General features: G+C 68.0%; 46 protein-coding genes and 1 pseudogene. 11 read left to right on the forward strand and 36 right to left on the reverse strand.

From position 1 onward, the window contains the following. Both A5686_RS06555 and A5686_RS06560 read left to right on the forward strand, forming a co-directional pair. Nucleotides 1–559: alpha/beta hydrolase (locus tag A5686_RS06555; RefSeq protein ID WP_156749974.1), on the forward strand; the 559-nt coding region annotated here is incomplete at its 5' end. Nucleotides 560–569: 10 nt separating this feature from the next. Further along, complete coding sequence (locus A5686_RS06560) at nt 570–2,084, forward strand: NAD(P)/FAD-dependent oxidoreductase (RefSeq protein ID WP_067932299.1); 1,515 nt, start codon at nt 570–572, stop codon at nt 2,082–2,084. Here the strand turns inward: A5686_RS06560 and metK are convergent. From metK to mihF, 5 genes are all read right to left on the reverse strand, one after another. Continuing rightward, a complete protein-coding gene (gene metK, locus A5686_RS06565; RefSeq protein ID WP_067932301.1) occupies nt 2,081–3,292 on the reverse strand; it encodes a methionine adenosyltransferase in 1,212 nt (403 codons plus the stop codon). The two genes, A5686_RS06560 and metK, sit on opposite strands and share 4 nt — an antisense overlap. Before the next feature lie 93 nt (nt 3,293–3,385). After that, the gene (gene coaBC, locus A5686_RS06570) at nt 3,386–4,651 is read right to left on the reverse strand and encodes a bifunctional phosphopantothenoylcysteine decarboxylase/phosphopantothenate--cysteine ligase CoaBC (protein WP_067932303.1); all 1,266 of its coding nucleotides are present in this window, start codon (nt 4,649–4,651) and stop codon (nt 3,386–3,388) included. A 23-nt stretch (nt 4,652–4,674) separates the two neighbouring features. Next, nucleotides 4,675–5,001, reverse strand: a complete 327-nt coding sequence (rpoZ, locus tag A5686_RS06575; RefSeq protein WP_067932305.1) for a DNA-directed RNA polymerase subunit omega — start codon at nt 4,999–5,001, stop codon at nt 4,675–4,677. A 66-nt stretch (nt 5,002–5,067) separates the two neighbouring features. After that, a complete protein-coding gene (gene gmk / locus A5686_RS06580; RefSeq protein WP_156749975.1) occupies nt 5,068–5,739 on the reverse strand; it encodes a guanylate kinase in 672 nt (223 codons plus the stop codon). An 88-nt stretch (nt 5,740–5,827) separates the two neighbouring features. Further along, nucleotides 5,828–6,142, reverse strand: coding sequence for an integration host factor, actinobacterial type (gene mihF / locus A5686_RS06585; protein ID WP_007171927.1), 315 nt, complete (start codon nt 6,140–6,142; stop codon nt 5,828–5,830). Between the two features lie 597 nt (nt 6,143–6,739). Here mihF and A5686_RS06590 point away from each other — a divergent pair. Continuing rightward, a complete protein-coding gene (locus A5686_RS06590) occupies nt 6,740–7,162 on the forward strand; it encodes a molybdopterin-binding protein (protein ID WP_067932309.1) in 423 nt (140 codons plus the stop codon). Nucleotides 7,163–7,175: 13 nt separating this feature from the next. Here A5686_RS06590 and pyrF read toward each other — a convergent pair whose 3' ends face one another. The 8 genes from pyrF to A5686_RS06630 form a co-directional block, all read right to left on the reverse strand. Beyond that, nucleotides 7,176–8,000 carry an orotidine-5'-phosphate decarboxylase gene (gene pyrF / locus A5686_RS06595; RefSeq protein ID WP_067932311.1) on the reverse strand — a complete coding sequence of 275 codons (825 nt, stop codon included), beginning with the start codon at nt 7,998–8,000 and terminating at the stop codon, nt 7,176–7,178. Beyond that, a complete protein-coding gene (carB, locus tag A5686_RS06600) occupies nt 7,997–11,371 on the reverse strand; it encodes a carbamoyl-phosphate synthase large subunit (RefSeq protein WP_067932313.1) in 3,375 nt (1,124 codons plus the stop codon). The genes pyrF and carB overlap by 4 nt, the downstream gene beginning before the upstream one ends. Then, nucleotides 11,371–12,492, reverse strand: a complete 1,122-nt coding sequence (gene carA / locus A5686_RS06605; RefSeq protein ID WP_067932315.1) for a glutamine-hydrolyzing carbamoyl-phosphate synthase small subunit — start codon at nt 12,490–12,492, stop codon at nt 11,371–11,373. Before carA ends, carB begins: the two co-directional genes overlap by 1 nt. After that, the gene (locus A5686_RS06610; protein WP_067932317.1) at nt 12,489–12,992 is read right to left on the reverse strand and encodes a transporter; all 504 of its coding nucleotides are present in this window, start codon (nt 12,990–12,992) and stop codon (nt 12,489–12,491) included. Before A5686_RS06610 ends, carA begins: the two co-directional genes overlap by 4 nt. Continuing rightward, nucleotides 12,989–14,293, reverse strand: a complete 1,305-nt coding sequence (locus A5686_RS06615; RefSeq protein ID WP_067932318.1) for a dihydroorotase — start codon at nt 14,291–14,293, stop codon at nt 12,989–12,991. The genes A5686_RS06610 and A5686_RS06615 overlap by 4 nt, the downstream gene beginning before the upstream one ends. Then, nucleotides 14,290–15,249 (reverse strand): aspartate carbamoyltransferase catalytic subunit, encoded by a 960-nt coding sequence (locus A5686_RS06620; protein ID WP_067932321.1) that lies wholly within the window; start codon nt 15,247–15,249, stop codon nt 14,290–14,292. The genes A5686_RS06615 and A5686_RS06620 overlap by 4 nt, the downstream gene beginning before the upstream one ends. Next, nucleotides 15,246–15,830 (reverse strand): bifunctional pyr operon transcriptional regulator/uracil phosphoribosyltransferase PyrR, encoded by a 585-nt coding sequence (pyrR, locus tag A5686_RS06625; protein WP_067932323.1) that lies wholly within the window; start codon nt 15,828–15,830, stop codon nt 15,246–15,248. The genes A5686_RS06620 and pyrR overlap by 4 nt, the downstream gene beginning before the upstream one ends. Before the next feature lie 706 nt (nt 15,831–16,536). Continuing rightward, complete coding sequence (locus tag A5686_RS06630) at nt 16,537–16,965, reverse strand: cellulose-binding domain-containing protein (RefSeq protein ID WP_067932325.1); 429 nt, start codon at nt 16,963–16,965, stop codon at nt 16,537–16,539. Between the two features lie 182 nt (nt 16,966–17,147). On the opposite strand from A5686_RS06630, the gene A5686_RS06635 reads away from it, so the two are divergent. After that, on the forward strand, nt 17,148–18,362 hold the full coding sequence (locus tag A5686_RS06635; protein ID WP_067932328.1) for a serine hydrolase: 1,215 nt from the start codon (nt 17,148–17,150) through the stop codon (nt 18,360–18,362). A 12-nt stretch (nt 18,363–18,374) separates the two neighbouring features. Further along, nucleotides 18,375–18,914, forward strand: a complete 540-nt coding sequence (locus A5686_RS06640) for a GNAT family N-acetyltransferase (protein ID WP_067932330.1) — start codon at nt 18,375–18,377, stop codon at nt 18,912–18,914. Here the strand turns inward: A5686_RS06640 and A5686_RS06645 are convergent, their stop codons facing one another. Genes A5686_RS06645 through A5686_RS06670 form a run of 6 tightly spaced genes read right to left on the reverse strand, consistent with a single transcriptional unit; the run spans nt 18,915 to nt 25,660 of the window. Further along, nucleotides 18,915–21,641, reverse strand: coding sequence for a fumarate reductase/succinate dehydrogenase flavoprotein subunit (locus A5686_RS06645; RefSeq protein ID WP_197520497.1), 2,727 nt, complete (start codon nt 21,639–21,641; stop codon nt 18,915–18,917). Beyond that, entirely contained in the window at nt 21,638–22,390 is a 753-nt protein-coding gene (locus tag A5686_RS06650) for an ABC transporter ATP-binding protein (RefSeq protein WP_067932332.1), read from the reverse strand. Before A5686_RS06650 ends, A5686_RS06645 begins: the two co-directional genes overlap by 4 nt. After that, the gene (locus tag A5686_RS06655; RefSeq protein ID WP_067932334.1) at nt 22,387–23,262 is read right to left on the reverse strand and encodes an ABC transporter permease; all 876 of its coding nucleotides are present in this window, start codon (nt 23,260–23,262) and stop codon (nt 22,387–22,389) included. Before A5686_RS06655 ends, A5686_RS06650 begins: the two co-directional genes overlap by 4 nt. Further along, entirely contained in the window at nt 23,259–24,647 is a 1,389-nt protein-coding gene (locus A5686_RS06660; protein WP_067932337.1) for an ABC transporter substrate-binding protein, read from the reverse strand. The genes A5686_RS06655 and A5686_RS06660 overlap by 4 nt, the downstream gene beginning before the upstream one ends. Nucleotides 24,648–24,671: 24 nt before the next feature. Next, nucleotides 24,672–24,902, reverse strand: a complete 231-nt coding sequence (locus tag A5686_RS06665) for a ferredoxin family protein (protein ID WP_067932339.1) — start codon at nt 24,900–24,902, stop codon at nt 24,672–24,674. Beyond that, nucleotides 24,899–25,660, reverse strand: a complete 762-nt coding sequence (locus tag A5686_RS06670) for a GntR family transcriptional regulator (RefSeq protein ID WP_067932342.1) — start codon at nt 25,658–25,660, stop codon at nt 24,899–24,901. The genes A5686_RS06665 and A5686_RS06670 overlap by 4 nt, the downstream gene beginning before the upstream one ends. 229 nt (nt 25,661–25,889) lie before the next feature. Here A5686_RS06670 and A5686_RS06675 point away from each other — a divergent pair, with 229 nt between their 5' ends. The 3 genes and pseudogenes from A5686_RS06675 (at nt 25,890) to A5686_RS06685 (ending at nt 27,894) form a co-directional block, all read left to right on the forward strand. After that, nucleotides 25,890–26,717 (forward strand): hypothetical protein, encoded by an 828-nt coding sequence (locus tag A5686_RS06675; RefSeq protein ID WP_067932344.1) that lies wholly within the window; start codon nt 25,890–25,892, stop codon nt 26,715–26,717. A 157-nt stretch (nt 26,718–26,874) separates the two neighbouring features. Further along, nucleotides 26,875–27,192 (forward strand): annotated as a pseudogene (locus A5686_RS06680) (hypothetical protein). 33 nt (nt 27,193–27,225) lie between these two features. Continuing rightward, a complete protein-coding gene (locus tag A5686_RS06685; protein WP_067932346.1) occupies nt 27,226–27,894 on the forward strand; it encodes a response regulator transcription factor in 669 nt (222 codons plus the stop codon). Here A5686_RS06685 and A5686_RS06690 read toward each other — a convergent pair. After that, nucleotides 27,876–29,288 (reverse strand): ATP-binding protein, encoded by a 1,413-nt coding sequence (locus tag A5686_RS06690; protein ID WP_369829682.1) that lies wholly within the window; start codon nt 29,286–29,288, stop codon nt 27,876–27,878. The two genes, A5686_RS06685 and A5686_RS06690, sit on opposite strands and share 19 nt — an antisense overlap. Nucleotides 29,289–29,392: 104 nt before the next feature. On the opposite strand from A5686_RS06690, the gene A5686_RS06695 reads away from it, so the two are divergent. Further along, nucleotides 29,393–29,677 (forward strand): hypothetical protein, encoded by a 285-nt coding sequence (locus A5686_RS06695; protein ID WP_067932350.1) that lies wholly within the window; start codon nt 29,393–29,395, stop codon nt 29,675–29,677. Nucleotides 29,678–29,681: 4 nt separating this feature from the next. Here the strand turns inward: A5686_RS06695 and A5686_RS06700 are convergent, their stop codons facing one another. The 5 genes from A5686_RS06700 to A5686_RS06720 all read right to left on the reverse strand — a co-directional run bounded on the left by A5686_RS06700 (nt 29,682) and on the right by A5686_RS06720 (nt 35,474). Continuing rightward, nucleotides 29,682–32,543 (reverse strand): aminotransferase class I/II-fold pyridoxal phosphate-dependent enzyme, encoded by a 2,862-nt coding sequence (locus A5686_RS06700; protein ID WP_067932352.1) that lies wholly within the window; start codon nt 32,541–32,543, stop codon nt 29,682–29,684. A gap of 95 nt (nt 32,544–32,638) precedes the next feature. Continuing rightward, entirely contained in the window at nt 32,639–33,040 is a 402-nt protein-coding gene (locus A5686_RS06705; RefSeq protein ID WP_067932354.1) for an antitermination protein NusB, read from the reverse strand. Further along, a complete protein-coding gene (gene nusB, locus A5686_RS06710) occupies nt 33,037–33,546 on the reverse strand; it encodes a transcription antitermination factor NusB (RefSeq protein WP_067932356.1) in 510 nt (169 codons plus the stop codon). Before nusB ends, A5686_RS06705 begins: the two co-directional genes overlap by 4 nt. Continuing rightward, the gene (gene efp / locus A5686_RS06715; protein ID WP_067932358.1) at nt 33,543–34,106 is read right to left on the reverse strand and encodes an elongation factor P; all 564 of its coding nucleotides are present in this window, start codon (nt 34,104–34,106) and stop codon (nt 33,543–33,545) included. Before efp ends, nusB begins: the two co-directional genes overlap by 4 nt. 258 nt (nt 34,107–34,364) lie before the next feature. Further along, entirely contained in the window at nt 34,365–35,474 is a 1,110-nt protein-coding gene (locus A5686_RS06720) for a Xaa-Pro peptidase family protein (RefSeq protein ID WP_067932360.1), read from the reverse strand. A gap of 33 nt (nt 35,475–35,507) precedes the next feature. Here A5686_RS06720 and A5686_RS06725 point away from each other — a divergent pair, with 33 nt between their 5' ends. Further along, entirely contained in the window at nt 35,508–36,218 is a 711-nt protein-coding gene (locus tag A5686_RS06725; protein ID WP_197520498.1) for a B-4DMT family transporter, read from the forward strand. Here the strand turns inward: A5686_RS06725 and aroQ are convergent. From aroQ to A5686_RS06775, 10 genes are all read right to left on the reverse strand, one after another. Continuing rightward, nucleotides 36,215–36,661 (reverse strand): type II 3-dehydroquinate dehydratase, encoded by a 447-nt coding sequence (gene aroQ, locus A5686_RS06730; RefSeq protein WP_067932362.1) that lies wholly within the window; start codon nt 36,659–36,661, stop codon nt 36,215–36,217. The genes A5686_RS06725 and aroQ overlap by 4 nt on opposite strands. Before the next feature lie 49 nt (nt 36,662–36,710). Next, nucleotides 36,711–37,796 (reverse strand): 3-dehydroquinate synthase, encoded by a 1,086-nt coding sequence (gene aroB / locus A5686_RS06735; protein WP_067932364.1) that lies wholly within the window; start codon nt 37,794–37,796, stop codon nt 36,711–36,713. Next, entirely contained in the window at nt 37,793–38,320 is a 528-nt protein-coding gene (locus tag A5686_RS06740; protein ID WP_067932366.1) for a shikimate kinase, read from the reverse strand. The genes aroB and A5686_RS06740 overlap by 4 nt, the downstream gene beginning before the upstream one ends. After that, nucleotides 38,320–39,525, reverse strand: a complete 1,206-nt coding sequence (aroC, locus tag A5686_RS06745; RefSeq protein WP_067932386.1) for a chorismate synthase — start codon at nt 39,523–39,525, stop codon at nt 38,320–38,322. The genes A5686_RS06740 and aroC overlap by 1 nt, the downstream gene beginning before the upstream one ends. A 132-nt stretch (nt 39,526–39,657) precedes the next feature. Continuing rightward, entirely contained in the window at nt 39,658–40,095 is a 438-nt protein-coding gene (locus tag A5686_RS06750) for an A24 family peptidase (protein WP_067932368.1), read from the reverse strand. A 10-nt stretch (nt 40,096–40,105) separates the two neighbouring features. Next, the gene (locus tag A5686_RS06755) at nt 40,106–40,945 is read right to left on the reverse strand and encodes a shikimate dehydrogenase (RefSeq protein ID WP_067932369.1); all 840 of its coding nucleotides are present in this window, start codon (nt 40,943–40,945) and stop codon (nt 40,106–40,108) included. Beyond that, nucleotides 40,920–42,167, reverse strand: coding sequence for an endolytic transglycosylase MltG (gene mltG / locus A5686_RS06760; protein ID WP_067932371.1), 1,248 nt, complete (start codon nt 42,165–42,167; stop codon nt 40,920–40,922). Before mltG ends, A5686_RS06755 begins: the two co-directional genes overlap by 26 nt. Beyond that, nucleotides 42,160–42,666, reverse strand: coding sequence for a Holliday junction resolvase RuvX (ruvX, locus tag A5686_RS06765; protein ID WP_067932373.1), 507 nt, complete (start codon nt 42,664–42,666; stop codon nt 42,160–42,162). Before ruvX ends, mltG begins: the two co-directional genes overlap by 8 nt. Further along, nucleotides 42,667–45,369: an alanine--tRNA ligase gene (alaS, locus tag A5686_RS06770; RefSeq protein ID WP_067932375.1), complete on the reverse strand. Its 2,703-nt coding sequence runs from the start codon at nt 45,367–45,369 to the stop codon at nt 42,667–42,669. 131 nt (nt 45,370–45,500) lie between these two features. Further along, complete coding sequence (locus A5686_RS06775) at nt 45,501–45,890, reverse strand: secondary thiamine-phosphate synthase enzyme YjbQ (protein WP_197520499.1); 390 nt, start codon at nt 45,888–45,890, stop codon at nt 45,501–45,503. A 192-nt stretch (nt 45,891–46,082) separates the two neighbouring features. Here A5686_RS06775 and A5686_RS06780 point away from each other — a divergent pair, with 192 nt between their 5' ends. Further along, on the forward strand, nt 46,083–46,706 hold the full coding sequence (locus tag A5686_RS06780) for a hypothetical protein (RefSeq protein WP_067932379.1): 624 nt from the start codon (nt 46,083–46,085) through the stop codon (nt 46,704–46,706). Here A5686_RS06780 and A5686_RS06785 read toward each other — a convergent pair. Continuing rightward, nucleotides 46,703–47,845, reverse strand: a 1,143-nt coding sequence (locus tag A5686_RS06785) for a replication-associated recombination protein A (protein ID WP_067932381.1), incomplete at its 5' end; no start/stop codon positions are given. The genes A5686_RS06780 and A5686_RS06785 overlap by 4 nt on opposite strands.

The raw sequence follows: 47,845 nt of genomic DNA on the forward strand, positions 1-47,845 counted from the left end.
CTGGGCGGCGCTGCAATGGGTAGCCGACAACGCGGCCGGGCTCGGCGGCGACCCGAACAACATCGCCGTGGCCGGCGACTCGGCGGGCGGCAACCTCGCCGCGGTGACGGCACTGCTGGCCCGCGAGCACGGCGGGCCCGAACTGCGGTTCCAGTTGCTGTGGTACCCGACCGTCACCGCGGATCTGTCCCTGCCGTCGTTCGCCGACAACGCCGAGGCGCCGATCCTGAACCGGGAAGTCATCGATGCGTTTCTGTCCTGGTACGTGCAGGGCCTCGATATCAGCGACCCGAAGTCGCTGCCCACCACCATCGCTCCGGCGAACGCCGCGGACCTGTCCGGGCTGGCGCCCGCGTACATCGCCACCGCCGGACACGATCCGCTGCGCGATGACGGCGCCCGCTACGCCGAGCTGCTGGACGCCGCGGGCGTGCCGGTCGAGTTGAGTAACGAGCCCACCCTGGTGCACGGTTTCGTCAGTTTCGCGCTGGCGATACCCGCCGCCGCCGAGGCCGCCGAGCGTGGGCTGGCTGCGCTCTGCAAGGCTCTGCACCCCTAGGCAGGCAACGATGGTCGACCACGAAGCAGAAACGCCCGACTTTCATACGCTGATCATCGGCGCCGGATTCTCCGGCATCGGTGCGGCCATCACCCTCGATAGGGTCGGGCTGTCCGATTACCTGGTGATCGAAGCCGGCGACGGGGTCGGCGGTACCTGGCACTGGAACACGTATCCGGGTATCGCCGTGGACATTCCGTCGTTCTCCTACCAGTTCTCGTTCGAGCAGAGCCGGCATTGGTCGCGCACCTACGCGCCGGGCCGAGAGCTCAAGGCCTACGCCGAACACTGCACCGACAAGTACAGTCTGAGATCGCGGATTCGGTTCAACACCAAGGTGCAAACCGCCGAGTTCGACGACGAACAAAACCTGTGGCGCGTGCAGACCGACCCGGCGGGCGAAATCACGGCTCGGTTCGTGATCAGCGCCTGCGGCGTTCTGACGGTGCCCAACCTGCCTGACATCGACGGCGTGGACTCGTTCGGCGGCATCACCATGCACACCGCGCGGTGGGATCACGGCCAGGACTTGCGTGGCAAGCGCGTCGCGGTGATCGGGACCGGCGCCTCGGCCGTGCAGGTGATTCCCGAAATCGCGCCAATCGTGTCGTCGCTCACCGTATTTCAGCGCACGCCGATCTGGTGTTTCCCGAAGTTCGACGTCCCCCTGCCCGCACCCGCGCGCTGGGCGATGCGAATCCCCGGCGGCAGACTCCTGCAGCGGCTGCTCAGCCAGGCCTACGTGGAGCTCACCTTCCCAATCTCGGCGCACTACTTCACGGTCATCCCGCTGGCCAAGCGGATGGCTTCGCTGGGAAAGTCCTATCTGCGGCAACAGGTTCGGGATCCGAGCGTGCGCGAACAGCTCACCCCGAAGTACGCCGTCGGCTGCAAACGCCCCGGTTTCCACAACGGTTACCTGGCCACGTTCAATCGCGACAACGTGCGGCTGGTGACCAAGCCGATCGACAAGATCACGCCCGACGCGGTGGCCACCACCGACGGCGAGAATCACGAGATCGACGTGCTGATCCTGGCGACCGGCTTCAAGGTGATGGACCCCGACAACGTGCCCACGTTCGCGGTGACCGGAAGCGGCGGAAAGTCGTTGAGCCGGTTCTGGGACGAGCACCGACTGCAGGCCTACGAGGGCGTCACCGTGCCCGGCTTCCCCAACCTCTTCACCGTGTTCGGCCCGTACGGTTACGTCGGCTCTTCGTATTTCGCGCTCATCGAGGCGCAGACGCATCACATCGTGCGCTGCCTCAAGCGGGCCAAGCGCATCGGGGCGACCCGCGTCGAGGTCAGCGAGGAGGCCAACGACCGCTACTTCGCCGAGATGATGCGTCGGCGGCATCGGCAGATCTTCTGGCAAGACAGCTGCAAGCTGGCGAACAGCTACTACTTCGACAAGAACGGCGACGTGCCACTGCGCCCGGGCACCACTCCCGAGGTGTACTGGCGCAGCCGACGGTTCAACTTGGACGACTACCGGTTCACCGGCCAGCGGTCCACCGGCGCCTAGATCGCGCGCTTGAGTTCGTCGACCTTGTTCAGCTGCTCCCAGGGCAGTTCGACATCGGTGCGGCCGAAGTGCCCGTACGCGGCGGTCTGTGCGTAGATCGGGCGCAGCAGGTCCAGGTCGCGGATGATCGCGCCGGGCCGCAGATCGAACACCTCTGGAACGATCTTCTCGATCTTCACCGGGTCGACCGTCGCGGTGCCGAACGTCTCGATGAACAGACCCACCGGGGCCGCCTTGCCGATGGCGTAGGCCACCTGCACCTCGACACGCTCCGCCAGCCCCGCGGCGACGATGTTCTTGGCCACCCAGCGCATCGCGTAGGCCGCCGACCGGTCCACCTTGGAGGGATCCTTGCCGGAGAAGGCGCCGCCGCCGTGGCGGGCCCATCCGCCGTAGGTATCGACGATGATCTTGCGGCCGGTCAGGCCCGCGTCGCCCATCGGGCCGCCGAGGACGAACTTGCCGGTCGGGTTGACCAGCACCCGCGTCGCCGACGAGTCCAGGGTGTCGTGGGCCAGTTCGTTGAGCACGGCCTTGAGCACGTGCTGCCGGATGTCGGGATCCAGCGTCTGCTCCAGGTCGATGCCGTCGGCGTGCTGGGTGGATACGACCACGGTGTCCAGCCGGACCGGAACGTCGTCCTCGTACTCGATGGTGACCTGCGTCTTGCCGTCGGGCCGCAGGTAGGGCAGCGTGCCGTTCTTGCGGACCTCGGTGAGCTTGCGTGACAGCCGGTGGGCCAGCGCGATCGGCAGTGGCATCCGCTCGGGGGTGTCGTTGATCGCATAGCCGAACATCAGGCCCTGGTCACCGGCGCCCTGGGCGTCCAGCGGGTCCGCGGCGCCCTCGACGCGCGCCTCGTGGGCGGTGTCGACGCCCTGGGCAATGTCGGGCGACTGCGCGCCGATACCGATGTTCACGCCGCAGGACGCGCCGTCAAAGCCCTTGTCCGACGAGTCGTAGCCGATGGCGAGGATGCGCTCTCGAACCGTGTTGGTGATGTCTGCGAACGCCTCCTTGGCGGTGGTCGTCACCTCGCCCACCACGTGCACCTGTCCGGTGGTGACCAGCGTCTCGACCGCGACACGTGAGTTGGGATCCTGCGCCAGCAGGGCGTCGAGGACCGAGTCGCTGATCGCGTCACAGATCTTGTCGGGATGTCCCTCAGTCACCGACTCACTGGTAAACAGGCGACCCTTTTCGCTCACAATGCCGATCCTTCCAATTAGTTAGTTAGCCGAATTATATCGACTGGCGTCGGCCCGCCAGCACCTGGTCCGGTGCCGAGAAACTCGACCGTTCTACCCGCTGCCCCCGTGCAGGAACGCGGCGATCGCATCCACGATACGACTGGCCATCAATGTCTTGGAGCCGTGTTGCAGCGCCGACTCGGTACCGTCGGCCGCCAGCAGCCAGCCGTCGTTGTTGTCCACCTCGAAGGCCCTGCCGTCGCCCACCGCGTTGACGACCAACAAATCACAACCCTTGTTGCGCAGCTTCGTTCGGGCGTGAAACAGCACGTCCCCGTTGGCGTCGCCGGTTTCGGCGGCGAATCCCACGATGGCGCGCATGTTGGGCAGCTCGCCATTGGCTCGTGCCCGCACGGCGCCGGCCAGCACGTCGTCATTGCGGACCAACTCGATCGTGGGCGGCTGGTCTTGGTCCTTCGGACCCTTTTTGATCTTGGCGGCCGCAACCCGGGCCGGCCGGAAGTCGGCTACCGCGGCGGCCATCACCAACACGTCCGCCTCAAACGCGTGCTTGGCCACGGCGTCGCCCAGCTGCTCGGCCGAGCTGACGTGGACCACCTCGACGCCGGCGGGATCGATCAGCCCGGCGGTGTGCCCGGCGATCAGCGTGACGTCCGCGCCGCGCTGGGCAGCCACCCGCGCCACGGCATAACCCTGCTTGCCTGAGCTGCGGTTGCCGATGAAGCGCACCGGGTCGACGGCCTCGCGGGTCCCCCCGGCCGTCACCAGCATCTTGCAGCCGGAGAGGTCGTAGGGCAGCGCGTCCTGGCGTTCGAGCAGCAGGTGAGACAGGGTGGTGATCTCCTCGGCTTCGGGTAGCCGACCCGACCCGCTGTCCGTCCCGGTGAGCCGGCCGGCGGCGGGTTCGAGCACTACCGCTCCCCTGCGACGCAACGTGGCCACGTTGTCCACGGTGGCCGGGTGCAACCACATCTCGGTGTGCATCGCCGGCGCGAACAGCACCGGACATCGCGCGGTCAGCAGGGTGGCGGTCAGCAGATCGTCGGCCCGGCCGTGGACCGCCCGGGCCAGCAGGTCCGCCGTGGCCGGCGCCACCACCACCAGGTCGGCCTGCTTGCCGAGCTGCACGTGCGGGACCTCGGGCACGTCGTCGAAGACGCCGGTGTGCACCGGCTGGCCGGAGAGCGCCTCGAATGTGGCGGCCCCGACGAAACGCAACGCGGACTCGGTCGGGATGACGCGAACCGAATGACCGGCCTCGGCGAGCTGACGAACGACGGTGCACGCCTTGTAGGCGGCGATACCGCCGGAGACGCCGACGATTACTTTTTTCGCGACCCGATCGCGGTTGTCCACGGCGCGCGCCCGGCCCGGCCCGGTTACTCGCCCTCGGTGTGCTCGAGCAGGTCGCCGTGAATCTCGCGCATCGCGATCGACAACGGCTTCTCCTGTAGCCCCGGCTCGACCAGCGGGCCGACGTATTCGAGAATGCCCTCACCGAGCTGGTTGTAGTAATCGTTGATCTGACGGGCTCGCTTGGCGGCGTAGATCACCAGGGCGTACTTGCTCGAAACGCGGTCCAGCAGCTCATCGATGGGCGGGTTGGTGATGCCCAGCGGGGTGTCGTATGCGCCCGGCCCCCCGGCGGACGGATCGAACCGGTCGGGGACGGCGGTCAGTGCCGCGTCGGACTGCGGAATACTCACTTAGGTTGATCTCCTGGCGGATCGGAGCGGCTCGTCGCCGCTGAAAGATACTGAAAAATTCGGTAGTCAATCGTGCTGGGATGTGGTCCGGCTGTTGGACTGACCCGACGGGTCGGGTAGGCCCGGCGCAGTTCCCACCAGCAAGGATACCAATTCCGAGCAGGCCGATTCCAATTCGCTGTTCACGACCACCCGATCGAAGTCGTTTTGGGCCGCCATTTCGACCCGGGCGGTCTCCAGCCGCCGCTGCATGGCCTCGGGTGTCTCGGTGCCGCGGCCTACGAGCCTGGCCTCGAGGTCTTCCCAGCTGGGCGGCGCCAAGAAGACCGCCAGCGCCTCGGGCATCGCCTTCTTCACGGCCCTGGCCCCGGCCAGGTCAACCTCGATCAGAACCGGAAATCCGCGGGCGGTCGCAGCCCGAACCGGCTCGGCCAGGGTGCCGGATCGGTGCAGTCCCCCGTGGATCTCCGCCCACTCCAGCAGGGCGCCCTCGTCGATGAGCTGCTGGAAGCGGGCCGGGGTGACGAAGTGGTAGTCCACACCGTCGACCTCGCCGGGCCGCGGCGCGCGCGTCGTGGCCGAGACGCTGAAGTGCAGGTCCGGGACCCGCTCACGCAGGCACCGGACCACGCTCGACTTGCCGACCGCTGAGGGACCGGACAGCACGACCACACGTCCGTTACCTGATGGTTCGGGACGTGTCCCGTGCTGGACGTCCGGTCCCCCGCCGGTTCTCACAGGCGCTCCTGGGTCGATGCGTCCACGGCCCGGATCGGATTGCCCGCCTTCTCCTCAGGCCATTCGGCCTGCATCGTCGGCGGCCGGGTTAGGAGCCGAACTTTTCCAGCAGGGCCTTGCGCTGACGATCGCCGAGACCGCGCAGACGGCGGGTGGGGGCGATCTCCAACTCGGTCATGATTTCCTGCGCCTTGACCTTGCCCACCTTGGGCAACGCCTCGAGAAGCGCGGAAACCTTCATCTTGCCCAGGACTTCGTCGGTCTCGGCGTCCTTGAGCACCTGGGTGAGGTTGGTGCCACCACGCTTCAGGCGGTCCTTAAGCTCTGCTCGCGCTCGACGTGCGGCAGCCGCCTTCTCCAACGCGGCCGCGCGCTGCTCGTCGGTCAACTGGGGAAGGGCCACGATTCCTCCGTATCTGATCAATCACATTCAATCGATCTCATTTTGTCCCGCCGGCACTTCTGCCAGCGGAGACGACCGTACTCAGGCCTCCTGACGAAATCTAACCCGACCCCCTGCTTAAGGGGGCAAAGTCCCAGCATGGGCCGGCGTGCGGCGAGCCAAAGCGGCGCTTTACCGGGCGCGAACGACGGTCGCCTGTGGCGCCGTCGTGGCGTCGGCGCCCAACCCGTTTTGGCACTCTTCTAGGCCTCCTAGCTGCGGTTTTGTCTGCAGAGCGGGATAGCGGGCGGGCCGGCCGTGCCGTCCGGATAAGGGCCCGGCGGGCAGTGCTCCGGCCCGGTGCGGGGGATCACGGATTTGTTGCGGCGTGTCGCGCGTGTCGCGACGCGGTCAAACGGCAGGCCAACGCGGCGTTTGACGCGGCGCATCGGTTTCAGCGGGACGCAAAGGGGCCTCGAGGGCGCTGCGGCCGCGAATCCGTGCGTCGGGCACCGCAGGCACCCTCGGCGCTCTGCCGCACTCCTGGCCGCCGGCCGTACGCTGCTTTGCCCGCTCATTTCAGCTAATCGGCAATACGGAATCCGATACGATCGACGAGTGTCCAACCTGCGAATTCGCCAGGCGGCTGAGCTACTCGGAGTCAGCGACGACACCGTGCGGCGCTGGATCAACCAGGGCACATTGACGGTCGGTCACGACGCCGCCGGCCGCAAGGTGATCGCCAGCGAGGACTTGGCGCACTTCTCCCGCACCAACGCGCCCGCCCCGCCGGCGGACCCGCTCAGCATCGGCAGCTCGGCCCGGAACCGCTTCGTCGGGCTGGTCACGTCGGTGGTCAGCGACAAGGTGATGACCCAGGTGGAGATGCAGTGCGGTCCGTTCACCGTCGTGTCACTGATGAGCACCGAAGCCGCCGAGGAATTGCAGCTGCGTCCCGGCAGCGTCGCGGTGGCCGTCGTCAAGGCCACCACCGTCATCGTCGAAACCGCCAGTCCCAGCACCGCACTCACGTCGGACTAGACGTCAACCGGGATCACACCGCCAGGTAGGCGACCGCGTCCAGCATGCGGTCGGCCGCCTCCTGCAATTCCGCCACGCCCGGCCCGGCCCGCAACACCTCGCGGGCGACAGCTGGCAGCAGCTGCCCGGGTTCCGCGCCGCCCAACCCGGCGAGCGCCTCGGGCCGCCCGCCCTGCACGCCAAGGCCGGGCACCAGGACCGGACCACCCAGCTTGCTGAGATCGGGCGCCTGCAACACCGTCGCACCGACGACCACGCCGACGTATCCCGGCCCATACGGGGTCGCGGACCGGTTCACCACCGCCGCCTGGTCAACGACCAGCTGGGCCACCGTGCGCCCGTCGAAGGCGGCACGCTGCACCGTGGCGCCCTCGGGGTTGGACGTGGCCGCCAGCACGAACACCCCGCGGTCATGCGCCGCGGCGGTCTCCAGCAGCGGCCGCAGCGAGCCGAACCCCAAGTACGGAGTGGCCGTCACGGCGTCGGCGGCCAGCGGCGAATCACCCGCCCACGCGGCGGCATAGGACGCCATCGTCGTGCCGATGTCGCCGCGTTTGGCATCGGCGAGCACCAGCACCCCGGCCGATCGCAAGGCCACGATGGTGCGTTCCAGCACCGCGAATCCCGCGGCGCCGTAGGCCTCGAAGAACGCGACCTGGGGTTTGACCACCGCGTATCCGGAAAACGCCTCGACGCAGATGTCGCAGAAGGCGGCCAGCCCGTCGGCGGTCGTGGGCAGGTCCCAGGCGCGGAGCAGCTCGGGATGGGGGTCGATGCCCACGCACAGCGGCCCGCGTTGGGCTTTCGCCTCCGCGAGCCGGACGCCGAACCCGGTCACCGGTCCCCGTTACCGGGCCGGCCGCCCTGACCGATCTGGCTGTGCAGTTCTTGCAGGCTGCGCACGCCGATGTCGCCGCGGATGCCCGCCTCGATGCCCTGGACGGCGGCCGAGGCGCCCTGCACCGTGGTGACGCAGGGGATGTTGACCGACACCGCGGCCGAACGAATTTCATATCCGTCGATGCGTGGCCCGGAGTTCCCGTAGGGCGTGTTGATCACCATGTCGACCTCACCCGCCCTGATGGCGTCGACCGCCGACATCTCCGGACGCCCCGGTTGCGGGTCCTCGAAGTGCTTGCGCACCTCGTCGCAAGGAATCCCGTTGCGGCGCAACATCTCCGCCGTTCCGTCGGTAGCAAGAACGCGGAATCCCAAGTCGGCCAACCGTTTCACGGGGAAAACCAGGGAGCGCTTGTCCCGGTTGGCCACCGACACGAAGATGGTGCCCCGCGCGGGCAGCGACCCGTAGGCGGCGGTCTGACTCTTGGCGAAGGCGCTGCCGAAGTCGCGGTCGATTCCCATCACCTCACCGGTGGATTTCATCTCCGGGCCCAGCAGCGAGTCGATGGCGGCCCCGTCGGCGCGACGGAATCGATGGAAGGGCAGCACGGCCTCCTTGACCGCGATCGGGGCGTTCTGCGCCGCATGTGCGCCGTCGCCGGACGCCGCTAACATTCCCTCCTCACGTAGCTGGGAGATACTGGCACCCAACATGATTCGGGAACACGCCTTGGCGAGCGGGATCGCGGTGGCCTTCGACACGAACGGTACCGTGCGGCTGGCCCGTGGGTTGGCCTCCAAGACATACAGCACGTCGTCCTTGAGCGCGTACTGCACGTTGAGCAGGCCCACCACACCGATGCCGTGCGCGATGGCCTCGGTCGCACGGCGCACCTTCTCGATGTCGCTGCGGCCCAGCGTCACCGGCGGCAACGCGCACGCGGAGTCACCGGAGTGGATTCCGGCCTCCTCGATGTGCTCCATGATGCCGCCGATGTACACCTCGGTGCCGTCACACAGCGCGTCGACGTCGATCTCCACCGCGTCCTCGAGGAAGCGGTCGACGAGCACCGGATGCTCGGGTGAGAGTTCGGTGGCGCGGGTGATGTAGTCCCGCAACGTCTCCTCGTCGTAAACGATCTCCATGCCTCGACCGCCCAGCACGTACGAGGGGCGCACCAGCACCGGGTAGCCGATGTCTTCGGCGATTCGCCGGGCCTGCGCGAAAGTCGTTGCGGTCCCGTACTTCGGCGCCGGCAGGCCGGCCCCGGCGAGCACGTCGCCGAAGGCGCCGCGGTCCTCGGCCAGATCGATGGCCTCCGGCGGGGTGCCGACGATGGGCACGCCCGCGTCGGCGAGGCGCTGGGCCAGCCCGAGCGGAGTCTGGCCGCCCAATTGCACGATCACCCCGGCCACCCCCGGGCCATCACCCGCGGACTGCTGCTCGGCGCGGAACACCTCGAGGACGTCCTCGAAGGTCAACGGCTCGAAGTACAGGCGGTCGGCGGTGTCGTAGTCGGTGGACACCGTCTCCGGGTTGCAGTTGATCATCACGGTCTCGAACCCGGCCTGCGACAACGTCGTTGCCGCGTGAACACAGCTGTAATCGAATTCGATGCCCTGGCCGATGCGGTTGGGCCCGGAACCCAGGATCAACACCTTGGGTTTCTGGGTCTGCGGCGCCACCTCGGTCTCGGCCGCGGGATCCAGCTCGTAGCTGCTGTAGTGATACGGCGTCTTGGCCTCGAACTCGGCCGCGCAGGTGTCGACCGTCTTGTACACCGGGTGCACGCCCAGCCGCTCGCGCAGCGACCGCACGCCGTTCTCGCCGGCCAATTCGGGCCGCAGCGCAGCGATCTGGCGGTCCGACAGCCCGCTGTGCTTACCGCGCCGCAACAGGTCGGCGTCGAGCACCGGGGCGGCGATGAGCTCGGCACGCAGTTCGGTCAGCTCGTTGATCTGCGCGACGAACCACGGGTCCACACCGCTGGCCTCGGCGACCTGTTCCACCGAGGCGCCCAGCCGCAGCGCCAGTTCGATGTCGTAGAGCCGACCCTCGGTCGGCGTCCGCAGCCGGGTCAGCACCTCGGCCGCCCCCTTTTGCGCCCCCGGGTCATCCGTTTTGGTCCAGAAACCGGCACGGGTGGTCTCCAGTGACCGCATCACCTTGCCGAGCGCCTCAACAAAGTTGCGGCCCAACGACATTGCCTCCCCGACCGACTTCATGGTGGTGGTCAGGGTGGGATCGGCGCCCGGGAACTTCTCGAACGCGAACCGCGGCGCCTTGACCACGACGTAGTCCAGGGTGGGCTCGAAGCAGGCCGGCGTTTCCTTGGTGATGTCGTTGACGATCTCGTCCAGGGTGTACCCGATGGCCAGCTTGGCGGCGATCTTGGCGATCGGGAAGCCGGTGGCCTTGGACGCCAGCGCACTCGACCGCGACACCCGGGGGTTCATCTCGATGACGATCAGCCGGCCGTCGGACGGGTTGATCGCGAACTGGATGTTGCAGCCCCCGGTGTCCACCCCGACCTCGCGCAGGATCGCGATCCCCAAATCCCGCATCCGCTGGTATTCCCGGTCGGTCAGGGTCATCGCCGGGGCGACGGTCACCGAGTCACCCGTGTGCACGCCCATCGGGTCGAAATTCTCGATCGAGCACACCACGACCACGTTGTCGTTGCCGTCGCGCATCAGCTCGAGCTCGAATTCCTTCCAGCCGTAAATCGATTCCTCGATCAGGACGTTGGCGCTCGGGCTTTCGGCCAGCCCTGCGCCGGCCATCCGGTCGACCTCCTCCACGGACCTCGCCATCCCCGAGCCCAGGCCACCCATGGTGAAGCTGGGTCGCACCACGACCGGCAGGCCGAGTTCCTCGACCGTCTCGCGCACCTCTTCCATGGTGAAACACACTCGGCTACGGGCCGATTCACCACCAACCTTGGCGACGATGTCCTTGAACATCTGCCGGTCCTCGCCGCGCTGAATGGCGTCGAAGTCGGCCCCGATGAGCTCCACGCCGTGACGTTCCAGCGCGCCGTTCTCGTACAGCGCGACCGCGGTGTTCAGCGCTGTCTGCCCACCCAAGGTGGCCAGCAGCGCGTCGATCTTATTGCCGCGCCGGGCCTGCTGGGCGATCACCTTCTCGACGAAAGCGGCGGTTATGGGCTCGACGTAGGTGTGGTCGGCGTACTCCGGGTCGGTCATGATGGTGGCCGGGTTGGAGTTGACCAGGCTGACCTGCAGCCCCTCCGCGCGTAACACCCGGCAGGCCTGGGTGCCCGAGTAGTCGAACTCGCAGGCCTGCCCGATCACGATCGGCCCCGAGCCGATCACCAGCACGTGGTTGAGGTCGGTGCGACGTGGCACTAGCGGCCCTCCCCTGCCATGAGCTCGATGAATTGGTCGAACAGGTACTCCGCATCGTGCGGGCCGGCCGCGGCCTCCGGGTGGTACTGAACCGAAAAGGCTTGTCCGTCCGCGAGTTTGACTCCTTCGACCACACCATCGTTGGCGCAGGTGTGGCTGACGATGGCTTGTCCGAACGGCGTGTCGAAGGACTGGCCGGCCTCGCCCTCGAGCGCGAAGCCGTGGTTTTGTGCGGTGACCGCCACCCGGCCGGTGGCGTGGTCGATCACCGGGATGTTGATGCCGCGGTGACCGAACACCAGCTTGTAGGTGGACAGACCCAGCGCCCGGCCCAGGATCTGATTGCCGAAACAGATGCCGAACAACGGGATTCCCGTGCTCAGCACCTCGCGGGTGACACCGACGATGTGATCGGCGGTGGCAGGGTCCCCGGGGCCATTGGACAGGAATACGCCGTCCGGCTTGATGTCGGCGATCTGCTCGTAGGTCGCCGATGATGTCAGCACGTGGGTCCGGACGCCGCGACGCGCGAAGTTGCGTGGCGTATTGGTTTTGATCCCCAGGTCCAGCGCGGCCACCGTAAACCGCGGTGCACCTTCGGGATCCACGATGTAGGTGTCCGGGGTGCTGACCTCGCCGGCCAGGTCGGCCCCGAGCATCGACTGCTGACCGCGCACCCGCTGCAGCAGTTCGTCCGTATCGGCGAGCGCGTCACCGGAGAACACCCCCGCCTTCATCGAGCCGCGGGTGCGCAGATGCCGGACCACGGCGCGGGTGTCGATGCCGGCGATCCCCACGATGTGCTGACGGACCAGTTCGTCCTCCAGGGTTCCGGTGGCCCGCCAGTTGGACGCCCGCGGCGACGGATCGCGCACCGCATAGCCGGCGACCCAGATCCTGTCACCCCGACTCTCGGCGTCCTCGCCGTTCCAACCGGTGTTGCCGATCTGGGGCGCGGTGGCCACCACGATCTGCCGGTGGTAGCTGGGATCGGTCAGCGTCTCCTGGTAGCCGGACATGCCGGTGGAAAAGACGGCCTCGCCCAGCGTCTGACCGACCTTGCCGAACGGCGTGCCGGTGAAGACGCGGCCGTCCTCGAGTACCAGTTGTGCTTTGCTCACGAACGCCGCTCCTCCTCATGGTCCGATTCGAGCCAGGCGTCGTATTCGTTACGGTGGTTCGCCCGGAAGCCGGTGTCGATCTCGACGCCCGAGGGCAGCCGCCAGCGGATCGCCAGGATCCCAATCCGGCCGGTCATCCTGCGCTCTATGCGGATGTGCGCGATCGAGTCCTGTGGGATCCAAATGGGTTGGGCCCGTACGCGATCCACCATGATTCCGCCGGCATAGCGGGTCAGCACCGCTTTGCTACGGAAACCCAGATCGCCGGCGGCGATCCGCTCACTCCAGCCCGGCGCCATCATGGAACCGCAATAGTGGCCGCGGGTGGTGATGGTCGCCGCCCCGACTCGGTCCGGAATCTCGGGCAACGCCCCGATCAGCTCCGCCTGCTGCTGTGAGCGACGCTGCCAGCTCCGCATCATCAGCTGGATCGCCACGGCGATCACGACCACCACGACGGCAGCGAAGATCAGCGATCCCACCAGTGTGCCCGAGTTCATGCCGGCGACTTCCCATCTCGGGCGGTCACCTTGCCCCGTAGCAACGTGGCGGTCACGGTGCCGGGCAGGGTCATCGCCTCGTAGGGCGTGTTGGCCGACCGGCTGGCCAGGTCGGACCCGGCGACGGTCCACGAGGACGTGGGATCCACCACCGTGAGGTTGGCGGGCTCCCCCACCTCCAGCGGTCGGCCGTGATCCGGCAGGCGCGCGATGCGTGCGGGGTTTTCACTCATCACCCGGGCGAGGTCTCGCCAACTCAGCAGCCCCGGGGTGACCATCGTGTACACCACGATCGACAGCGCCGTCTGCAGTCCCAGCATGCCGGGGCGCGCCGCGGAGAACTCCACACATTTCTCGTGCTCGGCGTGCGGGGCGTGGTCGGTGGCCACACAGTCGATGACACCGTCGGCAAGCGCTTGGCGCAACGCCACCGCGTCGGCGGCTTCGCGCAGCGGCGGGTTGACCCGGTTTTGCCCGTCGTAACTTGCCAGCCGGCTGTCGTCGAGCATCAGATGGTGCGGCGTGACCTCGGCGGTGATCGAGATCCCCTGTTCCTTGGCCCATTTCACGATCTCGACGGTGCCCGCGGTAGAGGCGTGGCAGATGTGCACCCGGGCGCCGGCGTCGCGGGCCAGCAGGGCGTCGCGGGCGACGATCGATTCCTCGGCAGCCCGGGGCCATCCCGCCAGGCCCAGCCGGGCGGCGGTCGGCCCTTCGTGGGCGACGGCGCCGACGGTCAGCCGCGGCTCTTCGGCGTGCTGGGCGACGAGCACGCCCAGGCCGGTGGCGTATTCGAGGGCGCGGCGCATCACCAGCGGGTCGTGCACGCAGATGCCGTCGTCGGAGAACATCCGCACCTGCGCGGCTCCCGCCGCCATCATGCCCATCTCGGTGAGTTCTTTGCCGGCCAGTCCGACGGTGACGGCGCCCACCGGGTGCACGTCGACCAGGCCGACCTGTTGGCCCCGATGCCAGACGTGATCGGTGACCACCGGGCTGTCGGCGACCGGGTTGGTGTTGGCCATCGCGAACACCGCCGTGTATCCACCCAAAGCCGCTGCGGCCGAGCCGGTTTCGATGTCCTCGGCGTATTCCCGCCCGGGCTCGCGCAGATGGGTGTGCAAGTCCACCAGGCCGGGCAGCAGCACGTGGTCGGTGGCATCGATCACGTCCAGGTCTTCTTGGAGGCCGCCGGTCCTGTCGAGACCGGTACCGATGTCGGCGATCTGGCCGTCATCGACCAGCACGTCGACGCGGTCGCCCTCGCCGTACAACCGAACCCCGCGCAGCAGCACGCTCACGCCGCACCCTCTTCTCCGGCTGATTCGGTGCCGACCAGCACATGGAACAGCACCGCCATTCGCACGTGGACACCGTTGGAAACCTGTTGCAGCACCGCCGATTGGGATGAGTCGGCCACCGACGAGGCGATCTCCATGCCGCGCAGCATCGGGCCCGGGTGCAGCACCACGGCATGGCCGGGCAGCATCGCCTGGCGGCGATCGGAAAGCCCGTACAGCGAGGAGTATTCGCGCACCGACGGGAAGAACCCACCGTTCATCCGCTCGGCCTGCACCCGGAGCATCAGCACCGCGTCGGCGGCGGGCAGCTCGGCGTCGAAGTCGTTCGATACGGTGACCGGCCAGCCGTCGACGCCGACGGGTAACAGCGTCGGGGGCGCGACCAGCACTACCTCGGCGCCCAGGGTGTGCAGCAGCATCACGTTGGAGCGGGCGACCCGGCTGTGCAGGATGTCGCCGACGATCACGATGCGACGGCCTTCGATGCCGCCGAGGCGCTGACGAATGGTGAGCGCGTCCAGCAGCGCCTGGGTGGGGTGCTCGTGGGTGCCGTCGCCGGCGTTGATCACCGACGGTCCCCCGTCGTCCTTCGCGCCGGTCCAGTCCGCCAGCAGATGCGCGGCGCCGGACGCCGGGTGCCGGATGATCAGCGCGTCGGCGCCGGCGGCACGCAGTGTGAATGCGGTGTCGCGCAGCGACTCCCCTTTGCCCACCGACGATCCGGACGCGCTGACGTTGATCACGTCGGCGCTCATCCATTTCCCGGCAACCTCGAAGGACACCCGGGTGCGCGTCGAGTTCTCATAGAACATCGTGACGATGGTGCGGCCGCGCAGCGTCGGCAGCTTCTTGATCTCCCGGCCCACCAGCGCCTGCGCGAACCGGTCGGCGTCGTTGAGGATGGCGGTGGCGTCGTCGCGGCTCAAATCGCCCGCGGCCAGCAGATGGCGCGTCATCGTGAGATCACCACCCCGTCGTCGCCGTCGGTCTCGCTCAGCAGAACGCGCACACTCTCGGCGCGTGAGGTGGGGACGTTCTTGCCCACATAGTCGGCCCGCAGCGGCAGTTCGCGATGGCCGCGGTCGACCAGGACCGCCAGCTGCACCACCCGCGGCCGGCCCACGTCGCGCAGCGCGTCCAGCGCGGAACGCACCGAGCGACCCGAGTACAAGACGTCGTCGACCAGGATCACCAACGCGTCGTCGATGCCGCCGGCCGGAATGGCGGTGGCTTCCAGCGGCCGCGGCGGTTTTTGCATCAAATCGTCGCGGTAGAGCGTGATGTCCAGAGCGCCGTGGCCGACCTCCACGCCGCTGTATTCGGCGATGTTGGCCGCCAGCCGGTCGGCGAGGATGACACCGCGGGTCGGGATGCCCAGCAGCACCACCCGCGGCGCGTCGGGACCGTCCAGCGCGGTCTTTTCGATGATCTGATGTGCAATGCGGGAAATGGTGCGGCTCACATCGGCCGCCGACATCAACTCCCGGGAATCGCTGCCTTTACCAGCGTGACAGCCGGTGTCACCCGCAGCACCCATACGAAACTTGACCTCCTTCTCCGCCTCGCCGGACGGATCGTTAAAGGATGTCGACTGCGTGGCAGCGTAGCACTTATTTCGAGCACGGCTGCGCCTGGCACATGGGACGCCCGTCGCCCCCTCACCCGCGTCAGTCACATGGGCCCCATCAGTCCCGGAAAAGGGACACACTGCGTGTGCCCGCCTCACAGCGACAAGGCGCGTTGGGGGGTCAAGTCGAGTGCGGTGCGTGTCGCGGGTGGACCGTATGCGTGTTTTGTCGCTGAAAGGCGGGCACAAATCGTGTCCACTCGGCGAGAGTCGGGTGGGACGTGAGTGAAGAACGCGGGGCGGCTAAGTCGGCGGAGGCGGCTGGGGCCAGGTGCGGCGCGGCCTGATGGGCCCACAGTCAGGCCGATTTTGCAGTGCCAGACGCTCGCCTGGGTTTGGGTCTTTCGCAGCAAACGTCGTCCGGCGATGACGTGACGGGTCCATCGTGGGCGTCGGGTCCACCGCGCGTCGGGTCGACCCTCGGCGGCGGGTCCGCCAAGTTGGTGGGCAGCACGTCAGCGCCGCCGATTCCGATGAACGCCAGGGCAAACACGGCAGCACCACCGCACGTCGCGGCAATTGTCCTGACCTTTTGAATGGCCATGGCAGGTAATTCCATTTTTTCGCGCCGAATGTATATGGCTGTGACGCGGCATCGCCGTCGGGAGGCCTTTGATCAGGTGCAAGGGTATTGCCCATTGAGCAGACAATTCGACGGCGGCGAATACGAACCGGTCAGCACGCCTCGCATACCGCCTGTGGCAGAACCACCGGGTGCAATGACGCGATTCCAATTCGCGGGGGTGAGAACATAGTGGGTGCCAGATTGGGTAACGGTGCTATTCCACGTGTGGATTACGGATTCTCCCGCCGGCAAGTCGAATTCGAGCTTCCAATCGGTTAGCGGCGCGATGCTCGAGTTGATGATGGTGAAGCGGGCGATGAAACCGGTCTGCCATGTGTGTTCCACCGACAACGTCGCCGTGGCGGCAGCCGCATGAGCCACGGGGGTGGCAACAAGTCCGAGGGCGGCGACTACCAACGCCGATACGGCCACGTGAAGCGCTGCGAGCCGGCGCTTCACGTAATTGTTCAGTCCGGACATAGCAGCCAACATTAAAGTCAAGCAGGGAATATCGGCCTTCGCATCGCGGGTAAGCTGCAGTACCTTTGCTCAACCGAAACCGTCATGAAATCTTGGCCTCGATACACCTGGCAGGCGGTATCCGAGCAGCCGCTGCGCGACGCTCTCGGCGACGCCGCCACCGGCCCCGCTAACCTGACCGGGTGAATCGCTCGACCCTTAATGGCAATGCCGCCTCCATTCGTGAAGTGTGTGACGCCGGCCTGCTCGCCGGTGCGGTGACGGTGGTCTGGCAGCGCGGAGAACTGCTACAGGTCAACGAAATTGGCTACCGTGACGTGGATGCGGGTCTGCCGATGCAGCGCGACACGCTGTTTCGCATCGCCTCGATGACCAAGCCGGTGACGGTCGCGGCGGTGATGAGTCTGGTCGACGAGGGAAAGCTGACGCTCAAAGACCCGGTCACCCGGTGGGCACCGGAGCTGGCCGACGCGCGGGTGCTCGACGATCCGCACGGCCCGCTGGACCGCACCCGCCCGATCAACCGCACGATCCTGATCGAGGATCTGCTCACCCACACCAGCGGGCTGGCCTACGGCTTCTCGGTGTCGGGGCCGATCTCCAAGGCCTACCTGCGGCTGCCGTTCAATCAGGGTCCGGACGCCTGGCTGGCCGAGCTGGCCAAGCTGCCGCTGGTCCATCAACCCGGTGACCGCGTCACCTACAGCCACTCCATCGACCTGCTGGGCGTCATCGCCTCCCGCATCGCGGACAAGCCGTTCCACGAGGTGCTCGACGAACGGATCCTGGGCCCGGCGGGTATGACCGACACCGGGTTCTTCGTCTCCCCCGAGGCACGGCGCCGCGCGGCCACCATGTACTCACTCGACGAACAGAGCCGACTGCACCACGGGGTGATGGGCCCGCCGCACATCACCCCGCCCTCGTTCTGCAATGCCGGCGGCGGATTGTGGTCGAGCGCCGACGATTACCTGCGGTTCGTGCGGATGCTGCTGGGCGGCGGAGCGGTCGACGGCGTGCGGGTGCTGTCGGAAGAGTCCGTCCGGCTGATGCGGACCGACCGGCTGACCGCGGAACAGAAGCGGCACAACTTCCTGGGCGCACCATATTGGGTCGGCCGCGGCTTCGGGCTGAACCTGTCGCTGGTGACCGATCCGGCCAAGAGCACACCGCTTTTCGGGCCGGGCGGTCTCGGCACGTTCAGCTGGCCCGGCGCTTACGGAACGTGGTGGCAGGCCGACCCCACCGCGGATCTGATCCTGCTCTACCTGATTCAGAATCTTCCGGACCTGACCGTCGATGCCGCCACGGCCGTCGCCGGTAACACGTCGCTGGCGAAACTCCGCACGGCGCAACCGAGATTCGTCCGCAACACCTATCGCGCCCTCGACCTTTAAAGTCACATCCCGATGCCCGAATACCCGCCCGACCGCATCAGCGGTCCGAGGCTGCTGCTACGCCTGCCCACGCTCGACGACGCCGGGCCGCTGTTCCAGCGGGTGGCCCGCGATCCGCAGGTCACCAAATATCTGTTGTGGGCGCCGCACCCGGACGTGGCCGCGACGCGGCGCGTGATCACCGAGAAACTCAACGCCAGTCCGGACGAGAAGACCTGGGTCATCGAGTCACGGCACCGCGGCGAGGTGATCGGGCTGGCCAGTTGCCGCCGCACCGCACCGCACTCGGTCGAGGTCGGCTACTGTTTGGGCCGACGCTGGTGGGGCAAGGGATTGATGTCCGAGGTGCTCAGCATGCTGCTCACCGCGCTCGACGCCGATCGCGAGGTCTATCGCGTGTGGGCCACCTGCAGCGTGGACAACGAGCGCTCGGCGCGACTGCTCGAGCACGCCGGCTTCTTCTTGGAGGGACGGCTGGCCCGGCACGCGGTCTATCCCACCATGGGGCCCGAGCCGCAGGACAGCCTGCTCTACGCCAAGATCCTGCGCTGACTAGGAGTTGTGCCCCAAGCCGTCCGTCTCGAGCGCCCGGCGGGCATAGGCCCGCACGTCGGCGTCGCCGTCCTTGAGCGCGAGCCTCAACGCGTCTGTAGCGGCGGGCTCACCGGCCCACCGGGTCAAGGACAGTACCGCCGCCTTGCGGACGTCCAGATGGGCGTCGCCCAGCGCCTCGGACAGATGCGGAACCGCGAAGTCGGCAGGCGCGCCGGCCAGGGCGCGCGCCGCGCCTTCCCGCACCTGCCAGGCCGGCGCCCGCAGCGCCTGTTTGATGGCGGCGTAATCGTCTTGGCCGCAACCGAGATGGCCCAACGCGGCCAGCGCGGCCGCGCGAACCAGCGGATCGGTGTCGGCGATCAGCCGGCGCACGGCCGAGCTGGCCGGGGCTGTCGTCGCTCCCAGCGTCGCCAGCCCGGCGGCCGCCGCGATGCGCACCTCACGGTTCTCGTCGCCGGCGGCGGCCACGACACCGGCCACGTCGTCGACGGACACCAGCGCCCGCACCGCTTCGATGCGAACCCGGTGATCGACGTCGTCCAAGGCGTGACGGTACTGCTCGGCGTCACCGGCGCGGCGCGCGGCCAGCACGTACAGCGAGGCCGCGCGCACCACCCGATCGACTGAATCGAGGTGATCCCGAACGCTTTCCGGCTCCGGCAGCACCTCGACCAGCTCGCGGATGCCGTCGGCGCTGGTGTGGCGGACCGCGGCGTCGCCGTCGTTCAGCCCGGCGACCAGCGCCGGCGCATAGCCGTCCGGAATGTGCTCGGTCAGCGTCGACACCGCGGTGCGGCGCACCCCGGGATCCGGGTCGGCAAGATAGGGCCCTAGGTCGGCCATCGTGGGCTCCGCGAGCGCCAGCACCTCGGCGATGCGCGGTGACGGCGGCTCGACTGTCGTTGTGGCCGAATCGATTCGGGACACCGCGGTGGCGGGCGCTTGGCCGCCGACCAGCGGTGGCTGCTCCACCGGGTACACCGTCTGGTCAGTGGGCGGCAGGCCGTCGAGCTCCGGGACGGACACGAAATACGGTGCCACCGGCCGCTTGAGGAACACCATTCCTTTTTCGGCGTCGCCTTGGGTCGCTTTGCGCAGATTGAGGTGATAGCCCCACTGGTTGTCGTCGCGGCCGGGCAAATCGGCGCGATCGTGATAGAGGCCCCACCGGGATTCGGTGCGGGTGTGCGACGAGCGGGCGGCCATCTCGGCACAGTCGCGGATGAACGACACCTCCACCGCGCGCATCAGCTCGTGCGGATTACGGGCGCCCATCTGTCCGATCTCGGCGCTCATGCGCTCGAAGCTGCGGATGGCCAGGGACAGCTTCGCCCCGGTCTTGGGGGGCGCGACGTAGTCGTTGACGAATCGGCGCAGCTTGTACTCGACCTGAGGTTGTGGCGGGCCGTCCGGATGCCGCAGCGGCCGGTAGATCAGCTCATGTGCCGCACGCACCTGTTCGTCCGGAAGCTGCTGTGGTGCAGCGACATCGGCTAGGGTCGAGGCGGCGTGCGTGCCGGCCAGATCGCCGAACACGAACGCCCCGATCATGTAGTTGTGCGGAACGCAGGCCATGTCGCCGGCGGCGTAGAGGCCGGGAACCGTGGTGCGGGCGTGCTCGTCGACCCACACCCCCGATGCGGAATGCCCGCTACACAGGCCGATCTCGGAGATGTGCATCTCGATGTCATGGGTTCGGTAGTCATGGCCGCGGTTGGCGTGGAAGGTGCCCCGGGTCGGCCGCTCCGTAGTGTGCAAGATGTTCTCCAGGGCGGTCAGCGTCTCGTCGGGCAGGTGCGACACCTTGAGATAGATGGGGCCGCGGGCGGAGTCGATCTCGGTTTTGACCTCGGCCATCATCTGCCCCGACCAGTAGTCGGAATCGACGAACCGCTCGCCGTGCGCGTTGACCTGATACCCACCAAAGGGATTGGCCACGTACGCGCACGCGGGGCCGTTGTAGTCCTTGATCAACGGGTTGACCTGGAAGCACTCGATGCCGGACAGTTCCGCGCCCGCGTGGTAAGCCATCGAGTAGCCGTCGCCGGCGTTGGTGGGGTTTTCGTAGGTGCCGTACAGGTAGCCCGACGCGGGCAGGCCGAGCCGCCCGCAGGCGCCGGTCGCCAGGATAACCGCCTTGGCGCCGACCGTGACGAATTCACCGGTGCGCGTGTGCAGGGCCGCCGCGCCGACCGCGCGCCCGCCGTCCACCAGCACCCGCACCGGCATCAGCCGGTTCTCGATCTGAATCTTTTCGCGCATCGATCGTTGCCGCAGCACGCGATACAGCGCCTTCTTGACATCCTTGCCTTCGGGCATGGGCAGCACGTAGGAGCCCGAGCGGTGCACCCGGCGCACCGCGTATTCGCCGTGCTCGTTCTTCTCGAACTTCACGCCGTAGCGTTCCAGCCGCTGCACCATCGCAAAGCCGCGGGTCGCGGTCTGATACACGGTGCGCTGATTGACGATTCCGTCGTTGGCGCGGGTGATCTCGGCGACGTAGTCCTCGGGTTCGGCCTTGCCGGGGATCACCGCGTTATTCACCCCGTCCATGCCCATCGCCAGCGCACCGGAATGTCGCACGTGGGCCTTTTCCAGCAACAGCACCTGCGCACCGTTCTCGGCGGCCGACAGCGCCGCCATGGTGCCCGCGGTGCCGCCGCCGATGACCAGGACGTCACAGTCGAGCCGGATCGGGGTCGCCGGGTCGGGAATCTGCATCATGCCGCCTCCGCTCGGTGGTTCAGTGCCGCAACGACTTCGGCGCGCAGCGCGGCGCGCTGCCGATCGACGCGTGGCTCCGGCACGTCGATCAGGGCGCGCAACGGTTGACCGGCCCTGCCCAGTACGGCGATGCGATCGCCGAGCAGCAGCGCCTCATCGACATCATGCGTGACGAATACGATCGTCGTCGGATGGGCGCGCCAGGTGTCGATCAGCAGCCGCTGCATGGCCGTTCGGGTCTGGGTATCCAGCGCGCCGAACGGTTCGTCCATCATCACCGCGCGCGGCGCCCCGGCCAGGCCGCGGGCCAGCTGAACGCGCTGCCGCATGCCACCGGACAGGCTCTTCGGCAGATAGTCGCCGAACCCGGTGAGACCGAGTTCGGCGATCCAGCGGTCCGCCTCGGCGCGCCGGCCGGACCGGGGGGCACCCCGCAACCGAAGGGCCAGCTCGATGTTGGAGCGCACTGTCCGCCATGGCAACAATGCGTTGTCCTGAAACACCATCCCCCTGTCGCCCGAGGTGGTCTTCACCTCGGCGCCGTCAGCGACGATCCGGCCTTGGTCGGGCTGCAGCAGTCCCGCCAGTGCCCGCAGCACCGTCGACTTGCCGCAGCCCGAGGGGCCGGTGAGCACCAGGATCTCCCCGGGACGCACGGTCAGGGTCAGGCGATCGATCACCGGTTCTCCGGTGTAGGACAAGCGGACTCGGTCCAATTCCAGACTCACCGGGGCCTGCTTCACAGTCATTGCCGGCCTTCCTCCTCCGCACGCGGCAGCCAGCCGGTCACCCGGCGGCCCACGACCTCGACGGCGGCCGCCGTCGCGAAACCCAGCACGCCGATGGTGATGATGCCCACGAACACCTGCGGGTAGGCCAGCACGGTGTAGTCCTGCCAGGTGCGATAGCCGATCCCGAGTCGGCCCGAGATCATCTCCGCGGAGATCACGCAGATCCACGCCACGCCCATACCGACCGAAAGGCCGCCGAACACACCCGGCAGGATGCCCGGCAACACCACCTGCTTCAGCACATCGGACCGCCCGCCGCCGAGGGTGCGCACCGAGTCCTCCCACAGCGTCGGCAGCGCCCGCACCGCGTGCCGGGTGCTGACCAGAATCGGGAAATATGCCGCCAGGAAGGTGATGAACACGATGCCGGCCTCGTCGGTCGGGAACAGCAGGATCGCCACTGGCACCATCGCGATGGCGGGAACGGGCCTGAGCAACTCCGTCAGCGGGCCGAAGATGTTGGTGAACAAGCGCGAACGGCCCAGCAGCACGCCCGTCGCGACGCCGACCACCGCGGCCAATCCGAAGCCGGTGAGAATACGGATCAGCGACTGCGCCAAATCAAGCCAGTAGTCTGAGGTTTCGAGCCGACGGCCCAGCGCGTGCACGATCTCGGTGACGGTGGGCAGCGTGTCGAAGCGCAGCAGCAGCCGGGCCTTGTCGGCGGTGAGCACCTGCCACAACCCGATCGCGGCGGCAACCGATGCTAGCCGCAGCAGCCGCCATCGCCAAGGCGAGCCGGTACGCCGCGGATGGACCGCCGCGGGGACCGTGTCGGCGACCTGTGGGGCTACCGGGGCCGCCGGGTCGCCCGTGAGATAAGCGGTCATACCGAACCTCCAAGAGCCTGTTCGTAATTCACGATGGCACCGCCGGGGTGCGCGGCGAGATAGCGATGCGCGCCCGCGGGCGTTCCGAACGGCAGGTAGTTCTGGCCGTCCTGGACCCAGACCGCCTTGTCGGCGAACCATCGGGTGCCCAGCTCCGCGTCGGGTACGTAGGCGGCACGGACTTTGGCGCCACGGGCGGTCGCGTCCCGCGCCGCCCGGAGCAGACTGGTCGGGTTGGCGACCGTTTGGGTGGAATCCGAACCGTCCAGCCACAGTTCGCTTGCCAGGGCGGGATCACCGTGGAGCGCGGACGGGTTGGCGGTGACGGACCGGGCGGCGTCGTAGTTCAGGCCGCGAGCGCCGTACACGGTGCGCAACGGCTCGTCCTGGACGAATCCGGATACATCGAGGTCGGCGAAGTCGCCGATCGACTTCAGGTATGGGACATCGTTTTTCAACGCCTCGACCAGTGACGGCTTGAGGGTGGTATCGAACGACGTACCACCGGGACCGTTGTAGAGGTAGACCACTTCCTGCGGCAGACCGCTCCCCTGGGCGACGATGCGGGCGGCCTCCAGCGGCTTGTGGTTGAGGAAATCGGTCGCGTCGAGTTGCGCCTGCAGGAAGGCGCCCAGCACCTCCGGGTGCGCCGAGGCATACGCGCGTCGCACCACCACCCCGTGCAGGGTGGGCAGGTTCAACTCGGCGCCGTCGTACAGCAGTTTGGCTTTGTCCTGGAATACCAGCAGCCCCGGCCAGGCGACAAACTGCGAAAGCCCCTGCACCTGACCTGATTCCAGGGCAGAGGCGCCCACCTGGGGTTGCTGGTTGAGCACTTCCACGCCGTTGATTCCGGCCCTGTCCAGCGCCCGCACCAAGGTACCGTGACCGGCCGACCCCACACTGGCCGAGACCTTGGCGCCGGCCAGGTCACCCAGCGTGGTCGCCGACGAACCGGACGTCACCACCACCATGTTGAGGGCGCCCTTGGGGTTGTAGCCGGTGATGGACACGATCTCGGTTTTCGCCAGCGGGTTGGCCTGCGTCTTGGAGCCATTGATCAGCATGGGGTAGTCGCCCATCGAGCCGATGTCGATCTTCTCGGCGAGCATCTGCGCGGTGATCGGGGCGCCGGTGTCGTAATCCTGCCACCGCACCGCGTATTTGGTGCCGGTCCGGGTGGTGATGTCGGCGAGCCGGTGCTCCAGGTAGCCCTGGGCGCGAAGCAGGGTACCCGCAGTGACGGTGTTGATGGTCTTGGACTGATAGCCCACCACTACGTTGACCACACCCGATGACTGCGACAGAGATTCCAGTGAGCAGGCCGAGGTGAGCGCGGCGATCGCGAACACCACCGGCGCCAGCCGGATGGCGGGTCGTTTCATGAATGTCCTGGAGTTGCTTGCTTTTCAGCGGAGGAGGTAGGGCATGTTGACGGTGACGGCGCCGGTGGGACAGCGGGCCGCGCAGGGGCCGCAATACCAGCACTCGTCGACGTGCATGAAAGCCTTGCCGGTGTCGGGGTTGATGGCCAGCGCATCGAGCGGGCAGACCTCCACGCACAGCGTGCAACCGTCGATACACAGCGACTCGTCGATCGTGACCGGCACGTCGACGCGGTTGTTGTTGATCAGCGTCATCTGTTGCTCCTCATCGGCTCGGCTCTAACGAGATTGCCCCGCATGGTGATTCGATCGCCCCGCATCCGGATGTATTCGAGGTCGACGGGGGTGCCGGAGGCCAGGCTGGTGAGCCGCTCCAGCATCAGCAGCGCCGCGCCGTCGGGCACCTGCAGCGTGGCCGCCGAGTGCGCGTCGGCCGGAATGGCCTCGAGCGCCAGCGCCGCCGAGCCCAGCCGTTGCCCGCTCACCTTTTCGATGAGCGCGAACAGGTCGTTGGTCTCCAGCGGATGGTTGAGCACCTCGCGGCCGATGTCCGGGGCCAGGTAGGTGAGGTCCAGGCTGAGCGGCAGATCACCCAGGTAACGCAACCGCTCGACGAACACCGCCTGCTCGCCCGGTTGCAGCCGCAACCGGCGGGCCACCGACGGCGGCGCGGTGACACACATCGCGGCGCGCACCTCGTTGCGGACCTCTCCGAGATCCTTGAACGTCTCCTTCAGACCCAGCAGCGCGTCGAGCCCGTGGTCGTACTTGCGCTGCGCGACGTGTGTGCCGACCTTGGGTCCGCGGTCGATCAGTCCCTCATGTTTAAGGACGGCCAGTGCCTCCCGAATGGTGTTGCGCGATACCGAGAATTCGGCGGCCAGCGCCAGTTCGGCGGGCAGGCCGTCGGGGTAGGCCTCGGCGTGGATCTGCTGGCGCAACACGTCGGCGACCCGGCGGGCCCGATCGGCCCTGGGTCCCCCGATGGGTACTGGTTGCGCCACGGGAGTCACGCTAACCCAGCTCAGAGGCGGTTTTCGGGTCGATCAGGACGGTCGGCGACGACGCCCGAGCGTATTGCGCCGGGCCGCCGTCGGACCCGACCAGCTAAAACCCCCACCCGCAACGCCATTGCGCCACCTGCGAGAACCCGTCGGCTTTGTGATCCCGGTGAGCAGAACCTGCCACGCCGTGCCCCCCGCGATTCCGGGTGCGGACTCCCGACGGCGCAAGATGGCTTGCATGACGGACGTTTCGAAACACGCATTGACCAAGGTGCCGGCGGTCACGCTGGGCTTCTGGGTCATCAAGGTTTTGGCGACGACATTGGGCGAAACGGGCGGCGACACCGTCACCATGACCCTGAATTGGGGTTATGCCGCCGGGGTCGCGATCTTCGGCGTCGCGCTGGTGGTGCTGGTCGCGGCTCAGATCCTCGCCAAGCGATTCCACGCGGTCCTCTACTGGTTGACGATCGTGGCCTCGACGACCTTCGGCACCGTGCTGGCCGATTTCGCGGACCGGTCGCTGGGCATCGGCTACACCGGCGGATCGCTGCTGCTGCTGGCGTGTCTAGTGGTGACCCTGGTCGTGTGGCGATGGTCGCAGGGCACCGTATCGGTCAGCACCGTCTCGACACCCAAGGTGGAGGCCTTCTATTGGGCAACCATCACGTTCTCGCAGACGCTGGGCACCGCGCTCGGCGACTGGCTGGCCGACACGCGGGATTTCGGCTACGAACGCGGCGCGCTGGTTTTTGCGGCAGGCCTGGCAGTGGTCGCGGCCCTGTACTTCTGGACCTCAATCTCCCGCGTCACCCTGTTCTGGGTGGCGTTCATCCTCACCCGACCGCTGGGGGCGACCCTGGGTGACTTCATCGACAAGCCGGTCGCCGACGGCGGCCTGGCGTGGAGTCGCCCGCTCGCCTCGGCGGTGCTGGCGGCCCTGATCGCGGTGCTGCTCGTCGTGATACCGCAACGTCCCGGTCGCCACCCCGGCCAGACCAAAGACGATGCGACGGAAGCCGGGCCGCCCCTTGACATCGAGCAACCAGACCAGGACCCGAACTGACCGGACGATTTTCGGGCCGCGCTCACCGAGAGGTTAATTCACCAACCGCGTTTCACCCGCGGCAACGGCGGGGCGGGCAATCCCGCTTTCAACGGTGTCACAGTGAAGTGGAGGTACCGTAGTGACGTCGGTGATGGGTAGACGACGAGGAGCGGGGATGCCATCCGGCGCGCAGCAGCGTCAGGCACTCATGATGCTTCCCCAATGGGCTTGCGAGAGCGTCGCATCGAAGAATGCCCGACGATGTGGTTCAACCGTGACTTCTTCCAAGCACCGTGGCCTGACTGGACGGTCGACGTCGACCTCGACAGCCTGACAACGTTCTTCAGCCATACCAATCCGGGTGAGACCATCGTCAGCCACCCGGTGCGCATCAAGCTGGAAAGTGCCGGCGCCGTCTGGGGGGCGACCAACCGGTTCTGCGATGGGCGGCCCGTGCGCCGAGGTATTGATCGAGGCCCGCTGGCCCGACTGAGGGTGCGTCTCGCGCCCGACGTAGCGTTGACCCATGCGAGTCCTGCTCGTTGAGGATGAACCGCGGCTGTGTGCCACCGTGGCACGGGGGCTCAAGGCGGAGGGGTTCGTGGTCGTGGCCGTCGGCAACGGTGTCGACGGCCTGCGGGAAGCCACCGAAAACGCTTTTGACGTAGTCGTTCTCGACATCATGCTGCCCGGCCTGAGCGGTTACGAGGTGCTGCGCCGGATGCGGTCGCACAGCGTGTGGACGCCGGTACTCATGCTCACCGCCAAGGACGGTGAGTACGACCAAACCGACGCCTTTGATCTGGGAGCCGATGACTATCTGACCAAGCCCTTCTCATTCCGCGTGCTGGTGGCGCGGCTGCGGGCCCTGATTCGTCGCGGCGCGCCGGCACGGCCGGTGGTGATGAAAGCAGGGACACTCGCCCTGGATCCCGCCCGGCACGCGGTCAAACGGGGATCCACCCCGATCGCGCTGACGCCGCGCGAATACGGGGTGCTCGAGTTCCTGATGCGCAACAAGGATGTGGTGGTGACCAAGGCCGAGATATTGCAGAACGTCTGGGACGCGCATCATCACGGCCCCGACAACGTGGTCGAGGTGTACGTCGGTTATCTACGTCGAAAGATCGATGTTCCGTTCGGTACCAACACCATCGAGACCATCCGGGGCGTCGGTTACCGATTGCTGTGCTGACACACCGGCAACGTCACGATCACCTTGGTTCCGCCGCAGGGCGGGTCGTCGATGCTGACCGTGCCGCCGTGTGCGGCGACGATCTCGGCGACGATCGCCAGGCCCAGGCCGGCCCCTCCCCCGCTGCGCGCCCGGTCGGAATCCAAGCGCACGAAACGTTCGAATACCCGGTTCCGGTCGGCCGGGGCGATCCCGGGGCCGTCATCGCTGACGACAAGGACCGCAACTTCGTCCCGGCCGCCGACCTCGATGGCGACACACGAAACCGCATGGCGGACAGCATTTTCGACCAGGTTGCGGATCATCCGCGACATGGCCACCGGGTCACCGTCCAGCCGCGCCGGGCGGATATCGGTGTGGATCACGACTTGCGCTTCACGGCGGGCACGGTCGGCCTCGGGCCGCGCGAGGTCGTCGAGGGCCACCCGCTCTTTGCGCCGGAGCAGCGTCTGCTCGTCGGCGCGGGCCAGCAGCAGCAGGTCCTCGACCAGGGTGTGCATGCGCCGCGCCTCGGGCAGCAAGGTGTTGACCGCCAGGTCGGCGTCGAGCAGATCGGGATGCGCTTCGGCCACTTCCAGCCCGGAGATGATGGTGGCCAACGGGCTACGCAATTCGTGTGACGCATCGCCGACAAAGCGTTGCTGCGCGCGGTGACCCGCCTCCAGGCGCGAGAGCATCTCGTTCATTGTGAGGGCCAGGGCCGCGATCTCGTCGTGCCCGTCGGGCACGGGTACCCGCTCGGCCAGATCGGACGTCGAGATGTCGGCCACCCTGGTCCGGATGGCGTCCACCGACTGCAGCGACCGTCGCACCAGCCAGTAGGTTGCCCCCGCCACCACCCCGACGATCACCGGCGCGCTGCAGGCCAACAGGATCGCCAGAGTGCGCGCGGTCGCCTCGACGGCCTCGCTGCCGCCCCCCACCAGCACCGTGTACACACCGGATCGGGTCGCGACTTTTTGACCACTGACACGCATGTCCTCACCGGCCACCACGTCGTCGGGCAGGCCGCGGCGCAGGTTGAAGTCGAACTCGCTCGCGGCGACCAGCGGTGTTCTCGGTGCGGAGCCGGATCGCTTGACCACGTTGCCATCCGGACCGATCAGCTGGGTTGCGACCACCCGCTGATCGGTGATCAGCAACGCGTTGTCGAGGTCGTCGAGCGATTCGGACTGCAGCGCCTTGGTGATGTCACGGACCCTTTCGGCGGCGGCGTAGTCGACGCCCGCGATCAGTTTGCGGTACAAGACCGCGTCCAAACCCGCGCCGGCCACACTGAGCGCGCACAGCACAACGACCGCCGACACTGCGGCGGAGCGGGCCGAAATGCCCAGAGGCGCGAGGTGCCACGACCGCACTCGCCCGCGTCGACGAGATGGCCAGACGCCGGGTATCCGCACGCCTCCGATTCTGCAGGCCCGTCGGCCTGGGGGAAAACATCGAGCTCAGCGCGTTTCTCAGCGGCCTCTCAGCGGCCGCGTCCTAGGCTTGCGGCGTCATGCTTGGTACTGCAGGCCCCGCGCACCGTATCGATCGTGCGACCACCCGAATGCTGGCCGCAGCGGCGGTGGTGTTCGGCTGCGTCGGCCTGGGAGTGGCGCAGGCGGGCGCCGACCCGAGCCCGTTCAACACCCTCAGTTCGAGCTGCAACCAGACGGCTCCTGTCGATCGGGATGCACTCCTTTCGGGGATCCGGCGCGGTATCGCCGACTGGTCGCCGGGCGCACCCCACGCCTCCGCGAGCGCCACGTGCGGCGCGAACCCGGCTTCGACGACCGGTTGATCGCTCAGCTGTCGGCGACCGACGGCACGGCCGGAGTGTCGTTGGCACCGTTGTTGCGTGCCCCGTTGGTCCCGGACGCGTCCGCGGGCAGCTCGAAAGCCGCGGTCACCGAACCCACCGCCGCCATCGCGGCATTGCGTTGCGCCTCCATTCGGGCCAGCGCCGTCTCCGTGAAGACCGACAGCCCGAGATCGTGGTTGTAGCCGTGGATTTCTTTGACGTCGAGCTGGGCCAGGAAATAAACGATTTCCTTGGAGACCACCTGGCCCGGCACCAGTACCGGGAATCCCGGAGGGTAGGGCACCACGAACGTGGTCGACACCAGGGTCTTACCTTCGGCCAGCCGCCGGCCGGCGGTGCCGATCAGCACATGCTCTCGATCGGATTCTTCGTATCCCGCGTAGAAGGCCGAGCGCATGTCGCCGAACTTGCATTCGTCGACGGGCTTGAAGGCGACGTCGAACTCACTGAAGTCGGGCAGATGCGGCAGATCCTCGGTGATCTCCTCAACATGACGCTCCTGCAACGCCCGATCGGCGACGCTGGCCGCCTTCTCGATGCGGTCGAAATCGATTGCCACCCTGCGCAACACGTCGAGCAGGTAGTGCACGCTCGACCATGTGACACCAATCGTGAAGATCAGCAGCACGCTGTTGATCGACGTCTTGTTGATCTGGATGCCGAACCGCTCCATCAGGATCTTCTCGCGGAAGTCGTAGCCGTTCATTCCGGTCGCCCCGACGAACAGCGTGACCCGAGTCGGATCCAGCACAAACTGGTCGGATCGCCACGCCTGGTTCCACTCGGCCAAAGCGCCCTGCCTGATCGAAGCGGTCGAGCTGACCGCCGACTCCCGGAATTCCTCAGGCACCAGGTCCGATTCGTCGAGAATGCGGAACCACTTGCTGATCAGCCGGTCCTTACGCACCCGATGCCGGAAGACCAGCGCCATGTCGTAGACCTGCCGGACCAGTTGGAAGCCTTCGATGTCGACCTGGCGCCGGGCCAGGTCCAGCGACGCCAGCAACTGCTGGTTCGGTGATGTCGAGGTGTGGGTCAAAAACGCCTCGCCGAAGGAATCGCGGGCGAGCGCGTTGAAATCCTGGTCGCGCACGTGGATCATCGACGCCTGCCGCAGCGCCGACAGCGATTTGTGCGTGGAGTGCGTGGCATAGACGCGCACCCGCGCGGTGGCCGGGTCGGGCATCAGCTTGCGCTCGATCCATTCCGACCGATCAACCCCGGCCATGGCTGCGGCCCATTCCCGGTATTGCTCAACGTATTCCGGCGATGCCAGCATCTGCTCGAGGCGCTCGGCAGACACCATCGCGGTCCGTTGCCGGGCCCACGGCACGGCCGTGGCGAACGCGTACCATGCCTCGTCCCACAAGAAGCAGATGTCGGGCTTGATCGCCAACACCTCCTGCATGACCTGCAGCGGGTTGTAGACGACACCGTCGAAGGTGCAGTTGGTCAGCAGCAGCATGCGGACCCGGTGCAACTGTCCGGCCGCCTCCAGATCCAGCAGCGTCTGCTTGATCGTGCGCAGGGACACCGCGCCATAGATCGCGAACTGCGGCAGTGGATACGCGTCCAAATACAGCGGGTAGGCACCGGCGAGCACCAGCCCGTAGTGGTGCGACTTGTGGCAGTTGCGGTCGATCAGCACGATGTCGCCCGGCCGGGTCAGCGACTGCACCACGATCTTGTTGGCGGTCGACGTCCCGTTGGTGACGAAGTAGGTGTGATCGGCGTTCCACGTCTTCGCGGCCTTGTCCATCGCCTTTTTGATGTTGCCGTGCGGGTCCAGCAGCGAGTCGAGTCCACCGGAGGTGGTGGAGGTTTCGGCCATGAAGATGTTGCGGCCGTAGAACTCCCCCATGTCCTGCAGCGACCTGGAGTTGAAGATGCTGGCGCCGCGCGCTACGGGCAGGGCGTGGAATTGACCGACCGGCGCGGCGGCGTACGCCCGCAATGCGTCGAAAAACGGTGTCGCATAACGGTTTCGCAGTCCGGCGAGCACCGTGCTATGCAGGTCGGTGACATCGTTGAGTCGATAGAACGTCCGGTCGTAGACGTCGGGCTCGGCGTCATCGCCGGCGGCGATCGACTCGTCGGTCAGCAGATACAGGTCGATGTGCGGCCGCAGCTCCCTGATCCACTCGCCGCACTCCACCCAATCGTTGGCGCGGTCCGGGATGACGTCTCCCGCATCCTCATTGGGCCCGAGCAGCGTGTTCATCAAGGGCAACCGGTCGCGGGACCGAAGCGGCAGGTCGTCGCGGATGATCGCGGCCTGAATCTCCCCGTTCAGCGCGACCGCGGTGATGGCGTCCTCGACGCTGGGAACCACCAAGATTTCGAACTGCACGTCGTCGGACGGACAGCGCAGCGCGCGCAGGCACTCGGCCAGGCTGTCCGGGGCGGTACTCGGCGCGTCGTCGGCGAGCAGCACCGTGTAGAAGTGCTGCTGCTTGGCCTGGGCGACCAGCTCTTGGTCGTCCAGCGGCGCCGACGTATCGAAAAGCCCTGCGCGGTCGCCGTATTCACTCAGTAACCGCACGGCCAGGGAAACCTCTTCGGTGAGCCGCACGGTGGACAGGCTCTCCAGGTGGGCGCGGAAGTTCGCCAGATTCCCCGCACCGGGGTACAGCCAGTAGCGTTCGTAGGCGGCGATGCGGTCCATCAGGCGTTTCACCCGGGCCACGTCGTGGGCCTTGTCCAGCCCGGCGAGGTCCACCTCGGCGAGGTGACGGCAGGCGTCGTCGAGCAGGTTCCAGGTGTCGACCCGGGCGTATGACGGGTTGGCCACGGCCGCCAGCGCAGACACCCGAAGTCTTCGCGGCTGGGTGGTGTATCGAATCATGACCTCACCTGTTCTTCTCGGATCGCCGCCGCGGACGTGCCGTTCGTATTGTGAACCCGCTACGCCACGCCCGTGGTCATTTCACCCCAGCTTGATCAGCGTTCCGCGTCGTCGTCACTGTCCACGTCGCCGTCGATAACCCGCCCGCGACCGCGGGCGCCGTCCGCCCGCCGCAGCATGGGCAGCTCCCAGCGCCGGACCGGTAACTCGGTGACATCGCTGAGCGACCTCACCACGCCCTGCGTCAGCGCCATGATCGCGGCCATCACCGGCAGCAGCGGCTGCAGCGGCTTGGCCGCGGAGCGCACCGTGCTGATGCGCCGGGCGACAACCACCCGTTCGACGCAGTGATACAGCCAGGCGCCCACGCCGAGCGCATAGATCGAGAGCACCGAGGCGACGACGGTCAGCCGGTACGCGGCGCAGAGCACCGCACCCACCACCACCGTCGCGGCTAGGACGGCCGCCACGAGCAGGCGCAGTTCCAAGCGGGTCATGACTGCGGTCCGTGGTCCTCCGGTGTGTCGGCGGCATCGGAACCCACCGCACCGCGAACCGCCTGGGCGGCGGCCCTGATCTGCGGCGTCACCAGCATGACGTGACCGAGGACCCCGTTGACGAAGCCCGGCGATTCGTCGGTGGACAGCTCCTTGGCCAGCTGCACGGCCTCGTCGACCGCGACCGGCTCCGGCACGTCGTCGGCATACAGCAGCTCCCAGACCGCCACGCGCAGGATGGCGCGGTCCACGGCGGGCAGCCGGTCCAGCGTCCAGCCCTGCAGATGCGAGCTGATCAGGTCGTCGATGTGCGCGGCGTGCTCGCCGACGCCCCGGGCCGCCGCGGCCGTATAGGGCTGCAGGGGCGCGATTTCGGGGTTGGTTTCGGCAAGCCCGGCGCGGACGTCGACAATCTCCGCCGGGCTCAGCCCACGGGCCTCGGCTTCGAACAACAGGTCGACGGCACGTTTGCGGGCCTGATGGCGTCCCCTGACGGGTCTGCTCACGCGTTGACGCGCCCCAGGTAGCTGCCGTCGCGCGTGTCGACCTTCAGCTTGTCTCCCGTGTTGATGAACAGCGGCACCTGGATCTCGGCCCCGGTTTCGACGGTGGCGGGCTTGGTGCCGGCACTGGACCGGTCGCCCTGCAAGCCCGGCTCCGTGTGCGTGACTTCCATCTCGACCGACACGGGCAGCTCGATGTACAACGGAGCCCCATCGTGGAACGCCACCTGCACCGGCAGCCCCTCCAACAGGAACCGGGCGGCGTCGCCGACCAACGACTCGGGCAGCGGGTGCTGCTCGTAGTCCTGGCTGTCCATGAAGACGAAGTCCGAGCCGTCGCGGTACAGGTAGGTGGTGTCGCGCCGGTCGACGGTGGCGGTCTCCACCTTCACGCCGGCGTTGTACGTCTTGTCGACGACCTTCCCGGAGAGCACATTCTTCAGCTTGGTCCGCACGAAAGCGGGACCCTTGCCCGGTTTGACGTGCTGGAATTCGACGATCTGCCACAGCTGGCCGTCGATCACCAGTACCAGTCCGTTCTTGAAATCGGCAGTGCTTGCCACGGTTCGGTATATCTCCTCGGACGTTGGACAGTTTCCTGCGGAACTGTCTGTGACTTGTCGGTCAGTTTAGAGCGCTCCGCGGCCGCGCACCCCTGGCCGGGGTCGGGCGGTGAGGCGCGAAACCCCGTTAGCGGTGGACGTGTTCGGAGCCGAGCGCGGCTTGCCCGTCCGGCGACGGCAGCGGCGTGAACGCACCCGACTGTACTCGCGCGGCTGGCCCCGGGCGAAGCCGCGCGCACGTGGCCGACTCCCTCGGGGCTACGACAAGACGGTCAGCTCCTTGGGAAACTTGGTCAGCAATTCCGGGGGCGCGCCGCGAGCCTCCTCCGGCACCACCAGCGTGTCCTCGATGCGCACCCCGCCGCGGCCGGGCAGGTACACGCCGGGTTCGACGGTCACCACGGATTCGGCCAGCAACGTGCCGGTGGACGTGGCGCCGATGCCCGGCGCCTCGTGGATTTCCAAGCCCACACCGTGACCCAGACTGTGGCTGAAGTGCTCGCCATAGCCGGCATCGGCGATCACCCGGCGCGCCGCGGCGTCCACCTCGCGCAGGTCGGCGCCGGCGTGCAGCGCCTCCCGGCCCGCCCGCTGCGAGTCGGCGACCAGCTGATAGATATCCAGCTGCCAGTCGGCGGCCTTGCCGAGCACGAAGGTGCGGGTCATGTCGGAGTGATAGCCGCCGACCAGCGCCCCGAAGTCGATCTTGACGAAGTCGCCGCTGGCCAGCACCGCGTCGGTGGGGCGGTGGTGCGGGATCGCCGAGTTCGGCCCCGCGGCCACGATGGTCTCGAACGAGATCGCGTCGGCGCCGTGGTCCAGCATCAGGCCCTCGAGCTCGCGGCTGACCTCGCGCTCGGTCCGGCCGGGCCGCAGGCCGCCACGCGCCACCAGATCGCTCAGTGCCGCGTCGGCCGCCTCGCAGGCGAGCCGCAGCAGGGCGACCTCGCCGGCGTCTTTGACCTCGCGCAGCGCCTCGACGGTCCCGGCCGCCTTGACCAGTTCGGTGGCCGAGTTCCGTTCGGCCAGCTCGCGGGTCAGGGCGTCGAATCCGTCGACGGTCACCACGTTGCTTTCGAAGCCCAGCTTGTGCGCGCCCGCCTCGGCGGCCTGAGCGGCCAGGTAGCGTCCGAGCGCCCGTTCGATGGCGACTTCGAGGTCCGGCGCCTGCTCGGCGGCCTGGGTCCGGTACCGCCCATCGGTGGCCAGCACCGGGTCTCGATCGTCGGCGAACACCAGCAACGCGCCGTTGGACCCGGTGAAACCGGAAAGGTAACGGACGTTCACCAGGTCCGTGACCAGCAGCGCATCCAATCCGCTGGCCTCGAGTCGTGCCCTGAGCCTGTCTCGACGCTGTGAATGTGTCACGGGTCTTGACGGTACTCGCTACGCTTTTGGGCCATGAGTAACTGGATGCTGCGCGGATTGGTCTACGCCGCGGCGATGGTCGTAGTCCGATTGTTCCAGGGTGCGCTGATCAACGCTTGGCAGACCCAGGCGACGTTGTTCAGCGTGGCGCTGCTGCTCTTGTTCATCATCGGCGTGATCATCTGGGGAATTCGCGACGGCCGGGCCGACGCCATCGCCAACCCCGATCCGGACCGCCGCGGCGACCTGGCGATGACCTGGCTGCTGGCCGGTCTGGTGGCCGGTGTGCTCAGTGGAGCCGTCTCCTGGCTGATCGCGACCTTTTACAGCGGCCTGTACACCGGGGGGCTGCTCAACGAGGTGACGACGTTCGCGGCCTTCACCGCCCTGTGTGTCTTCGTGCCCGGCATCCTCGGCGTGACCATCGGGCGCTGGCGGGTGGATCGCAATCCCCCGCCGCGCCGGCCCGGCACTGACGAGGAGCGGGCCGACACCGACGTGTTCTCCGCGGTGCGCGCCGACGACGCGCCCACCGGCGAGATTCCCACGCAGTCGTCCGCTGCCCACACCGAGGCGCGGACCGGGTCGGTCGCCACAGCCGAGCGCGAGGCGCCCACCGACAAGGTGTCCACCACCGAATCACCGACCGAAACGATCGCCAAGCCCGGGGACGACCCGAAGACCGAGGTGATCCGCACCGGCGACGAGGACACCAGGCGCGGCAAGGAACCCGGCAAGGGCTAGCTGTTGGCGCCGGGATCTCCGGCCAGATAACGCAGGGCGAGCAGGTAGCCCTGCACTCCCAGCCCGACGATCACGCCGGTCGCGACGGGGCTGAGGTAGGAGTGTCGCCGAAACTCTTCGCGTGCATGGACATTGGAGATGTGCACTTCGATCAGGGGCGCACGCAACTCCGCGCACGCGTCACGCAACGCCACCGAGGTGTGAGTGAGGCCGCCGGCATTGAGGATCACCGGTTCGCCCGCGTCGGCCGCCGAATGGATCCAGTCGAGCAGGTCTGATTCATTATCGCTTTGCCGCACAACGGCTTTGAGGCCGAGCGTGTCGGCCTCCCGTTCGATCAGCGCGGCCAGTTCATCGTGCGTCGTGTCGCCGTACACGTCCGGCTCGCGCCGGCCCAGCCGGCCCAGGTTGGGGCCGTTGATGACGTTCACGACGGTGGTCATCGGCACCGCTCCCCCTCATCGCTTCGCTGTGCATCATCGCCGGCGCAGGTCATGACGCCTCCGCGAGTCCGGCATAGGCCGCCGCCAGCAGCGACGGGTCGGGGCCGGCCATCCGGCCCGGCTTGCCCAGGCCGTCGAGGACCACGAAGCGCAGCACGCCGGCGCGCGACTTCTTGTCTCCCGCCATGTATTCCAGCAACTGCGGCAGCGCGTCGGCGTCGTAGCTGACCGGCAGGCCGAGCGCGGACAGGATGGTGCGGTGCCGCTGCGCGGTGGCGTCGTCGAGGCGCCCGGCCAGCCGGGCCAGCTCGGCGGCGAAGACCAATCCCACCGACACCGCGGCTCCGTGCCGCCACTGGTAGCGCTCGCGACGCTCGATCGCGTGCCCCAATGTGTGCCCGTAGTTGAGGATTTCGCGCAGCTCCGACTCTTTCTCGTCGGCGGCGACAACCTCTGCCTTGACGGCGATCGAGCGCCGGATCAGCTCCGCCAGCACGTCACCCGCCGGGTCGGCCGCGGCCTGCGGATCGGCCTCGATGAGGTCGAGAATCACCGGATCGGCGATGAATCCCGCCTTGACGATTTCGGCCATCCCCGCGACAAGTTCGTTGGCCGGCAACGTCTGCAGTGTCGACAGGTCGACCAGAACGGCGTGTGGCTGATGGAACGACCCGACCAGGTTCTTGCCCGCGTCGGTGTTGATCCCGGTCTTGCCCCCGATGGCAGCGTCGACCATGCCGAGCAACGTGGTGGGCACGTGCACGATGTCGACACCGCGCAGCCAGGTGGCCGCCGCAAACCCCGCGACGTCGGTGGCCGCCCCGCCGCCGAGGCTGACCAATGCGTCTTTGCGGCCAATCCCGATGCGGCCCAAGACTTCCCACAAGAAACCGACCACAGGAAGGTTTTTGCCCTCCTCGGCGTCCGGGATTTCGATGCGGTGCGCGTCAACGCCCTTGTCCGCCAACCGGCTTCGAATCACCTCGGCGGTCTCCGCCAGCACCGGTTGATGCACGATGGCCACCCTGTGCCGGTCGCAGAGGAGTTCGTCGAGCTCGCCGAGCAAGCCGGTACCGACGATCACCGGGTACGGCGGGTCTACGGCCACCTCGATCGTGACCGGATCACCGGTCATGTGGCGGCCCCGGCCGGAGCCTGCTGCAGCCGCGAGACGATGTAGCGGACCACCGCGCCCGGGTTGCGCCGGTTGGTGTCGACGCGGATGGTCGCCGCCCGCCGGTACAGCGGGCTGCGTTCGGCCAGCAGCGCACGGTACTTGTCGGCGCGATCGGGTCCGGCCAGCAGCGGGCGCACGGTGTTGCCGCCGGTGCGCCGCACGCCTTCGGTCGCGCTGATCTCCAGGTAGATGACGGTATGGCCGGCGAGCGCCTCGCGCACCCCCGGCGTGGTGACCGCGCCGCCCCCCAACGACACCACGCCGTCGTGGTCGGCCAGCGCGGCGCGCACCACGCCTTCCTCGATGCGGCGGAATTCCGCCTCGCCGTCGGCGGCGAAGATGTCGGCGATGCGGCGCCCCGTCTGCTGCTCGATGGCCACGTCGGTGTCCAGGAAATCGACACCGAGCGCCTTGGCCAGCCGCCGGCCGATGGTCGACTTGCCGCACCCCGGCAGGCCCACCAGGACCGCCTTGGGCGCCATTACGCCGTACCCCGGGCGGCCGGTGACTCCCGCTCGGCGACCGCCTGTCGATAGCCCTCGACGTTGCGGCGGGTTTCGGCCAGCGAATCGCCGCCGAACTTCTGCAGCGCCGCCCGGGCCAGCACGAGCGCCACCATGGCCTCCACCACCACGCCCGCGGCCGGCACCGCGCACACGTCCGAGCGCTGGTGGATCGCGACGGCCTCGTCGCCGGTCGCCATGTCGACGGTGGCCAGCGCCCGCGGCACCGTGGAGATGGGCTTCATCGCGGCGCGCACCCGCAGCGGCTGGCCGTTCGTCATGCCGCCTTCCAGGCCGCCCGCGCGATTGGTCGAGCGCACCACGCCGTCGGGGCCTGGATACATCTCGTCGTGGGCGCGGCTGCCGCGGCGGCGTGCGGTCTCGAAACCGTCGCCGATCTCGACGCCCTTGATCGCCTGGATGCCCATAACGGCGGCGGCGAGCTGGCTGTCCAGCCGGTTGTCGCCACTGGTGAACGAGCCCAGCCCGACGGGCAGACCCAGGACCACCACCTCGACCACACCGCCGAGCGTGTCGCCGTCCTTCTTGGCGGCCTCGATCTCGGCGATCATCGCCTCCTCGGCCGCCTTGTCGAAGGCGCGCACGGGGCTGGCGTCGATCGCAGGCAGGTCGTCCGGGCCCGGCGGCGGGCCCACGTAGGGCGCCGACGGACCGATCGCGATCACGTGCGAGAGCACCTCGACGCCGAGCGCCTGGCGCAGGAACGAGCGGGCGATCGTGGCCGCCGCCACGCGGGCCGCGGTTTCGCGGGCGCTCGCCCGCTCCAGCACCGGCCGGGCGTCATCGAAGCCGTACTTGAGCATGCCCGCGTAGTCGGCGTGGCCGGGCCGCGGCCTGGTGAGCGGCGCATTGCGGGCGCTGTCCGCCAGCTCCCCCGGGTCGACCGGGTCGGCGGCCATCACCGTCTCCCACTTCGGCCATTCGGTATTGCCGATCTCGACCGCGATGGGCCCGCCCAAGGTGACGCCGTGACGCACCCCGGACAGCACGCTCACCGCGTCGCGCTCGAACGCCATCCGCGCGCCGCGACCGTATCCGAGACGGCGCCGGGCCAGCTGTTCGGCGATGTCGAGGGAGGTGATCTCCACACCGGCGACCATGCCTTCGAGCACGGCCACCAGCGCGCGGCCGTGCGACTCCCCAGCAGTGATCCAACGCAACACGGGTCCCATCTTCCCATGTCGAGTTCCGAATGCCGATTCGCGCAGTCCGCGGCGATAGCGGTCCGCCGAGGCACGGGTCAGAAGGCGATGTCGACCTGGCGCTGCGCGGCGACCCTACGGGGTCGGAGGGCGTCAGAGCAGCGCCAGCCCGACGCCCGCCGCGCTGGCCAGACACATCGATGGCCCGTGCGGCACGGTGGCCGCGTCATGGGCGCGGTCGAGAAGCCGGGCGACCGCGCCGACCACCGCGGTCAGCAGCGGCGCGCCCAACGCCGCCAGAAACCATGCGCCGGCCCCGAAGCAACCGGTCAGCGCGCCCAGACCGAGAGCCAGCTTGACGTCGCCGGCCCCCATTCCGTCCGGCGCCGCGCAATGCACCACCAGATAGATCGCCGTCAAGGCCACGGTTCCGGCCAGCGCGGGCGACCCGCGCCCGGCCATCGTCGCGACGGCCAGGACCGCCGCGGCCCCGGTCAGCGTCAGCGGGTTCGGCAAGCGTCGTTCGCGGATGTCATACCAACTCAACGCCGCCAGCCAGGCCAGCACCAGACAGGCCGTCGCAATCCGCATGCGCGGCAGGCTAATCCGGTGCGGCCACCGCGCAAGCCATCGCCTCGCGCGGTGCGGGCAGCCCGGTGAACTGTTCCACCTGCGCGAAGGCCTGGTGCAGCAGCATCTGCAGGCCGCTGATCACCCGGCCGCCCGCGGCGCTCACCGCGGCGGCCAGCGGCGTGGGCCACGGATCGTAGACGGCATCCAGCAGCACACCGACGCGTTCGAAGGTGCCGACGTAGCGTTCGGCGACGTCCGCCGGGATGGTGCTGACCAGCACCTCGGCGCCGGCCACCTCGTCGGCCAGCCCGTCGCCGTCCAGATCGCAGAACCGGGTGGGCACGCCCAGTTGCTTGCCCAGGTCCATCAACCGGGCCGCCTTGTCGGGATTGCGGGCCACGACGGTGATGCCGGCGACGCCCAGTTGGGCCAGGCCGGCGACGGCGGCCGGCGCGGTGCCGCCCGATCCACAGACGAGCGCCCATCCAGAGAACCGCCCAATTGACGCGAGCGCCCCGGTGACCCCGTCGATGTCGGTGTTATCGGCCCGCCAGCCGGTCGGCGTGCGGACCAGGGTGTTGGCCGATCCCACCCGCTCCGCACGGTCGGTGCGCTCGTCGGCGAACCGTAGGGCGGCGAACTTGCCGGGCATGGTCACCGACACCCCGACCCATTCGGGCCCGAATCCGCGGACAACGCCGGGCAGCTGCTCGGCGTCGCATTCGATGCGGTCGTAGGTCCAGTCGGTCAGACCCAGCGCGCGGTAGGCGGCCAGGTGCAACTGCGGGGATTTCGAGTGCGCGATCGGCTTGCCGAGCACGCCCGCCCTGCGCGGCGCCGCGCTAGCGGGGAGTGCTGTCGAGGACACCGTTGTGCTTAGCCAGCTCGATGTTGGCCAGGTGTTGTTGATAGTCGCGGGTGAACAGTGTCGTGCCCTGAGCGTCGATGGTGACGAAGTACAGCCAGTCACCGGGCTGCGGGTGCTCGGCGGCGTTCAGTGCGTCGGTACCGGGCGAACAGATCGCGGTGGCGGGCAAGCCCTGCGACACGTATGTGTTCCACGGCGTCTTCTGGCCACGGTCGGCGTCGCTGGTGGCCACCTCGCGGCGGTCCAGCGGGTAGTTGACCGTCGAGTCGAACTCGAGCGTGTGGTGGGCGTGCAGGCGGTTGTAGATGACCTGGGCGACCTTGGCGAAGTCCTGGGAGTTGGATTCCTGCTGCACCAGCGACGCCACCACCAGGATGTCGTACGGCGACAGGCCCATGGCCACGGCGGTGTCCACCAACCCGGATTTCACGTACTCCTCGGCACCGGCGCCGATCAGGGTCGACAGGATGGTCTCCGGTGAGGCGGACGGGTCGATGTTGAAGGTGCCGGGCGCGATCAAACCCTCGATCCGCCGGTGGTCCTTGCCGAGCTCGCCGACGGGCTCGGTGGCCCATGGCGGCACTGCCAACGCCAAGGCGGAGCTGTTGGTCGCCGCCGCGCGCAGATCATCCACCCGGACGCAGCGGGTGTGACCGTCGAGATCCACGCAGGTGGCGCGCGAGATCAGCGTCAGGATCCCCGGCGTCACCACGTTGGTCTTCATGTCGGTGGTGTCGTCGACCTGACGGCCCTCCGGGATGACCAGCCGGCCCACCCGGCTGTTCGGGTCGGCGAGGCGCGCGACGGCGTTGGCCGCCGGGATTTCGGTGCGCATCCGGTAGAAGCCGGGCTGAATCGAGTTGATGGCGCTGTTGCCGTGCGCGGCGTTGACGAATGCTCGCACCGTCTTGATGACCTGCTCTTTTTCCAGCGTCTCGCCGATGTTGGTCGTGGAGTCACCGGCCTGAACCTGAATCACCAGGTCCCGCTTGCCGCTACCGCTGTAGTCGTCACCGAGCCCGAACAGCGTGTGCCACAATTTGCCGCCCGCGAACACGCCGGCGAGCACCACCACGAAGAACACCGCAAGCGCGATCTTGACGGCGAAGCGCCGCCGACGGCCCCGCTTCGCCTGCTTGCGGGCGACGCGGCTCGACCTGTGCCGGGAGGGCGGTCCCACCGCCTCGGGCTCGGCTCGGTCCCGCCGTGCGCTGTCAACCATCGCTGAGCTCTCCCGCCACCGCCGCGCGGCGCTGATCCAGCCAACTCTGCAGGATGGCCACCGCTGCCGCCTGATCGATCACCGCACGCTGTTCCCTGGCCCGCACCCCGGCCGCGCGCAGCGATCGCTGCGCGGCCACGGTCGTCAACCGCTCGTCGGCCAGCCGCACCGGAATGGGCGCGATCCGCTGGGCCAGTGCGCCGGCCACCTCGATCGCGTCGATCGCCGACGGCCCGGCGCGATCGGCCAGCGTGCGCGGCAGCCCGACGACCACCTCGACGGCCTCGAGTTCGGCGACCAGTGCGGCCAGCCGCCGCAGGTGCTTACCGTTGCGGTCCCGGCGGACGGTTTCGACCGGGGTGGCCAGGATGGCGTCGGGATCGCTGCAGGCCACGCCGATGCGGACGCTGCCCACGTCGATGCCGAGCCGTCGTCCCCGTCCAGGGTCCTGGACAGGATCGCCGGGCCGGTCAGGCAAGCGGTGCTGTGTCAAGACCACTCAACCGACCCGCGCTATCGCCGCGATCTGGGACCGCACCGCGTCCAGCGCTGCGTCGATGCCCGCCGGATCCTTACCGGAACCCTGCGCCAGGTCCGCCTTGCCGCCGCCACGCCCGTCGACGGTCGCGGCTAGCTGCTTGACCAGGTCATTGGCGCGAAGCCCGAGATCTTGGGCGGCCGGGTTCGCGGCGACCGCATACGGCACCGACCCGTCCCCGCCCTCGGCGATCAGCGCGACCACCGCGGGATCGCTGCCCAGCTTGCCGCGAATGTCGCCGACCAGGGAGCGCAGATCGGCCGCCGTCATCCCACCCGACATCCGTTGCGCCACCACCCGGACGTTACCGATACGCTCCGCGCCGGCCGCGGCGTTGGTCGCGGCGGCCCGCGCGCCGGCCAGCCGGGAGCGCTCGAGTTCCTTCTCGGCCGCCTTGAGTCGCTCCACCAGGTTGGCCACCCGGGCGGGCACCTCCTCGGACGGCACCTTCAGCGACGACGCCAGCCCCGCCATCAACGCGCGTTCCTTGGCCAGGTGCCGGAATGACTCCAGCCCGACGTAGGCCTCCACCCGGCGCACCCCAGAACCGACCGAGGATTCGCCCAAGATCGTCACCGGCCCGATCTGAGCCGAGTTGTGCACATGGGTCCCACCGCAGAGCTCCAGCGAGAACGGGCCGCCGATCTCCACCACCCGGACCACGTCGGGGTAGGCCTCGCCGAACATGGCCATCGCGCCCATAGCCTTGGCCTTCTCCAGCTGCTCGGTGAAGGTATGCACCTCGAAGTCGGCCTGCACGGCCTGGTTCGTCACCTCTTCGACCTGGGTGCGCTGGTCTTCGGAGAGCGGCCCCTGCCAGTTGAAGTCGAATCGCAGGTAGCCCGGCCGGTTCAGCGACCCGGCCTGAACGGCGTTGGGGCCCAGCACCTGTCGCAGCGCCGCGTGCACCATGTGGGTACCCGAATGCCCCTGGGTGGCGCCACGGCGCCACTGCGGGTCGACCGCCGCGACGACCGTGTCGCCCTCTACGAACTCACCGGACTCGACGTTAACCCGATGCACCCACAGGGTTTTGGCGATCTTCTGCACGTCGGTGACCGCGGCGCGGGCGCTTTGTCCAGCGCCCGTCCCGCTGATGGTGCCCTCGTCGGCGATCTGGCCGCCGGCCTCGGCGTACAGCGGGGTGCGGTCGAGCACGAGTTCGACCCGGTCGGCCCCTTCGGCGCCGTGCGTGACCACCGGAACCCGCTTGCCGTCGACGAAGATACCCAGAATCTTTGCCTCGGAAGTCAATTCGTCGAAGCCGGTGAACTCGGTGGGCCCGGCGTCGACCAGCTCGCGGTAGGCGGTCAGGTCAGCGTGCGCGTGCTTGCGTGCGGCGGCATCGGCCTTTGCGCGGCGGCGCTGCTCGGCCATCAATTCCCGGAAGCCGACTTCGTCCACCTTCAGGCCGGCCTCGGACGCCATCTCCAGCGTGAGCTCGATCGGGAATCCGTATGTGTCGTGCAGGGTGAAAGCGTCCGAGCCCGAAATCCTTTTCGCACCAGAGGCTTTGGTAGCGCCGGCCACCTCGTCGAACAGCTTCGAACCCGCCGTCAGCGTGCGGTTGAACGCGGTTTCCTCGGCGACAGCGATGCGCCGGATGCGGTCGAAGTCGGCGACCAATTCGGGATACGACGGGCCCATCGCGTCGCGCACGGTGGCCATCAGGTCACCGACGATGGGTCCCTCGATGTCGAGCAGCTTGGCCGAGCGGATCACCCGGCGCAGCAACCGGCGCAGCACGTAGCCCCGGCCGTCATTGCCGGGCGTGACGCCGTCGCCGATCAGGATGGCCGCGGTGCGGCTGTGGTCGGCGATCACCCGGTAGCGCACGTCGTCGTCGTGGTTGCCGGCGTCGTAGCCGCGCGGTGCGCGTGCCGCCGCGGTGTCGATGACGGGCCGCAACAGGTCGGTCTCGTAGACGTTGTGCACGCCCTGCAGGATGAAAGCGACCCGCTCCACGCCCATGCCCGTGTCAATGTTCTTGCGGGGCAACGGCCCCAGGATCTCGAAGTCCGTTTTGCCGGTACCCTCGCCGCGTACGTTCTGCATGAACACGAGGTTCCAGATCTCGATGTAGCGGTCCTCGTTGGCGATCGGGCCGCCCTCGACGCCGAACTCCGGCCCGCGGTCGTAGTAGATCTCCGAGGACGGGCCGCACGGACCGCGGATGCCCATCGACCAGTAATTGTCTTCCATGCCACGCCGCTGGATGCGATCCTCCGGCAGTCCGGCGATCTCCTGCCACAGCTGCACGGCCTCGTCGTCGTCGAAAAAGACTGTCGTCCAGATGCGTTCGGGATCGAGGCCGTAACCGCCCTGCTCGACGCCATTGGTCAACAGGGTCCAGGCCAGTTCGATGGCACCACGCTTGAAATAGTCGCCGAACGAGAAGTTGCCGGCCATCTGAAAGAACGTGTTGTGCCGGGTGGTGATACCGACCTCGTCGATATCGGGGGTGCGGATGCACTTCTGGATGCTGGTGGCGGTCGAGTATTCCGGAGTTCGCGCGCCCAGGAAGTAGGGCACGAACTGGACCATGCCCGCGTTGACGAACAGCAGGTTGGGGTCATCGAGGATCACCGACGCGCTCGGCACCTCGGTGTGGCCCGCCTTCACGAAATGATCAAGAAACCGCTTCCTGATCTCGTGTGTCTGCACTTTCGGAGTCCGCTTCTTCCTGTTACTTCGGTGTCTGGATCCCAGCCTATTCGCCGGGGCATGGGAAGCCCGTCTAACGACGCATTTCGACCGCTCACAGTACCTGCCCCGACGCGACGGACACCGGGGCGCTAACCCTCCAGAAAGCTCAGCCGGACCGAGCGCTGCGGGTTGTCCCGGTTCAGGTCGACCAGGACGATGCTTTGCCACGTACCCAGCATCGGCTCACCGGCCGACACCGGAACGGTGACCGACGGCGCGACGAGCGCCGGCATCACATGGTCCGCGCCGTGGCCCACGGAGCCGTGCGAATGCCGGTACCGATCGTCGCGCGGCAACAGGCGCTCGAGCGTGTCGACCAGGTCGTCGTCGGAACCGGCGCCCGTCTCGATGATGGCCACCCCGGCCGTGGCGTGCGGGACGAACACGTTGCACAGGCCGTCCCCACGCGACCAGCAGAACCCGCGCACCGCCTCGGTCAGATCGACGATTCGGCGGCGCGAGGTGTCCACGTCCAACACATCGGTATGCACTGGGCCAAGCCTACGGCGCGAGCCTGACCACCAGCCAATCAGTTGTGAGCGCTGCCACAGCATCCAAGGCGGCGGAGAAGCTTTTCCAAAGCGTTGCGACGAGTAACCGGCAGGAGGAAGGTAGCGGGTGGGACCGGTGGCGCCACCGGGGCGCCGCCCCGACACAGGAGGGGTTCAACCGTGTACGCACGCTCCACCACCATTCAGGCGCAACCCCTGTCCGTCGACATCGGTATTGCGCACGTTCGCGATGTCGTCATGCCCGCCCTCACCGAGATCGATGGGTGTGTGGGGCTTTCGCTATTGGTCGATCGGCAATCCGGCACCTGCATCGCCACCAGCTCGTGGGAAACCATTGAAGCGATGCGCGGCAGCGCCGAGCAGGTCGCACCCATCCGGGACCGGGCCGCGCTGATGTTCGACGGCAGCGCGCGGGTCGAGGAATGGGACATCCCGTTGCTGCACCGCGACCACCCCTCCCGCCCCGGCGCGTGTGTGCGCGCCACCTGGCTCAAGGTGGTGCCGGACCAGTTGAACCGGTCGCTGGAGTTCTACCGCATGGCGGTGCTGCCCGAGATGGAAAACCTCGACGGGTTCTGCAGCGCCAGCCTGATGGTCGACCACCCCGCCTGCCGCCGCGCGGTGAGCTGTTCCACGTTCGACTCCATGGAGGCGATGGCCCGCAACCGCGACCGCGCCAGCGAACTGCGCAGCAGGCGGGTCCGCGACCTGGGCGCCGAGGTGATCGACGTCGCCGAGTTCGAGCTGGCGATCGCCCACCTGCGGGTGCCCGAGCTGGTCTAACCCCGCTTGCGGCGGATGATCGCGCGCAGCCGGTCCAGCCGGCCGGCCATCTCACGTTCACCGCCACGGCCGGTAGGCCGGTAGTAGTCGACCCCTACCAGCTCATCAGGTGGATATTGTTGTGCGACAACCCCATCCGGGTGATCGTGCGAGTACTTGTAGCCCTGCGCGTTGCCCAGTCCCGCCGCGCCCGAATAGTGCCCGTCGCGCAGATGGGGTGGAACCAGGCCGGCTTTGCCGGCCCTGATGTCGGCCATCGCCGCGGCCAGAGCAGTGGTGACCGCGTTCGACTTCGGCGCGCTGGCCAGATAAATCGTGCAGTGCGCCAGCGTGAGCTGCGCCTCGGGCATGCCGATCAGCGCCACCGTCTGCGCGGCGGCAACCGCGACCTGCAACGCCGCCGGGTCGGCCATGCCGATGTCCTCGCTGGCCAGGATCATCAGCCGGCGCGCGACAAACCGTGGGTCCTCGCCGGCGACCAGCATGCGGGCCAGATAGTGCAGCGCGGCGTCGACGTCCGAGCCGCGGACCGACTTGATGAAGGCGCTGATGACGTCGTAGTGCTGGTCGCCGTCGCGGTCGTAGCGCACCGCTGCCTCGTCCAGGGACTGCTCGACGGCCGCGACGGTCAACTCGCCGCCCGGCCCGACCGCCTCGGCGGCGACCTCCAGCGCGGTCAACGCCCGGCGGGCGTCCCCGGCGGCCAACCGCACCAGCAGGTCGACGGCCTCCGGCGCGACCGCGGTCTGCCCGCCCAGGCCGCGTGGATCGTCGATGGCGCGCTGCACCACGGCGCGGATGTCGTCGGCTCCCAGCGGCCGCAGCTGCAGAATCAGCGAACGCGACAGCAGCGGCGCCACCACCGAGAAGCTGGGGTTCTCCGTGGTCGCCGCCACCAGCAGCAGCACCCGGTTCTCCACCGCGGACAACAGCGCGTCCTGCTGGGTCTTGGAGAATCGGTGTACCTCGTCGATGAACAGCACCGTCTGCTCCCCATGAAGGAGCGCGGTGCGCGCCTTTTCTATCACCGCCCGAACGTCTTTGACGCCGGCCGAGAGGGCCGACAGCGCCTCGAACCGGCGGCCGGTCGCCTGCGAGATCAGCGCCGCCAGGGTTGTCTTGCCACTGCCGGGCGGCCC

The organism is Mycobacterium sp. E2479 (genome assembly GCF_001667925.1).
In the GTDB taxonomy this organism is placed as follows: Bacteria; Actinomycetota; Actinomycetes; order Mycobacteriales; family Mycobacteriaceae; genus Mycobacterium.

Coding starts and splice junctions, on each gene's coding strand:
- A5686_RS06560 (WP_067932299.1), top strand. CDS start 570: ATGGTCGACCACGAAGCAGAAACGCCCGACTTTCATACGCTGATCATC.
- A5686_RS06610 (WP_067932317.1), bottom strand. CDS start 12,992: ATGAACTCGGGCACACTGGTGGGATCGCTGATCTTCGCTGCCGTCGTG.
- A5686_RS06620 (WP_067932321.1), bottom strand. CDS start 15,249: ATGACGCGCCATCTGCTGGCCGCGGGCGATTTGAGCCGCGACGACGCC.
- pyrR (WP_067932323.1), bottom strand. CDS start 15,830: ATGGGTGCTGCGGGTGACACCGGCTGTCACGCTGGTAAAGGCAGCGAT.
- A5686_RS06630 (WP_067932325.1), bottom strand. CDS start 16,965: ATGTCCGGACTGAACAATTACGTGAAGCGCCGGCTCGCAGCGCTTCAC.
- A5686_RS06640 (WP_067932330.1), top strand. CDS start 18,375: ATGCCCGAATACCCGCCCGACCGCATCAGCGGTCCGAGGCTGCTGCTA.
- A5686_RS06645 (WP_197520497.1), bottom strand. CDS start 21,641: ATGATGCAGATTCCCGACCCGGCGACCCCGATCCGGCTCGACTGTGAC.
- A5686_RS06650 (WP_067932332.1), bottom strand. CDS start 22,390: ATGACTGTGAAGCAGGCCCCGGTGAGTCTGGAATTGGACCGAGTCCGC.
- A5686_RS06655 (WP_067932334.1), bottom strand. CDS start 23,262: ATGACCGCTTATCTCACGGGCGACCCGGCGGCCCCGGTAGCCCCACAG.
- A5686_RS06660 (WP_067932337.1), bottom strand. CDS start 24,647: ATGAAACGACCCGCCATCCGGCTGGCGCCGGTGGTGTTCGCGATCGCC.
- A5686_RS06665 (WP_067932339.1), bottom strand. CDS start 24,902: ATGACGCTGATCAACAACAACCGCGTCGACGTGCCGGTCACGATCGAC.
- A5686_RS06675 (WP_067932344.1), top strand. CDS start 25,890: ATGACGGACGTTTCGAAACACGCATTGACCAAGGTGCCGGCGGTCACG.
- A5686_RS06685 (WP_067932346.1), top strand. CDS start 27,226: ATGCGAGTCCTGCTCGTTGAGGATGAACCGCGGCTGTGTGCCACCGTG.
- A5686_RS06695 (WP_067932350.1), top strand. CDS start 29,393: ATGCTTGGTACTGCAGGCCCCGCGCACCGTATCGATCGTGCGACCACC.
- A5686_RS06700 (WP_067932352.1), bottom strand. CDS start 32,543: ATGATTCGATACACCACCCAGCCGCGAAGACTTCGGGTGTCTGCGCTG.
- A5686_RS06705 (WP_067932354.1), bottom strand. CDS start 33,040: ATGACCCGCTTGGAACTGCGCCTGCTCGTGGCGGCCGTCCTAGCCGCG.
- A5686_RS06725 (WP_197520498.1), top strand. CDS start 35,508: ATGAGTAACTGGATGCTGCGCGGATTGGTCTACGCCGCGGCGATGGTC.
- aroQ (WP_067932362.1), bottom strand. CDS start 36,661: ATGACCACCGTCGTGAACGTCATCAACGGCCCCAACCTGGGCCGGCTG.
- aroB (WP_067932364.1), bottom strand. CDS start 37,796: ATGACCGGTGATCCGGTCACGATCGAGGTGGCCGTAGACCCGCCGTAC.
- A5686_RS06740 (WP_067932366.1), bottom strand. CDS start 38,320: ATGGCGCCCAAGGCGGTCCTGGTGGGCCTGCCGGGGTGCGGCAAGTCG.
- A5686_RS06750 (WP_067932368.1), bottom strand. CDS start 40,095: ATGCGGATTGCGACGGCCTGTCTGGTGCTGGCCTGGCTGGCGGCGTTG.
- mltG (WP_067932371.1), bottom strand. CDS start 42,167: ATGGTTGACAGCGCACGGCGGGACCGAGCCGAGCCCGAGGCGGTGGGA.